Source organism: Corynebacterium sp. Marseille-P8863, from assembly GCF_946902955.1.
GTDB classification, from domain to species: domain Bacteria; phylum Actinomycetota; class Actinomycetes; order Mycobacteriales; family Mycobacteriaceae; genus Corynebacterium; species Corynebacterium gottingense.
Map to the genome: position 1 here is coordinate 1 of NZ_CAMPQC010000010.1, position 52,593 is coordinate 52,593.

Sequence of the window (52,593 nt, forward strand, 5' to 3'; positions counted from 1 at the left end):
CGCTCGGGCGCCCGCCGGGGGGGGGGACGACGGGGCGTCGATAAGCGGGCGAAGCTCAAGGCTGGCCTCGAGGGCCACGGTGCGATCCTGGTGATCCACCTTGCGCACGCGCAGCTGCACGGGACACGGCGCGGTGGCGACGTTGTCGGCCGGGGTGAGCTCGCCGCCCGTGTTGCGCGCGGTGACGGTGTTGGGGGTGCAGGTGCCGGTGGCGCGGGCGTACGCGAGGACGCGCGCCGTCTCGCCTGGTCGGAGCGCCCCAATTGTTACGGTGAGTGCGCCGTTGCCAGTAGTGCTTGTCGACGCCAGCTTCTCCCCCGCCGGCCGCGACCCGCGGATCAGCGCCGCGGGCAGGGCACCGGCCGTGGCGGGGTCGAACCCGGGCGGGAGCGGGTCCGTGAGCGTGGCGCCGGGGACCTCGGTGGTGCCGGCGTTTTTCAGATCGATAGCCCAAAACCGGTACTCGGCGGGGTCGGCGCCGGCAGCGCGGACGGCGTCGCGGGCTGCGCGCAACTGGTCGGCGACAACCGGGTCGCCCGGCAGCGCGTTGCGCTTGGTCACGGCGAGGTCGCTCGGCGCGCCTGGCGTGAGCATGTAGTCCAGCTGGATCGGCCCGGACGGCCCGCGCAGGTACCGGTCCGCCACCGGCAAGGTGGGATCTTTGCGGAAGTCCATGGTCACCGCCACCGTCGAGCCTTTGGGCGCGTAGAGCCGCTGCGGCAGCGTGAACTTCACCCCGCCCTGCCCCGTCGTCTGCCCCTGGGCCGGGATGGGTGCGATCCCGCACGATGGGTCCTCTCCGGCCTTGCACGTGTAGAGGACTTTGCCGTCCGGGCCAGTGATGGTGAGCGTCTCCCCGCCGTCTAATGCGTAGCCGTTTTGCGACTGCACCGCCGCCGCGACCTCGCCTTCCAGCACGCCGTCTTCCTGCGTGGTGCGGGTGACGCGGGCGCGCGCAATGCCGTCCGCGCCGGACGGGGTGACGGTGGTGCGCCGCTTCTCGGGGTCTCCGGCATCGCCCCACGCGTAATCACCCGCGCTCTCCTGCGTGACCGGGTGCGAGGCGTAGACCTCAAGCGCGTAGTTGCTCGCCGGCGGGATGCCGGTCATCTTTTCAAAGGACACGGCAAGCTGGTTGCCGCTCCAGATGTCCACCTTCTTGTACAGGGTGTCGGTCTCGGGGTCGAACAGCTGGATGTCGTACCCACGCGTCACGCCGCCCTCCACGATCGGCGTCACCTTCGCCGATTCCAGCGAGTACCAGCTGCCCGTATTCTTCAGCAGCGCGATCTTGCCCACCGGGAACGTCACGCTCGGCGAGGTGGTCATCACCCGAATCCTCGTCACCGCAAGCGTGGGGCTACTGCCCGCGGGGATCACAGTGTCCGGCCGCGACCCGCTCGCGGTGGTGCGCATGAAGCGCTTCACCCCGCCGAAGCCCATCGGCTCCTTGTCGCCGTCGTCCCTCGCGGGAAGCCCGGCCGTGCCAGTCGTGGTCGCGGTGGTCGCCAGCTTCTGCTCCACCGACCACGCCTGGCCCGCTGGCAGCCCCATCGTGCTGGTAGCTGCGTACGGCGTCGCCGCCCTCGCGCCGGGCGCGACCGTCTCGCCGGTTTCCGCAAACCCCACGAACTCGCGCTTCGCAGGGATCTCCTCGCTCTCCGCGACCCGGTACTCTCCCTCTTCGCCGGCGCGCACGCGCATGGACACGTCCACCGGCGGAATCGTGTGCAGTGCGTTGACGTCAAACCCCACAAACGCGCCGCGCTCGGTATTCGCCCAGCTGAAATCCTCGGGATCCAGCTCGCGGCCGTCGGCGGTCACGGACAGCACCTCGACCACCTCGCCGTCACGCGCCAGTGCGAACACGTTCTCCGCCGACGCCGCGCCGCCCCACTGCCACAGTTCACCCGAAGGTTCGTGCACCCGCACGGTGTCGACGTCACCGTCTCGCTCGACTGCGATGGGCACGTTGTTTATCGACGCCCCGTTGTCCCCCACCGTCCCTAGGCCCCCAGCACCCGGCGCCGCCGGTGCCGGGGCGCTATCTTGACTGGTCGGTGCTGAGGATCCCTCGGTGGCGACAGGGTTTGCGGGCTTCGGCGCATCCGCGCCTTTGCCCGACTGGGTGGAGGTTACGGAAGCATCTATCGGGGTGGTGCCGGTGGCATTCCACGCACCATCACCCGTGTCTTCCGTCGAGTCAGCGGTCTGCGCCGTGACGTTCGCGCTTTCCTGGGCGGTCGCATAGGGGTCCGCGACCGTGGCTGGGGTCGCCCCAAGCAGCAGCACACCAGTTGCGACCACCACAGATGGGGCCCGCAAGAGACGACGACGCGCCCAGGTTCCTACGTGCTGGTTGCGGATGCGCATCGTTCACCCCTTTTTTGTGTGGTGCGTGCTTGAACGCGCAAAATCTCCGTGGCGAACCCCAGCGTAAAACCAGGTTTTATTCGTTCACCACGGAGAAGTCTAGCCCTCAACCATTCAGGTGTATAGGCCCATATTGCTCGGAGCTTATGCTTGCGTCATCCTGCGACGAGCAAGCGCTGCACCAACGAGCATCAGTACGGTGCTCAACGCCAACGGCGCTTGGAGCCCTGGCCCGCCGGTCTTGGGCAGGTTGCCCTGGCGGACGTTGGCGAGTTCCAAGTACACAGTGTCCGTCTCTTTCTCGGGAAGATCGGAGCCCTGCCAGACGCTCATCACCGGCGAGTCCGTCGAAAATTCGCCATTCTGACCACGGAACGCAACGACGTCTTTTCCATCTTGCTTCGAAATTTTGAAAATAACAGGCTCGGTCAGCAGTGAGTACTGTACCCGCTGATTGTCTACTTCCCTGCTCGGAGCTTGAGTTTCGATCAACATGTATTCAGTATCTCGTTTTAGAACTTTTTCAGTGGAGTAACCGACGCCATCCGCCGCCTTAGAAAGCTCGATGCTCTCGGGTGCAGGTGCACCGTTTACCATCTCATGCAACTCGAAGCGAGCTCCATCTAGCGCCACCTTACGGTTCCCATAGTCCACTTTATTCATTCGGAGTTGCACCGCCGACGACCCATCGCAGCCAGCTTCCACCTTATTATTGGTTTGATTCGTGTCATTATCGTTGTTGAAAACCGTGGCCGCGTTGGGGGCGCACGCACCGTCAGGCTGCTTCGCAAAGATGAAGAAACGTGCGCTTTCTCCGGGCCAAAGTGCACCCGAACTCAGCTCGAGATAGCCCGTCATCGTGTTCAGTGTCTCTTTCGACGTGAACTTGGCCCAATCTTCTGAAGGTCGATTTCCATTCACCAGGGTGCCAGGTAAGAAACCGATCGAATCTCGAAGGTATCCCTCGGGGATCTCATCTTCTACACGGCCACCACTGGATGCACCATCGCCGACGTTCTTAATTTGCACCTCCCAAAATGTGTACTGCTTAAATTCTGAACCAATCTTTTCCTTCGCCTGGGCTAGCTCTTTTTGAAAGTTTTGATCGTCAGGGAATACCCGCTGCTTCAAAACGGCTAGATCGGATTGTGGATTGCCTTCAGCACGTAAGCCGTTACTCGAGGCATCCGTGTTGTACGAAAACGGGACATTCCATAGCACTTCTTCAACCTGAATTACCCTATCTGGTGAGCTCGGGTTCGTGATTCGAATCTGGGCTCCAGGACTTCCAGCCGAAGACTGGCCACCAACTGCAAAGCCTAAGTTCCCATTAGCGTATGTCCACGCCTTACCGAACGTGGTCTCAGCCTTCAGGACTTCACCGCCCTTGGTTGTACGTTGAGCCTCGGTCAACGGAAAGTACTCGGCCTTTCCTGTCTGAAGATCAAGACGTTCCAAAATAATAGGGCCACCATTTGTATTAAATTTTTTCCAGTCAACTCCGGTTTTTCCGTAGTGATTGCTTCCTACGATGCCCCATGCATGACCCGGATCATCCGGGTGCACCGCCAAGTCTTCGGAGACGGTCCGGGAACCATCAATTTTCGTACCCTGAGGCGTGGGCGCGCCGAAATTTTTACTTGAAGGGAGAGGTACTTTGTAAAGTTTTTGGGTTCCAGAGAGCGCTCCGTTTGCAAGGTAAAGTGTGCCATTGCTTACCACGCCACTATTGATGAGCATCATGTCGTTGAGTCCTTGCTGGCCCTTGTTATAGGAGTAATCGAACAAGGGGACTCCATTAGCGTCTAGCACTGGTCCGAGATTGCGGACAGCGCCAGTAACTGGATTGATTTGGAGAAGATTTCCTGGCGGATAACAGTCTGATTTACCGTCGGGCGCTTTTCGGTACTGGCTTATCGCGTAGAGCCAGTTGTCTGCAGGGTCATACGCTAGACCATTGTAAATCCACTCGGAATCGCCTATTTTCTGGAACGTATCGCTGCCCTGGATCTGCTGGCTCAAGTTGGTTTTAACCATCAAGGTACGATTTCCGGTTCCGCCATTCGCGTCGACAGAAGTCGAGACATACACTTGCGTGCCCTGCAAACGCTCTTCGTCGGTCAATGTGCGCTTCGGTGCGGGTGTAGCCATCTGTACTTCGTCTGTAGGGGAATCGGTAACCTTCCCAATTTTTATATCTCGAGCGGCGCCCACAAGCTGAACACGAGCATCGATATCGAGGCCCGCGTAATCGGTAGACACCGACACATCGAACGCACCTCCTTTAGCAATAGCATCGTTTCCGCCTCCCGGAGGTCGCACCGTCAGGGTGCGACCGTCAGCAGACACTTCACTGTAGGCGTTCATGTTGCGGCGCGTGGCTCCCTGAGAGCTTGACGTAGTCAAGCCACCATCAAGCTGAGACGTGTAGAAAATCTCGACCCTGTCTTTCGTTATTCGACTCCCCTCCGGCACAGTAAGCGTAATTTTCTCAGTCGCGAGTTCCTGCGGCACGCCAGTCACACGAATCACTCGCTGGCCGGGACCTCCGGCCGTATTTTCGCTGATGACGCCCTGGTAATACTTGTGTTTCCCGGATCCCCCGTCGCCAAAGACTTGGCATTTGTCGTCGAACGCGTCTTGCACCAAATCCTCTGGAGCGAACCCAACTGACATAATCACAGGCCCTGTCGGTCCCGCAACGTACTTGTCCACGACGTTATATGGACCAACATCCGGATTCGGCTTGAAGTTCATGATGAGTTCGATCTTCGAACCGACTGGAGCTGCGATACGTTCAGGAAGGTAGAAGTCTACGCCTCCCCAACCACGATTTTCTGGGTCATTCTGAGCGACGTTCGGGAAAGGATCACCATTAAATACGGCAGGAGCAGTCCGTTCGTAAAGTACTTTCCCATTAGGAGCTGTTATTCGAACAGTAGGCTCTCCAGCCTCATTGCTCAAGAAATATCCGTTTTGTTCTTTGACGCTTCCCCAGATATGGCCAAAAATTTCACCTTTTTCAGTTGTCGTTCGAGATACTTCCACCCGAGATACGCCTTCGCTGTCAGCAGGGTAAACGGTGGAGCGCATCACTGTATCTCCGACCTTCTCTTCCCAGCTATAGGTATTGCGCAGTCGCTCGTCGACACGGTAGGAGCCATACACCTCCATCTTGTAATTACTTGGTGTGACTCGCCCAGTAGAGCTGTTAAACACCATTGCAATGTCATTCCCGCTCCAAATGTCGACGTTCTCACCAGGTTTACCGTCTACCGGGTCGAAAAACTGAATGTCGTAGCCTTTAATCCGCCCTCTATCGTCCTTAATGGGCAACGTTTCGATGTTGGACGATGGATAGTACCTCGTACCGTTCTTGCGCAATACCATAGGTAGGTTCACGCGATTAGAGTTGTTCTCCTCATTCCACACGCGGACACGCGTAACACGAATGTCCTTCCCAATTTGGTTAGGGTGACTTCCTGTAACTGTTGTCGAGAGGAACGGTTTCCCGTTCCCGGAAATTCCCAGTCCAGGTGTGCTTGGAATATTTACCGTTCCACCAGTTAAATCGGATGTTTCCATTTTTCGCTCAAGGGACCACGCTTGCCCCGAGCCAGCGCTCACCCGATACCCTAACGCGGTGAGATCCTCTTCTTCCGGTTGGCCGTCAAGACCTATGAATTCGATTTTGGTCGGGATGTCCTCGCTCTCCGCGATCGAATAGTCGCCCGTGGTCTTCGTCTTGACCTTGATGGTCACGTCGACCGGCGGGATCGTTTGCAGCGCGTTCAGGTCAAAGCCGATGAAGGTGCCGTCCTTGGTGTTTACCCAGCCGAACTTCTTGCGGTCTAGCTCGCGGCCGTCGGCGGTGACGGAAAGGACCTCGGTGACCTCGCCCTTGCGAGTCAGCGCGAAGATGTTTTCCTCTGAAGCCTTTCCGCCCCACTGCCACAGTTCGCCCTCGGAGTCGTGGACGTGGATGGTGTCCACGTCGCCGTCACGTTTCACGGTGATGCCGTCTTCGGTAACCGCGCCCGGGAAAAGCGGGCTCGGGCCAAGCGGCGCCGTGCCTCTTGGTGTCGCTGCTGGCGAGGACTGCGCCGGAGAGGTTGCAGCGCCCGAGGGGGAAGCGGGGGCTGCAGCGTCCGTGCCTGAAACTCCGTCGGCAGCTTCGGCAGCGCCGGAGTCAACAGATGGCAAACCTGCGTCCAGGGCCGGCTGTTCGGCGGACACGGAATCGGGGGCAGACTGGTCGGCAGTCGGCTCGGCCACGCCGGCGGGGGCGGTGCCGATAGCCATGACAAGCACGGCCGCGAGCAGCGCACGGACCGGTCGTGCCACGCGCGAGCGCGTGGTGGTGTGACGCATCGATGTACTCCTCATTAGTCTTCTTCCTTCCTCCGTGCCGCCAGGATCACGCCGACCAGCACCAGGGCCATGCCCAATCCTGCGGCCCAGAGCACGTCAGCACCGGTAGAGGCCAGGAAGCCTCCGCGGTCGTCGTTGCTGTTGCTGCCGTTCGAGCCGCCACCGTTACTGCCGCCGCCTCCGCCGTTGGCGGTGGCCAGGCCAGTGGTCGTTTCGGTGGTGCGCACCGTCGTCGGCTCCGTGGTGCGCTTGGTGGTGGTTTCGCCCGTCGTCTTCGTGGTGGTGCGGGTACGCTCCGTCGACGGCGTGCGCTCCGTGCTCGGCGTCACCGTGGGCGTCGTCGTCACCGTGGTGGTCGGCGGAGACGGGGGCGAGGTCTCCGGCGAGGTCGAGCCACCCGGGCGGTTGTTGCCCGGCTTGGTCACGATCACGTTGTCGTACTTGAACCGGTCGCCCGTCGCGTTGGCCAGCGGCAGGATGATCAGCTTCGGGTTGGAGATCCGGTAGTCGTAGTCACTGTCCGGGGCCGATTCCTCCAGCAGGTACAGGCCCGGCCGCAAGTCCATGAACTGTACGCGGCCGTTGTCGCCGGTGGTGAGGGTGGAGATTTTGTCCAGTCCGGCAGCGTGGGCGGCGTCAAGCGACATGCTCCGCGCCGCGCTACGGCCGCCGGACGTGGTGATGTCCACACCGCGCACCTGCGACAGCGTGAAGATTGCGCCGGCGATGGACGTCGGCTTCTGGCCCGCCGGGATGTCGTCGTAAGGGTTGCTGGCTACCTTGCGGACCATCAGCGAGATCGGCTCGTTGACGTCGACGCTTTCCGCCGCGATGTTGCGGTCGTTGCCGCTGATGACACGGTCGTCTGCGGTAGCAGGCAGCGACGCGCCGACGAGCACCACCGACACCGCACCAGCGGCCGCGAAGTATTTGAGTGTGCGCACTAGGACTTAAACCTCCTCGTTCGAAGCGCCCGCGCGATCGTTCTTCTTTTTCTCGCGCCAGATCCACCAGGCCAAGCCCAGGAGAATCGCCAGCGCAACAAGTCCGAGCGCCCACATCCACCACTGCACGGTGCTGGTGGATTCATCGAGCACGCTCGCCTCGTCCGGGTCCATGGGGACGCGCTCCGCGTGGACGAGAAGGCGGTGCGTGTTAATGCCGTAGGGGGTGCAGGTGATCAGGGTGAGCAGGTCGCGGCCTTCCTCGGCGCGGAGGCTGTCGGTCTCCTCGGGCAGGACGACCTCGATGTCGTAGACCTGGTACTTCATCCGCTCGCCGAAGGTGGAGAGGTAGATGGCATCGCCGACTTCGACGTCCACGAGGTCGTCGAAAAGCGTGGCGTTGGTCAGGCCCGTGTGGCCGGTGATCACCGAGTGGAAGCCCTCGCCGCCGGTGGGCAGCGCCGAGCCGTACAGGTGGCCGAGGCCCTTCTGTAGCGTCTCGTCGCGCGTGCCGTGGTAGACGGGCAGGCGGAGGTCAATCGACGGGATGGCCAGCTGCGACATCGCGGACACGCCCTCGAGGTGCTTCTCGTACTCCTGGTAGTCCAGGTTGTCCTCGGAGATGCGTGCAAGCCACGGGTCCAGAATCGGGCCGTCGGTGTGCGTGCGGTTGTACTCCTTGGCCGCCTCGAGCGCTTGGTTGATCTGCTCCGGCGGCGCCTCTTGGATCTGCTCCTCGTACTGCTTGGCCACCTGCTCCTGCACCCGGTTGTTCCACTGGGTGGCCACGACCGGGTACATCAGCACCATCAGCCCCGCCAGGATAATGATGACCGGCAGCGCAATGCGCTGGAAAAACGGCTTCTGCGCCGGCTTTTTGCGGTGCTTGCCTTCCACGGCAGTAGTCACTGCGCGATCCTTCCTACCTAGGCACGGCTGATGTGTAAAAACTGGGCGGGAGTTTTACGCCTTCCCGCGTTGAGGCGTTGGGCGCCCATTGCTTATCGACGCCCACTCGCACCCCCGCCAGCCCCTCACCAAGGGCCGGACGGGAGTACCGGGTGGTCAGCGCACCGTTATCGTGCGCCGACCTTGGAAAGGCTTACGCCGCCTGGGAGTTGCGACGTGCCGCGTAGACACCGCCGCCGATGATGGCCAGGCCAGCCAGCACGATGATCAGGACACCCATGCCACCGGTGTTGGGCAGGAGCGGAACAGAGTTCTTGATGTTGTTCACCGCAACGCCGTTCATGATCTTGGTGCCGCCCTCTGCGTAGCCAGCAGACTTTGCATCAGTGCTAGTGAGGAAGTTCGCTGGCTGTTTACCGTTCTTGGTTTTACGTGTCAGCTCGAGCGGATAGACAGCATTCTTGTCGAAGGTGTAGCCAGCCGGAGCTTTGGTCTCACGCAGACAGTACTTGCCCGGGTCCTGCACTACAGCATTGTCGGCGTAGTCGGTGACGTGCAGGCCCTGGAAGGTCAGCTTGCCTTCCTTGTCGGTCTTCCCGGACGTGATCGCGTCGCCGTCGATCTTCGTGCCGTCGGCGTTGCACTTACCTACCTCGAAGGTTGCGCCTTCAAGAGCCTTACGGGTGCCATTTTCCTCACCGGTCTTGTACACCTCGATGTTGCCGAAGTAGGAAACGACCTTGTCTTTCGGGGTCTCGCTCGGCGGTGTGCCACCCGGAGGGGTAGTCGGCGGGGTCTTCGGCGGAACCTCGGAGAAGCTGCTGTCGTCAGTGGAGTGGCGGAAGTACTCGCGAACGGAGTTCTCCACCTCCTGGTCAGCGTTAGCGCCCTCGAGTAGCTTCGCGTTTACAGTGGCGATCACGCGGTCGCCCGGCTTAAGTACGGAAGGCTTCACGCCGACGAAGAAGCCTGCGTTCGCGCCAGCGGCAAGGTTCTTGTCCGCGACGGAGCCGTAGCCCGCGTCCGCACCGACAGCGAAGTCTGTGCCCTTGGTCAGGTCCTTCTCAGCACCGTCAGTGCTGATGACCTTGACAGTCAGGTTCTCGTAGTCCGGCGTGATCTCAGTGTTGTTGTACGCATCGCGCAGACCGAACCAGTCGAGCTTTTTGCCTTCCTGAGCAGACGGCACGACGCCGGTCAGCGTGTAGGTCACCTTATCCTGTTTGAGGGCGTGCTTGTCCTTATCCGCGACAGTCTTTTCAACGCGTGCGAAGGAGTTCTTCGGGTATACGTTGACGTTGGAGATCCAGCCTTCACCAGCCGGGTTGGTCATCGGCAGGAACACGATGAACGGGTCAGCCGGGATGAGAGTCTCGGTGCCGTTCTTGTCAAACTTTGCGGCCGGGGCCGGCAGCGTGTCCGCCGTCTTCGTTTCGGTGACAAGGTATGCGCCGGCAGGCAGGTTAGAGAACGTTGCCTTGCCGTCGCTGTCAGTGGACAGCTCCTTAGCGGTAAACCCGGTGTCCTTGGTGATCGTCGGCTTATTGGCGACACCGGCCTTGTTGTACTCCTGGGACAGCTTTGCGAGACGGTTGAAGTCCTCCTGCTTGCGGATGTCGCCCTGGAGCTTCTCGACCTTGAACTTGGCCCCCTCAAGTGCCGCGCCGGAAACCTTGGCGTCCTCCTGACCGGTGCCGACACGCAGCTCGGTCGGGTTGTAGCGCTTGTTCACCGTCAGGGAGAAGTTGCTGCCCTCGGGAATGCTGGAGGATGCAGCCTTCTGCTCGGTCGCGCGCGGGGCCGGATCCGCGGTGTTCGTCGTCTGCGCGAGCGCATCGGTAGCAATACCGGCGGAGCCGGCGAAGGTCAGGCCCGCAGCAACAGCGATAGCTGCGGTTTTTGCAATGGCTTTGGCCATGGTGAAAGTCCTTTCGGAAAATCAGAAATCGCTGGGCCCAATGTGGTCAGCGGTGGGAAAGGTGCGCCGAGAACGGCACTCCCGGCTTGAACATGGGGCCCAGCATGGGCACCACTAAGGAATCTAAACCCAAACTGCATGAGTGTCTAGATAAATACATGTCTATTTCAATTAACTAGGGCTCAACTGGAAAAAATTTTAATATGCAGACATTTATGCAGCTCGTTTGCACTTCTTCACTAGAGAGTCAAGGCCCCTGACCTGGGAACTTGAACGTTTGACTAAGTCCCCAAAGATTGGCGGAGTGTGGTGAGACACATTCAACCCCTGGATATTCTTCGCCACAGCACCTCCCTCGGGTGTGGACGAACGGGGGTAGAAATCCAGGAGGTAGGAAACAAAAAAAGGGGCGCCCGCACATCATGCGAGCGCCCCACGCAGCCGACGATCCAGCCGGCGGCGTCCACAGGGCTACACCAGGTACCGGCGTCCCACCACAAAGACCGCTGCGCCGACCGCGGAGGCGATCAACAGCGCCACGAGCGCGCGAGCCACTGTGTTGGAGCCGGTCTCGGCAGCCATACCGCGAGCCTGCACCTCGGTCGCGCCGGCAACAGCATCTGCGGTCACTGGCGCGGCCTGCTGCTGCACCTCCACGGCGGGCGCTGCCTCACCGTCGGCCTGCTCGGCCTTACCACCGGCCCGGGCCTCCTCCAGCCCCTGCTCGCGGATCGCGCCAGCGTTGTCCGTCACCAGCTGCGCCGAGGCTTCTGCCTCCTCTGGCGTCGGGGTTTCGGCGACGCGGGCCACGTCAGCAACGTAGGTGGCGCCGTCCTTGTTCAGGTAGTAGGTCTGCCCGTCCACATTCAGCACAGACGGGAGCGCGACCAGGCCGCCGGCAACTGGCACCGGGTTGTTCGGGTCCACCGCGTCCGCATCGAGCACCTGCTCCGCCTGCGCCTGGTCCGCGTCGGGCTGCACCGGGGTGGCAGGCTGGTCACCCTGCTGGCTCTCCGGCGTGTCGGCGGGAGCAGTCGGGGCGGAGGTGGCGGAGGCGGGGGCGTCGATAAGCCCTGCGACCGCTGCCCTGGTCACGTCGACCGCGCGCTCCTGGTCGTCGGCGCTTAGCTGCGCGTAGGGGGTGGCGACGAGGTTGGCGTCGGACACGTAGTGGTCCCCTGCCTGGTTGAGGAAGTAGGTGGCACCGAGGGCGTCTGTCACCTCGGCGGGGAGGTCCTGCGCGCTGGCGAGCGGGGCCGCGGCGATTGTGAGCGCACCGGCAAAGGCGACGGCGAGGGAAGTGCGGTTCATGGTGGTCTCCTGTCTCGAGCAAGGGTTACTCTCAAGTTCACCTTTAGACTTTACACAGAGGTGCCACGTTTTCCCAGGAGTCACACGTAACACATTGGCAACGATTGTCGCGCGGGTCCGCCGGCTACTCGGCGGCGTCCACCGTCGCGTCGTCCACCACGCCCGCAAACTGCCACCCAACCACCGCGTTGCGTACCGCCGCGGCGAGTGGGTTCACCGGCTGAATGCAGGAGATGGTGAGCAAGCGACCGGGCATGGGCTCGGTGCCCCACACGGAGGCGTCGTCAGCCAGCCCCTCCTTCTCCGGGTCGTGCAGGTCCGTCGCGCGGTACTCCAACCACTTGCCCGCCGCGCGCGAATCCTGCGTGCGCAGGTAAAGCGTGTCCCCCTCGCGCACGTTGTGCGCATTCGCGCGCGCGTCGTACAGCCCGTCAAACACACCGTGCACCGCCGCGCCGGTGTGCCCCGCCACCACGACAAGGTCGCCAGCACCCGGGCCCGGCAGCTGGTACGGCTTCCCCTCCGCCGTGTACGCGCACGCCTTGCCCATCGACGCCGGATTGATCGCGCCGTCCTTCATCCGGCAATCCCCCTCCTCAAACTCGGCGCGCAAGCCTATCTGCGGCACCGCCATCTCCACCGGCCGCGACTGCCCAATCGGGCCCGCCTCACCCGGCTCCCCTCCCCCACACCGGCTCAGCAACACCACCGGCAGCGCTAACACCGCCACCAGCATCGCAAGCACCATCGCGCGCCGCACCCAATACACCCACTGCGGGCGACGCGGTCTCCGGGATCCCATGGCGCAATAGCGTATAGGATCGGCCCCATGAAAACAGTCAATGTCACAGAAGTACCGCAGGGAGCACAGCTTATCGACGTCCGCGAGCCCGACGAGTTCGCCATCGCCCACGCCGCGGGCGCCGTCAATCTTCCCCTGTCCAACTTTGTCGGCCTGGCCGACAAGATCGACCCGAACCAGGACATCTACGTCATCTGCAAGTCCGGCGGCCGCTCCGCCCATGCCGCCGAGTACCTGGAGCAGGCCCGCGGTTGGGACAACGTCATCAACGTCGCCGGTGGCACGGACGCCTGGCTCGCCGCCGACCTCCCCGCGGAATAGCCGCCTACCCCGGCAAAACACACCGCCCGGCGGGGGCAGTTTTCCGCGCACCTGTAATTGATTGAATTAGCCAACTAACCGTATGATGTGGGCATGGCAACGCACGACGAGCTCCCCAACGCACTCACTAAGTCCCCGTCCTTCCAAATCGAGCGGGTCCGCCGGCACACCAAGGAAGAGGTGGAGCGCACCCTGCTCAAGCACGACGTGAGCATGCGCGGCTTTTGGGTACTCACCTGCGTTGACAACACTGCGCTGTCCCAGTCGCAGCTGTCCAGCCTGCTGGCTGTCGACGCCTCCGACATGGTCCGCCTCGTCGATTCGCTGGAGAACTTGGGCTGGGTCAAGCGCGACCGCGACCCAAAGGACCGGCGCCGCCAGATCGTCACCGCGACCAAGAAGGGCTCCAAGGCGTTGGGGACGCTCGCCGCGGAGGTCGCCGATGCCGAGGACCGCGCCCTCGACGCATCCAGCGCCAAGCAGCTCAAGAGCCTGAAGAAGCTGTCGAAGGCGATTCTGCAGGACGAGGACCAGTAGGGGCGTCGATAAGCGAAAAGCCCGGCCCCCACGGGGACCGGGCAATGAGGCGCGAGATTAGTCGCCGATCTGGTCGCGGCCGCGCTTGACAATCAGCGGGTCCGGCTCGCCGACGAGCTCGTGGTCCTTGTTCGTGTACTCAAACTTGGACAGGATGTAGCGCATCGCGTTGAGGCGGGCGCGCTTCTTGTCGTTGGACTTGATGGTCACCCACGGGGACTCGTCCGTATCGGTGTAGCGGAACTGCTCCTCCTTGGCGCGGGTGTAGTCATCCCACTTGTCCAGCGAGGCCAGGTCCATCGGGGACAGCTTCCACTGGCGGACCGGGTCCACCTGGCGGATGGCAAAGCGGGTGCGCTGCTCGCGCTGGGTCACGGAGAACCAGAACTTGGTCAGCGAGATGCCGGAGCCCAGGATCATGTTCTCCAGCATCGGTACCTCGCGGAGGAACTCCGCGTGCTGCGACTCAGTGCAGAAGCCCATGACGCGCTCGACGCCCGAGCGGTTGTACCAGGAGCGGTCAAAGAACACGATCTCGCCCGCGGACGGGAAGTGCTCAATGTAACGCTGGAAGTACCACGAGGTGGACTCGCGCGGGCTGGGCTTCTCCAGCGCGACGGTACGGGCACCACGCGGGTTGAGGTGCTCGTTGAAGCGCTTAATGGTGCCGCCCTTGCCGGCGGCGTCGCGCCCCTCGAAGAGGATGATGTGGCGCTGGCCCGTATCCTTGGTCCAGTTCTGCCACTTCAGCAGCTCGATCTGCAGCGCGCGCTTTTCCTTCTCGTACTCCGCGCGGCTCAGGCGCTCGTCGTACGGGTAATTCTCACGCCAGGTCTGAATCGGCGTGCCGTCCGGCATCATGAGCACCGGATCGTCTTCATCAGTATCGTCAACAACCCAGCCCTCGACCTCTGCCAGGTCGATCAAAGGGAGTTCATCATCCTTGTGGTCAGCCATGTCCTTAAGTTTACCGCCCGTCTGGGGTTTGTGTTCGATGGAAGATTGAGAGGTGGAATCGGAGGTCAGTTTCGCCGGGGTGTCCGCCTGGTGTGCGTTGTGGGCCTTCGCCGCGGGCTTCGGGTCCGGGGCCTTCCGAATCGATTCCGGCACCGGAGCGACCAGCTTCTCCTCGGATGCGAGCGCGCTGGGATCCTTGGCCGGCTGAGTTGCTTCCGGCTCCGGCTTTGAAGTCTTCGCCCGCCCAGCCGCCGGGCGCATCGCCTCGGCGCGCGGGGCCTCCAGCTCTAGCGGGGCTTCGCCTGTTCCGCGCACGCGACCAAAGAGACGCCTTAAACGCAAAACAACCCCGCGCAACGGCGGGGTTGTCAGGCGGTTTGTCTTACGCGACAAGGCCGAGCAGCTCAGCCAGGTTGCCAGCCAGGCCAGCGACCTGCTTCAGCACGCCGAGCAGCGCGCCAGCGACGTGGTGGTCAGAAGAAAGGAATGCCCAGTTGTTCAGAGCCTGCATGGTGTTCTCCTTTTAGAAAAGTTTGAGTCCGGTTATCGGTGTTGTATCTCTGGAACGCACCTCGGAAGGCACGCATGGAAGTCCTACTTAGACTTCGGGCCCTTCCATTCCCAGACATCCTTGTCCGGGTTATCCGGGGAAACCTTGTCAAAACCGGTCTCCTTGTCACCCAGGGAACCCAGGTTGATGAACAGATCCGGGATGCCGCGGAACAGCTCGACGATGTTCTTACCGAACTTGCTGAAGTCCTTCAGCATGTCGATGATGGCAGAGAGGTCACCCATTGTTTTCCCCTTACGTATAGGTGCCAGAATGTCTGGCTCTAGATTGACAGTGTCCTGACACCCTCCGTGGGGCATCACACGAAGTATTTTGCCACAGCATTGTGAGCTCGCAAGTGTTCCAGCGAAACTTTCTCCCCGCCAAACTCGGCCCCCATTTGAGAGTTTGTTCACCCAAACGCAACCTTATTCCAAGGTTCACCACCAACCTGCGCCGTTACAGCTTTGTTATGGTGCTACTAAGTTAACTGTCTCTTAACTCCGGCGGGGCGGCGTAACGGGGGTTGCGGTGGCGTCGATAAGCAATGCCCCACAGAGCCGGACATTTCCCCACATCCGGGGGTATACGGGCTGGAAGGGGGCCGAGGGAGACAGCAAAACGCCCCAAGCAGCGCGGGGCTACTTGGGGCGTTTCGGGCGCAAACGGGCCTACATCATACCCATGGCCTCCGGGTCCATGCCGGCACCTGCGGCGCCAGCCGGCTCCGGCTTGTCAGCAACGACAGCCTCGGTGGTCAGGAACAGACCAGCGATGGACGCGGCGTTCTGCAGCGCGGAGCGGGTCACCTTGGCCGGGTCGTTGATGCCCTCGGAGAGCATGTCAACGTACTCGCCGGTCGCGGCGTTCAGGCCCTGGCCTGCGGGGAGGTTGGCAACCTTATCCGCAACGACGCCCGGCTCCAGGCCTGCGTTGTGGGCGATCTGCTTCAGCGGGGCGGAGAGTGCCTCGCGGACGATCTTCACGCCCGTAGCCTCGTCGCCGGTCAGCTCCAGGTCGCCCTCGAGCTCCTTGGCGGCCTGCAGGAGTGCCACGCCACCGCCGGCGACGATGCCCTCCTCCACAGCAGCCTTCGCGTTGCGCACCGCATCCTCGATGCGCATCTTCTGCTCCTTCAGCTCCACCTCGGTGGCGGCACCGACCTTGATCACCGCAACGCCGCCAGCCAGCTTGGCCAGGCGCTCCTGCAGCTTCTCGCGGTCGTAGTCGGAGTCAGAGTGCTCGATCTCGGCGCGGATCTGCTTGACGCGGCCCTCAATCTGGGCCTGGTCGCCAGCGCCCTGGACCAGGGTGGTCTCGTCCTTCGTAATGACGGCCTTGCGTGCCTGGCCGAGCAGCTCGATGCCGGCGGTCTCCAGGGACAGGCCGACCTCCTCGGAGATGACCTGGCCGCCGGTGAGGATAGCCAGGTCCTGCAGCATCGCCTTGCGGCGGTCGCCAAAGCCCGGTGCCTTCACGGCGACGGACTTGAAGGTGCCGCGGATCTTGTTCACCACGAGGGTGGACAGGGCCTCGCCCTCGACGTCCTCGGCGACGATGAGCAGCGGCTTGCCCGACTGCATGACCTGCTCCAGAACCGGGACGAGCTCCTTGACGTTGGAGATCTTGCCGGAGACCAGCAGGATGTACGGGTCTTCCAGCACGGCCTCGCCGCGCTCCATGTCGGTGGCGAAGTAGGCGGAGATGAAGCCCTTGTCAAAGCGCATGCCCTCGGTCACCTCGAGCTCAACACCGAAGGTGTTGGACTCCTCGACCGTGATGACGGACTCCTTGTTCACGGTGCCGTTGCCAACCGCGTACATCGCCTCGGCGATCTTCTTGCCAATCTCCGGGTCGGAGGCGGAGATGCCGGCGGTGGAAGCGATCTGCTCCTGGGTCTCCACTTCCTTCGCGGAGTCGAGCAGGTGCTTGGACACCTTGTCGGTCGCGGCCTGGATGCCGCGCTTGATGCCCATCGGGTTGGAGCCGGCCGCAACGTTGCGCAGTCCCTCGCGCACGAGCGCCTGGGCCAGGACGGTTGCGGTGGTGGTGCCGTCGCCAGCGACGTCGTCAGTCTTCTTGGCAACTTCCTTCACCAGCTCGGCGCCGATCTTCTCGTACGGGTCCTCGAGCTCGATTTCCTTCGCGATGGTCACGCCATCGTTCGTAATGGTCGGCGCGCCCCAGGACTTCTCCAGGACGACGTTGCGACCCTTCGGGCCAAGCGTCACCTTCACGGCGTCTGCCAGGGTGTTCAGGCCGTTTTCGAGGCTGCGGCGTGCTTCCTCGTCGAATGCAATGGTCTTTGCCATGTGAGTTTGTTGCTCCTTATTTATTGTGGAACGAGTACTCAATTCGTCGGTTCAAGCAGGCGCCCGCGACGGCACGGCTGCTGAGTGGTGCAGCCTCACCCGCTTAGCACTTGGCGTCTCCGAGTGCTAGGACCCATTTTTAGCACTCACCCCCAGCGAGTGCAAGCACCATTTGCTTATCGACGCCCACCGTTTCCCCAATGGTAGCGTCGCCCCCATGAGTGAATTCACACCGGACCGCACACGCATCTTCGCCGACCTGGCCAAACTGGTCTCTTTTAACTCCCCGCACTCCACCCCGGAGCTGGCCGACCAGCACGAGGCCGCCTGCGCCTGGACCGTCTCCGCCCTCGAGGGCCTGGGCCTGAACGTGACCCGCCACGCCACCGTGGACAACGCGGACACCATCGTCGCCGTCAAGGAACCGGCGGGCGACGCCCCAACCGTCCTCCTCTACTCCCACTACGACGTCGTCCCGGCGGGCGACCCGTCCGTGTGGACCAATGACCCGTTCGAGCTCACCGAGCGCGACGGCCGCTGGTACGGCCGCGGCGCCGCCGACTGCAAGGGCAACCTGGCCATGCACCTCGAGGCGCTGCGCCTAGTCGAGGCCGCCGGCGGCACCGACCTGGGCCTGAAGGTGGTCGTCGAGGGCTCCGAGGAGCTCGGCGGCGACGACGGCCTGGGCAAGCTCATCGAGGCCGAGCCGGAGATCTTCCGCGCCGACGCCATCCTCATCGCCGACTCCGGTAACGCCGCCGTGGGCGAGCCCACCCTGACCACCTCCCTGCGCGGCGGCGCCCAGGTGAAGGTCACCGTGGAAACCCTCGAGGGCGCGATCCACTCCGGCAGCTTCGGCGGCGCCGCCCCCGACGCGGCCCACGCCCTGATCCGCATCGCCGATTCGCTTTTCGACGAGCACGGGCGCACCACCATCGACGGCGTCGACACCACCGCCAAGTGGACCGGCGACGCCTACGAGCGCGACACCTTCCGCACCGACGCCGGCGTCCTCGACGGCGTCCAGCTCCTCGGCACCGTCGACGACGACCCCGCCGACATGTGCTGGGCACGCCCGGCCGTCACCATGATCGGCTTTACCTCCACCCCGGTCGCTGAGGCGGTCAACGCGGTCAACCCGCGCGCCGAGGCCCAGTTCAACCTGCGCGTCCCCGCCGGCCAGGACGCCGCCGAGATCGCGCAGAAGATGGAGGAGCACATCAAGGCGCACACCCCCTGGGGCGCCAAGGTGACCGTGGAAATCAGCGGCGTCAACGCCCCGTTTGCCACCGACCCGGAGCGCCCCGCCGCCGCGAAGCTCGGCGAGTGCCTGCGCGAGGCGTACGGCACCGACAAGCTCACCCTCATCGGTTCCGGCGGCTCCATCCCGCTGACCAACACGCTGCAGGAGCAGTTCCCGGATGCTGAGATCGCCCTCTACGGCGTTGAGGAACCCGCTTGCGGCATCCACGGCGTGGACGAGTCCGTCGACCCGACCGAGATCGAGCGCATCGCCGTCGCTGAGGCCAGCTTCCTCCGCCAGTACGGCAAGTAAGCCACCCTCAGCCACTCGGGGCGCGGTCACGATGCGGCCACAATTCGGTAGCGAAATAGCTATCTAATCGGTACAGTTGGACGCATTGGCCGCGCCTATTCTTTTCGACGCGCCCCACGCACTCGCACGAGTGTCCAATTCATGGCCGCTTTGTGCTTCCTTGGGCCGCTTTGTTGGGCTTGTTGGGCTCGGTAAGAGAACTCGATCCGTACATGCCCAAGGAGGGGTCCGCACTTTGCTCACGCTGCTCGCCGCGCTCATTATCGCGACGATTGCCGCACCCCCGCTCATCAGGTTGTGCGGCCGGGCAGCGTTCGGCATGCTCGCCACGGTCCCACTCGGCGGCTTCATCTGGATGGCCAGCCTGTTCCAGCGGGGTATCTTTACTCACGAAGGCGAGATCGTTGCCAGCTACGCCTGGATGCCCTCCGCCAACCTCAACCTGGAGTTCCGCCTCGACCCTCTGGCCGGGCTGTTCTCCCTGATCATCCTGGGCGTCGGCGCCCTCGTCCTGCTGTACTGCTGGGGCTACTTCGACTCCAACCCGCGCCGGCTGGCCAAGTTCGGCGGCGAGCTCACCATGTTCGCCACCGTCATGTACGGCCTGGTCATCTCGGACAACTTCCTGCTCATGTACGTGTTCTGGGAGTTGACGTCCATCCTGTCCTACCTGCTCGTCTCGTACTACGGCGAGCGGGCGTCGTCACGCAGGGCCGCGATCCAGGCGCTCATGATCACCACCATGGGCGGGCTGGCCATGCTGGTGGGCATCAACCTGCTCGGGTTCAACGCGGGCATCTGGAAGCTCAGCCAGATCCCGCAGTTTGCAGACATCCAGAACACGCCCGCGATTTCCGTGGCGATCGTGCTCATCATGCTCGGCGCGCTGACCAAGTCAGCCCAAGCCCCGTGGCATTTCTGGCTGCCCGGCGCGATGGCGGCACCCACCCCGGTGTCCGCCTACCTGCACTCGGCGGCGATGGTGAAGGCGGGCATCTACCTGGTCGCCCGCCTGGCGCCGGACATGGCGGCCGTGAGCACCTGGCACCTGGTGGTCATCTCCACCGGCCTGTTCACCATGCTGCTCGGCGGGTGGATGGCGCTGAAGCAGCGCGACTTGAAGCTCATCCTGGCGTACGGAACGGTCTCCCAGCTAGGCTTTATCACTGCGGTGATCGGCGTGGGCTCGCGCGAGGCGACGATGGCGGGCCTGGCCATCACGTTCGCGCACTCCATGTTTAAGGCGACGCTGTTCATGATCGTCGGCGCGATCGACCACACGACCGGCACCCGCGACATCGGCGAGCTCTCCGGCCTGGGCCGCAAGGAACCGTTCGTCGCGTTCCTAGCGGTCGTGTCGGCGGCGTCGATGGCGGGACTGCCCCCGCTGTTCGGGTTCATTGCCAAGGAATCGGCGCTGGAGGCGATCCTGCACGAGGAGTCGCTGCACGGCATGCCTGGCCACATCACGCTGGTCGTGCTGGTGGTCGGCTCCATCCTGACAATGGGCTACTCCCTGTACTTCCTGTGGGGCGCGTTCGCCACAAAGGCGCAGCACCGCGAGGCCGGCGTCTCCCCCGCCGTGGCAAAGATGCACCACATCGGCCCCCTGCTTTCCGCCTCCCCGGCGATGCTCACGCTGGCCACCATCGCGTTCGGGCTCCTGCCCGCCTGGCTGTCCAACGCCATCAACTCCTACCTGGACGTCCGCTTCCCGCAAGACGAGGGCGCGCCGTTGAAGCTGTGGCACGGCATCACCACCCCGCTCATGCTCACCGTGGTGATCGTCGTGGCCGGCACCGTGTTGTTCTGGCAGCGCGACCTGATCCGCAGGGTCCACTTTGACAAGCCCGCGCTTGGCGACGCCGACGAGATCTGGGATCTCATCCTCCACCAGCTCCGCAACGCGTCGCTCAAGCTCACGGCGTCGACGCAGCGCGGCTCGCTGACTATCAACCTGGCGGTCATCTTTGCCACGCTCATGGTGGTCCCGCTCGCCGCGCTGATTCTGGGGCAGAGCAACGACATCCACATGTTGCTGTGGGACAACCCGTGGCAGGGCCTTGTGGTCTGCATCCTGTGCGCCATGGCGATCTTTGCCACGCTGCAGCGCAACCGCCTGTCCGGCGTGGTCATGGTCGGCCTGACCGGCTACTCGCTCGCGTTCATCTTTGCGCTGCACGGCGCTCCGGACCTCGCGCTCACGCAGGCCCTGGTGGAGACCATCGTCATGGTGGTGTTCATGCTGGTCCTGCGCAAGATGCCCACGGAGGTGGAGCCGCGCAACGACGACAACCGGCTGCGCGCCTGGCTCTCCATCGGCACGGGCCTCTCCGTCGTGATCGTGGCCATGACGGCGATGTCGGCGCGCGTGCAGGACCCGGTGTCCAAGTACATGCCGGACCTGGCGTACGAGATCGGCCACGGCCGCAACACCGTCAACGTGCTGCTCGTGGACCTGCGCGCCGCCGACACCTTTGGCGAGATCCTGGTCCTGGTCATCGCCGCCACCGGCGTGGCCAGCCTCATCTTCGGCACGGGCACGTTCGGGCGCGAGTCCCGGCGCCCCACCCTGTCCACCAACAAGCCCCGCTGGCTCGCCTCGGGCGTGGACTCGGAGACGGCGCAGAACCGCTCCATCATGGTCGATGTGGTCACGCGAATCCTCTTCCCGTCGATCATGCTCCTGTCCTTCTACTTCTTCTTCTCCGGCCACAATGCCCCCGGCGGCGGCTTCGCGGGCGGCCTGGTCGCCGCGCTCGCGTTCACGCTGCGCTACCTGGCGGGCGGCCGCGCGGAAATCGACGAGGCGCTGCCGGTCGACCCCGCGAAGATCCTGGGCACGGGCATCCTCCTCTCGGCCGCATGCGTGGTGGTACCGCTCTTCTTTGGCAACCCGCCGCTCACCACCGGCTACGCCTCCCTGGCGCTGCCGCTCATCGGCGAGTTCGACGTCCCCTCGGCGCTGGTTTTCGACGCCGGCGTGTACGCCATCGTCGTCGGCCTCACCTTGCACATCCTCGGCTCCATGGGCGCGTACCTGGACCGCGAGGAAGACACCCGCAAGCAGCGGGCCCGCGACCGCGCCCGTGAGCTGCAAGTGAAGAACAAGCGGCGCCGGCAGCAGCAGGCGCAGCGGCGCGCCGCCAGGGAGTCCGAGCGGGCTTCGGCTGGGGGCGCGGGATCGTCGATAAGCAAACAAGCCCAAGAAGGGAGCAAGTAGATGGAAGCGAACCTCTTCCTCCTGATCGGCTCGGGCGTGCTCATCGCGTGCGGGGTGTACATGATGCTGGATCGGTCGATGACCCGCATGATCCTCGGCGTGCTGCTGATTGGCAACGGGGCGAACCTCCTGCTGCTGCAGTCTGGCGGGCAGGCGGGCTCGCCGCCGATTCTCGGGCGCGAATCCGAGCAGTACGCGGACAGCGCGGACCCGCTCGCGCAGGCGATGATCCTCACCGCGATCGTGATCTCCATGGCCATGAGCGCGTTCATGCTCGCGCTGGCGTACCGGCAGTACCGCTACCGCACCGACGACATCATCGAGCGCGACGAGGAGGACCGCGCGATTGCCAAGCGGCCGACCACGCCCGCAGCCGCGCCGGACCACGACCGCTCCGACGACCCGGAGACCGGCAAGCCGAGCCTGTCCGGTGACTCCTTCGGCCCGCGCTCGTTCGAGACACCCGTGAAGGAGGCGGAGAATGACCAGTAGTCTCCTCGACTTCGCCGACTGGGCGCTGCCCGCCATGCCGTACCTGACGGTGATGCCGCTGATCCTGCCCGCCATCGCGGCGGCGCTCATCCTGGTCTCGGGCAAGCACGTCCAGCTGCAGCGCGCCATCGCGCTCACCACGCTGTTCGCGCTCGCCCTCATCGCCGGCGCCATGATTATCATCGCCGACGTCCACGGCATCCAGACCGTGCACATGGGCGGCTGGGACGCCGTCGTGGGCATCACGCTCGTGGCGGACCGGCTGTCCACCATCATGCTGTTCGTCTCCGCCACCGTGCTCTTCGCCGTCATGTGGTACGGCATCTCGCAGGGGCTTCGCGACGGCGGCGAGGACGACCCCATCGCCGTCTTCCTCCCCGTCTACATGCTCCTGTGCATGGGCGTGAACCTCTCCTTCCTGGCCGGCGACCTGTTCAACCTGTACGTCGGGTTTGAGATCTTCCTGGTCGCCTCGTACGTCCTGCTCACCCTCGGCGCCTCACCCGGGCGCGTGCGCAGCGGCATCGGCTATGTGATGGTCTCCATGGCCTCGTCCATGGTCTTCCTTTTCGCCCTGGCCCTGGTCTACTCCGCCGTGGGCACCGTAAACATGGCGCAGGCGGGCATGCGCATGGAGGAGATCCCCGACGGCACCCGCGCCGCCGTCTTTGCCACCCTGCTTGTTGCGTTTGGCATCAAGGCGGCCGTGTTCCCACTGGACGCGTGGCTGCCTGACTCCTACCCCACTGCGGCCTCCCTGGTCACCGCCGTGTTCGCGGGCCTGCTGACCAAGGTGGGCGTGTACGCGATCATCCGCATGCGCTCCACCGTGTTTACGGGCGGCACCCTGGACACCCTGCTCATGTGGGTGGCACTGCTGACCATGATCATCGGCGTGATGGGCGCGCTTGCCCAGAACGACATCAAGCGACTGTTGTCGTTCACGCTGGTCTCGCACATCGGCTACATGATCTTTGGCATCGCGCTCGGCTCCATGACGGGCCTGTCCGGCGCGATCTTCTACGCGGTCCACCACATTCTCGTGCAGACCTCCCTGTTCCTGGTGGTCGGCCTGGTGGAGCGTCAGGCCGGGGCCGCCCAGCTGCGGCGCCTGGGCTCCCTGCTGTACACGGCCCCGATCATTGCCATCCTGTACTTCATCCCCGCGCTCAACCTGGGCGGCGTCCCGCCGTTCTCCGGCTTCCTGGGCAAGGTGATGCTCATCCAGGCAGGCGCAGACGACGGGTCCTGGCTGGCCTGGGTCCTCATCGGCGGCGCCGTGGTAACCTCGCTGCTCACCCTCTACGCCATGATCCTGGTCTGGTCTAAGGGCTTCCTGCGCGACCGCGCCGACGCCCCCGAGGGCAACGTGGCCATGGCGCGGCCATCCCTGCTTGCCGAGCGCGGCGAAACCACCCAGTTCGAGCAGCGCGATGACGTCGGCCGCATGCCCGCGGGCATGCTCCTGTCCACGGCGCTGCTCGTCGCCGCCTCCGTGTCCATCACCTTCCTGGCAGGACCGATCTCCAGCATCACGGACCGCGCGGCGGAGTCGGCGCAGGACAGCTCCATCTACCGCAACGCGGTGCTGGAGGGCCCCGTAGGGGCGGACAGCGACGAGCCGACCCGGCGCCCCGAGCGCTTCACCACCCCGCACTCGGACTACGGCGCATCCGACAACCTGGACCGCCACCACGTGGAGCGGGACCAGCGAACCCCCGAAGGCGGCGAGGGCGTTTCCACGGAGACCGTGCCCACGCCCGTCACTGGGGATACGGACGAAGCGACGCCGGGGGCGGAGGCGCAGACAAGCACGAGCACCGACGGAGGTGAGGAGTAGATGCTGGAGACGATGCAAGGCGTCAGGCACCGGTTCCGGCCGCTGTTTGTGGTGTGGCTGACGCTCATGTGGGTGCTGCTGATGGGCGAGCTGAGCTGGGGCAACGTCGCCGCCGGGCTCGCGCTCGCGCTGCTGATCGTGCTGCTGCTGCCGCTACCGCACATCCCCAACACCGGCTACAAGGTCCGGTGGGGCAAGCTGGTCCTGTTCGGGCTGGTGTGGCTGCGCGACCTGCTCATCGCGTCGGCGAAGGTGAGCTGGTTGGCGCTGCGCCCCGCGGCGCCGCCGAAGAACGCCATCCTCACCGTCCCCATGCGGCTGAGCAGCGAGTTCGTCCTGTACCTGGCCACCTGCGCGTACAACCTGCAGCCCGGCGGCTCGATCACGGACATCAACCTCGCCGACCGCGAGTGGACCATCCACGTCCTCGACGCCGCCGACCCGCACGCCATCCAGCGCGAGATTGATAACGTCGCCGCGCTCGAGCGCCAGATGATCGACATTTTTGAGAGCAGGAGCTAACCCATGGACCCAACCCTGTACAACGTCTTCCTCTGCATCGCCGCCGTCTTCATCGCCATCGGCTTCCTGCTGCTGGCCTGGTGCGTCATCGTCGGCCCCGACTCCATGGACCGTCTGCTGGGCAACGACGCCATCACCGCCTCCCTCCAGTGCGCCCTCGCCCTCTACGTGTGCTGGACGCTGGATACCACGGTGGTCAACGTCATGATGGTCATCGCGCTGCTCGGCTTCATCGCCTCCATCTCCGTCGCCCGCTTCCGCAAGAGGGATGGTTCGCTGTGAATTGGGCAATGCTTTTCGACGCCATCTCCCTCCTCTTCATCCTCCCCGGATCCTTCATGGTGTTCTCGGCGGCGGTCGGCGCCGTCCGGTTCGGCTCCACCCTGGCCCGGGTCCACGCGATTACCAAGCCGCAGACCACCGGTCTCCTGCTCATGTTCGTGGGCACCATCATCCGGCTGGTCAGCTCCCCCAGCTTCTCCGTGCACGAGCGCGGTGACCTGGGCATCCTGGTGCTCCTGGTCCTGTTCGCGCTGATGACCAACCCGGTCACCGCGCAGCGCCTCGGCCGCGTGGCCAGGCGCGAAGGGCTCTACGGTTCCGAGGACCAGCTCACCCGCAACGACCGACCGGCCGCCTACCACCCGCGCCGCGTCAACCCGGACGCGCCCGCGGAGTAGCGCTCGCCGCTGGCAGGTCGCCGCTCTAGGCTACCGAGGCGGCTGCATCTCCTGCATCTCGTCGCAGGTCGCGTCCACCACGCGCTTCCAGTCCCCGGTTGCCTCGTAGATTTTCCGCTGTCGTTGGTAGGCCGCCCCGTCGCGCAAGATCTCGCGCACGAGCTCCAGCTCCTCCACGCAGTCAAGCTCCTCCGCGATGGGTGCGAGCTCCACGAGCATGTCGCGCAGCTCATCCTTTACCCAGCGCTCGTCGGTGTCGCGGCTGGTAATCACGAGCGCCTCCATGCCGTAGCGGGCGCCGCGCCACTTGTTTTCGGCGACGTGCCAGGGCTGCAGCGTCGGCAGCGCTTCGCCTGCGGACAGCTTCCTGTCGTAGTACACCACGAGGCAGTGCGTGAGGGCGACGATTCCGGCGAGTTCGCGGAGGTTCGAGGGGGCGTCGCTAATGCGCACCTCGATCGTGCCCCACTTGGCGGCCGGGCGGACGTCGAAGTGCATGCTTCCAGTATGGCTGATCACGCCGGAGGTCTGCTGGTCACGCATGAAGCCGACCCACTCGTCCCAGTCGCGGAACTGGTACGGCATGCCCGCGGTGGGAAGCTGCTGGTAGAGCATGGTGCGGTTTGAGGCGTAGCCGGTATCAATGCCGTCCCACCCCGGACTCGACGCGGAGATAGCCAGCAGGTGCGGGTAGTGCACCATGATCGCGTTGATGATGGGCCACACGCGGTCCTCGTGGCTGATGCCTACGTGGCAGTGCACGCCCCAGAGCAGCATTTGCTGCCCCCAATACTGCGTGCGGTTAATGATCTCCTGGTACGTCAGCTTGGGGCTGAGCGGCTGCTCGTGGAAGTCCGAGAAAGGGTGGCCGCCGCTCGCCCACAACCGGAGGCCATGCTGCTCCGCGGCGCTGCGGATCTTGCCCAGGTCGGCGCTGAGCGCACCCATCGCCTCGCGAGTATTGCGGCAGATCGGGGTGACCAGCTCGATGGTGTTTTGCAGGAACTCGCGCTCCAGCCGGGTCCCCGGGTGCTCGCGTTCCACCTGCTCAATGACCCTTTCGGCTTGCGGAACGAGGTCGCGCGTCTCGGGGTCGACGACGCAAATCTCCCACTCCACGCCCAGCGTGGGCTCCGCGGATCGAGCAAAATCGCGATAAGGATCCATGTGGTCAAGTGTAAGTCGGGGTGCCCCGAAACTTCGTCAATTTGTTTCAGGGCAATTGCTTATCGACGCCCCCGTTACCGCCCCGCGAGCACGACCGTAATCGCGTTGCGGTTCTGGATGGCCTCCGACGGCAGCTGGGTCTCCCCGTCCGGCAGGTCGTTGTTCGCACGCGGCGTGCCGCCGACGCGCTGCGCCACATCGGCCGCCACCTGGTCGGCCCCCGCCACCTGCGGGTTGTAGAACACGTACGTCTCCGGGAACACGCCGAACGTCTGCTCCGGCATATTCATCGCCGCCGGGTCCTGCGACTGGTTGGCCACGTGGTACTGGCCGCCCAGCTCGCCGGCCGTCTTGTTGGCCAGCTCCGGCACGCCCGAGTTGTTAAAGACGTAGACCTGCGCGTCCCGCGCCGTCAGGCCCGGGGTGGCCGGGTTGTTAGCGGGAGCAGCGGGCGCAGCGGGGGCGGCCTCGCCGGCATCGCCATTCGCGTTGGTGTCCGGGTTGTTGGAGTCCGGGGTGTTGGCGTCCGGGTTCTGCGCATCCGAGTTGTTGGTGTCCGGGTTCTGCGCGTCGCCGTCCTGGCCCGCGTTTTCCTGGCCCGGCACCGGTGCGGCCGCGCCGTTGTTGGCACCGTTCTCGCCCGCGCCGTTGGGCTGCGCGGCGCTGCTTGCCTGGCTGCTCTGGGTCTCTTCAGCAGTGTTGCTCGGGGAGTCATCGCCCTTGTTCAGCGCGAAGACGGCCCACAGCGCGAGCAACACGCCGACTGCAAGCAGGATCATGCCGAGGCCGCGCTTCGGGAGCCCCGCTGCCGCGGCGTCGCGCGAGTCAGCGCCGGCGTCGCGCGAACCAGCGGCGGCTGCGTCGCGCGAACCAGCTGCACCCGCACCAGCTGCGCCCGCAGCGCCGGCCGTGGCCACGGTGGATCCGCCCAGCGCCCCGCGGCGCTCTTCTTCCTCATCAACCAGCTCGGCCTCGACCGGCTCCGCCTCTACGTACTCCGCATCCTCGTACGCTGTGTCGTAGTACCTGTCGTCGGCGTAGCGGTCGTCTACGTACCTGTCGTCGGCGTAGCCGTCACCGTATTCTTCCGGCTCGTCGGCGCGCCGGTGGGCGCCACGGTAGTTGTCACGTTCGCGCGGGAACTCGTCTCGTCCGCGATGTCCATCACCAGGGTTCACAGTATTCACATGCGCCACTCTAAACCCTCAAGCCATACTTGAGGTAGAGGTGCGCGTGTGACACGCCGAGCGCTGATCGTCGTCAAGCGCAAACGCTACCCAATCTCGCGCGCCTCCCGCACCGCGCGCAGCCTCCGGACCAGCTGCGGCGCGTACGCGAGCGCCTCCGGCGACTCCAATAGCAGGTTCAACCGCTGGTAGTACCGGGTGGGATTCAGCCCGAGCTCTCGCCGGATCGCTTCCTCCTTCGCGCCCAGGCTGCGGGGCGCGTGGGCTTCGAAGTCGAGGAGTTCGCGGTCGGAATCGGAAAGCGTCGAGAGCATGCTTAATATAGTAGGCATGACGATTCGACCCATCGTGATTTACGGCGACCCTGTCCTGCACAACCCGACCCGCAAGGTGGAGCAGCCCGTGGAGGAGCTGCAGGAGCTCATCGCCGATATGCACGAGACGATGGACGCCGCGCACGGCGTCGGCCTGGCCGCCAACCAGGTAGGCGTTGACCTGCGCCTGTTTGTGTACCACTGCCCGGACGGCGACGAGATGCGCCGCGGCACCGTGATCAACCCGGTGCTGGAGACCAGCGAGATCCCCAAGACCATGCCGCGCGACGACGGCGAGGACGACGAGGGCTGCCTCTCCGTCCCGGGCGAGGGCTTCCCCACCGGCCGCGCGGACTGGGCCAAGGTCACGGGCCTGGACGAGCACGGCAACGAGATTGCAATCGAGGGAACAGGTTTCTTCGCTCGCTGTTTGCAGCACGAGGTGGGCCACCTTGACGGTAAGGTGTACACCGACGTACTGACCGGCCGCTACAAGCGCGAGGCCAAGCGCGCGATCAAGGCCAATGGTTGGACCGAGCCGGGCAACACGTGGCTGCCGGGCACCGACGAGGACCCGTTCGGCCACTAGCCCACGAGGGAAGGAACTTATGCGTACCACCGCCGCCATCGCCGCAGGCACGATTGTGCTCGCCGCAGCGCCGTTCGCATCGGCCGAGGAGCCGCTGGAGCAGTTGCTTATCGACGTCACCGCGTCCCACAACTCCCACTCCGAAACCCTCGAGGCACAGCAGGAGGACATCGACGCCGCCAAGGAATCCGGTGACGACGAAGCGCTGGTCGAGGCCCAGGACGTCTACCGCGCCACCCTCAAGGAGTGGCGCACCGACCTCATCGACGCCGCCGATGACCTGCGCGAACTGCGCGCACACGCGGAGCAGGAGGCCGAGGAGTCCGGCACGCCCCTGAGCAAGGAAGACAAGAAAGCCTTCACCGAGGCGGCAGACGCCATCAAGGAGGACCGCCAGACGGTCCGCGAGCTGCGCACCGAGGTGCTCGGCGACGATGAAGCGGTCTGCCTCCCCGGCCTCGTCGCCGGCGACACCGGTCTGGGCGGCCTGCTCGGCACGACTGCCATGGACACGGTCGAGCGCTCCGAGCAGGGCGACAAGCGCATCGCTTTCGACTGCGCGCCGGAGTCCACCCACGCCACCACCGAGGTGAAACGCGCGGAGGAGCCGACGACGGTGACGGGGTCGACGGAAGCGTCGACAAGCGCGAGCGCTGAGCCGGAAGCGACCGAAGCAACCGCAGCGACCGAGGAGCCCAACGTGCGGTACCGCGCGAACGTGCTCGCGGACAGTGACGAAGAGGACGACGAGGACGAAGACGACGAGACGACCTCGTCCTCCACCTCGAGCGAGTCGAGCACCACCAGCAGCTCCGAGACCTCATCGTCCACCAGCTCGGCGGCGGAGACGACCACGGGGACCGCGTCGAGCACGACGAGCTCCTCGAGCAGCACATCCGAGAGCACCTCGGCAACCGCGATCCTGCACAACCGCACGACGTCGGCGAGCTCCTCGACCAAGTCGTCGACCACCACGCGCACGACCAGCAGCACCCGCTCCGCCTCCACCACCACCGAGGAGGACGAGCGCGAGGGTGACCTCGCCGAGACCGGCACGCCGATGCTCAACCTGATCGTGCTGGCGCTGCTGCTCACGGCAGGCGGCCTCTTCCTCGTGCGCCGTCCGGCGTAATGTCGCGCATCTTCCGCTCCGACGAGGTGGCCGTCGGCGACCGCGTGGTCGTGCGCCAGCGCCGCGGCGAGATGGCCAGCGACGTCATCGGCCACGTCCTCAGCCTCAACCCGCTGGTCATCCGCCCGCAGGAGGTCGGCGGCTTCCCGTCGTTCAAGGACGCGGTCGAGATTCGGGACGTCCACATCATCAAAAAACTGTCGCCGCGCACCGTCCGCAACTCCGACATCCGCGCGATCGAAACCGCCACCGCGCGCGCCTTTCCGGGCCAGGAGCAGCAGCTTATCGACGGCTGGCTCGCCCGCTCCGGTGCCGAAATCGCCGAGCGATCCAACTCCGCCGCCCCCATCGGCCACTCCGCCGCCCTGCAGCCCGTCCCACTCGACGCGCTCCGCGAGTTCTACGCCGAGCGCAACATGCCGGTGCAGCTGCTGGTGCCGGAGCGCATCGGCAAACCGGCGCTGCGCCTCATCGAGGGACACCCGGACCGGTGGGAGCTTGGCGAGGAAATCCTGGTCATGACGGCGCCGTGCGAGGACGCCCCCGCCGAACCCGCGGGCGCGGACTTCCGCGTCGACGACACGCCCGACGCCGAATGGCTCGCCATGTACCACTTCCGGGGCGCCGCGCTGCCGGAAGACGCGGTGCTCGACCTGGCGTCGCACATCGAAGGCCGCATCGCCTTCGCCCGGCTCGAGCGGGGCGGGCGAACCGTCGCCGTCACCCGCGCGACGCTTACAGAGTCCGACGACGGGCGCACCTGGCTCGGCTACTCTGCCGTGGAGGTCCCCGAGGACTGCCGCCGCCAGGGCCTGGGCACCCAACTCACCCGGCAGCTGCTCGCGTGGGGCGCGCAACAGGGCGCCGAGCGCGCCTACCTGCAGACGCGCGTGAGCAACACGGCTGCGCTGGCGATGTACCACAAGCTGGGGTTCCTGGAGCACCACCGGCACCGGTACGCCCGGTCGTTGGGGTGAGTCGGGCGGGGTGGACGTGGCGTCGATAAGCACTGCCCCCGAAAACGCTAAGGTGGTGGGCATGCGAATTGCCACTTGGAACGTCAACTCGGTGCGGACGCGCGCCGATCGCATCGCCGCATTCCTCGAGCGGCAGGACGTGGACGTGCTGACCATGCAGGAGACGAAGACGGCGGACGCCAAGTTCCCCTACTCCACGTTTCAGGCGGCGGGCTACGAAGTCGCGCACGTGGGGCACAACCAGTGGAACGGGGTGGCGATCGCCTCGCGGGTCGGGCTCGAGCACGTGCGCGACCACTTCGAGCGGCAGCCCCGCTTTGCCAAGAAGGGCGAGCCGGAGCTGGAGGCGCGGGCCGTCGGCGCGGACTGCGGCGGCGTCGAGGTGTGGAGCCTGTACGTGCCGAATGGCCGCGAGATCGGCGACCCGCACTACGACTACAAGCTGCAGTTCCTCTACTCGCTGCAGGACACGGTGCGGCCCGGCGACCTGCAGGTGCTCACCGGCGACTTCAACATCGCGCCTCGCGACGAAAACGTGTGGGACATCGACTGGTTCGACGGCAAAACGCACGTCACGGAGCCGGAGCGCGCCGCGTTCCAGATGCTGGAGGAGACGGGGCTGACCCAGATCACGCACGATGACCTCTACTCGTTCTGGGACTACAAGTCAGGCCGCTTCCCGCGCAACGAGGGGATGCTCATTGACTTCCAGCTGGCCACCGCGCCGCTCGCGGCGAAGGCGACCCGCGCCTGGGTGGACGTGGACGAGCGCCGCGGCACCGGCGCCTCCGACCACGCGCCCGTGATCGTGGATTACGACACGCACGGCCTGGACATCGACCAAGTGCGATGACGTTCTCGTTCGACCTCTCGGTCTGGCAGCTCGTTGCCATGACCATTGACTACGCGATCAAGTTCGTCATGATCGGCATCGTGCCGGAGAACCGGCGCCCGGCGTCCGCGAACGCGTGGCTGCTGCTCATCCTCCTGCTGCCCATCGTCGGCCTGCCCCTCTACCTGCTGATGGGCTCGACACTGGTCTCGCGCCGCCGCCACCGCATCCAGCAGCGCGCCACCGCCGCCCTCAACGACATCTACACGCGCACGCCCGACCACCCCGCCGACGCTCGCCTGGCCCCCGACGCGGCGTCGATGATCCGGCTCAACCGCGAGCTCACCGGCTTCCCCGCCGAATACAGCCGCGTCCGCCACACCTGGACCGACTACGAACTAGTCATGCGCCGCCTCGCAACGCTTATCGACGCCGCCACCTCCTACGTCGACGTCGAAATCTACGCCGTGGCGTGGGACCAGACCACCGGCCCCGTCTTCGAGGCGATGGAGCGGGCCGTGCAGCGCGGCGTCCACGTCCGCCTCCTCTTCGACCACATCGGCTCCATGAAGTACCCGCACTTCCGGACCCTGAAGCGCCGGCTCACCGACGCTGGCATCGACTGGCACCTCATGCTGCCCCTCAACCTGCTGCGCGGCCGCTTCCGGCGCCCCGACCTGCGCAACCACCGCAAGCTCGTGGTCATCGACGGCCGCGTCGGCTTCATCGGCTCCCTCAACCTCATCGACCGCGGCTACCTCATGCCCAACCACCGCCGCGCCGGACGCCAGTGGGTGGACACCTTCATCGAGCTCGAGGGCCCCATCGTCGCCTCCATGGAGTCACTCTTCGCCGTCGACTGGTACACCGAATCCGGCGAGCTGATCGACCTCCACACCCCCGCGTCCCTCCCCAGCCCCCACGGCGAGGACGTCAACCTAGTCCAGCTCCTCCCCTCCGGCCCCGGCTACCAGACCGAGCCCAACCTGCGCAGCTTCAACTCCCTCATCCACCACGCCAACGAGCGCCTCATCCTCTGCTCCCCCTATTTCGTCCCCGACGAATCGCTGCTGGAAGCTGTGACCACCGCCTGCTACCGAGGCATCCGCGTCGACCTCCTCGTCGGCGAAAAGGCCGACCAGTTCATGGTCAACCACGCCCAATCCTCCTATTACGAGCAGCTTCTCGACGCAGGCGTGCACATCTGGGAGTTCCCCGCCCCCTACGTGCTGCACACCAAGTTCGCGCTGGCGGATCCGGGGGGTGGTTCTGGTTCTGGGGTTGGGCGGCCGGTGGCCATCGTTGGTTCCTCCAACATGGACATCCGCTCCTTCTCCCTCAACTACGAGTCCAGCCTCTTCGTCGCCGAGGGCAGCCTCCTCCGCGACCTGCACCGCCTCGCCGACACCTACCTATCCGTCTCCAGAGAACTCACCCCGGAGCGATGGAACCGCCGACCCTGGTACCGCCGCTACGTGGACAACGTGATGAAGCTGACCTCCGCGCTGCAGTAGGCGGGGCGCTCGATGACGAGAATGCGTAAAATTTCCGGTTCGCCGCCTACCCAATTCGTCGCGACCTGGGGAAACGCCGCTCCCATGCCTCGGTCCCAGGAAATCTCTCACGCCCACCCCGCAAGACCCCACCAAATAAGCCCCCGACCAGCCGCAACCGGCTGCCCAGGGGCACAAAAACCAAACCTTTACGCGTCGCGCTTGTGCAGCAGCACCACGCCGGCCACCCACGCGACGAGGGCCCAGACGACGAAGATGCCGAGGGAGACGAGCGGGTCGTCGTTCGGCGCCTTCTGGTTGAGCATGAACGCGTTGAGGTCCTTGAACGGCAGGAACCGGTCGACGTGCTCGCCGATCTTGGGGATGACGGGCAGGACTCGCTCCACAAGCAGCATCATGAGCAGCCCGGCGCAGACCGTGACTGCAGTGTTGCGGAGCAGCCAGCCGACGCCTTGGACGAGGACGGCGAGGAGTGCCTCGCCAAGCGGGACAGCCCACAGCGCCCGGTGCACGAACGAGTTGCTGGCCCAGCCGACCGGGTTGTTGTCCACCAGGTCCGCCACCGCGAAGCCGAGGACGAGGCTCACCAACGACACCACGGCGACGAGCACCGCGCCAAGAATCAGCTTGGCCAGGGCGAGCTGCCAGCGCTTCGGCGCGACCCGGAAGTTGGTGGCGGCCATGCCGAACCGGTATTCCGTGGTCACCATCATTGAGGTCTGCACCAGCGTGTACATGGAGAGTACGACGGTGATGACGGCTGCCGTCGTCAATGGCTTCGGGAACGACATCGTGTTGTAGATCCAGCCGGTGAGCGCGGCGTTGAGCAGCGAGAGCACGAGCGCCACGATCGTGCACGCGTAGAACGACGCGGTGGTGCGCAGCTTGGTCCATTCGGCGTTGATCAGATTAAGCACGATTTCCCTCCGGTGCGACGTATTGGGCCTTGTCCATGGTCGAGTGCATGTACGCGTCCTCCAGCGAGGCGCGGCGCTCAGTCAGCTCCGCCAGCTGCACGCCCGCCTCGTGGGCGATGCGGCCGACCTCGTCGCTGGTCAGGTCGGGGATTTCCAGCACTTCGCGCTGCGCACTATCCGCGCCACGCTGCACCCGCGCACCGGCCTGGCCGATTGCGGCGCTCAGGCCCTTCATGTCCGCGACGGTGGCGGTGCGCACGACGGTGGTGACGTTGGAGTTCGACGCGATGAACTCGTGCACCGACGTGTCCGCCACCAGCCGGCCGCGGCCGATGACCACCAGGTTGTCGGCGGTCTGCGCCATTTCGGACAGGATGTGCGAGGACACGAGGATGGTGCGCCCCTCGTCGGCAAGCCGGCGCAGCAGGCTGCGGACCCAGCGGATGCCTTCGGGGTCGAGGCCGTTGACCGGCTCGTCAAGGATGAGGTACTCGGGGTCGCCCAGCAGTGCGGCCGCGATGCCCAGGCGCTGGCCCATGCCGAGCGAGAAGCCGCGGACCTTCTTGTCCGCCACGTCGGTCAGGCCGACCAGTCCGAGGACCTCGTCGACGCGCTGCTTCGACAGCCCCGCCGCCTGCGCCTGCCAGAACAGCGCGTTGCGCGCCGAGCGGTTCGGGTGGATGCCCTTCGCGTCCAGCAAAGCGCCCACGCGGTGGGTGGGGTTGGGGAGGTGCTGGTACAACGTGTCGTCGATAAGCGCACTGCCCGCGGTCGGCGTGTCCAGGCCGAGGATCATCCGCATCGTCGTCGACTTGCCCGATCCGTTTGGGCCGAGAAAGCCGGTGACCACGCCAGGTTTGACGGTGAAGGTGAGGTCATCGACGGCCCGGACCGGACCGTAATGCTTGGTCAGTCCCTGTACTTTAATCATGCGGTTCAGTATGCCCGATAAGGTGATCCAGCGCGGCAGCGAACCCCGGATGGAGGGGCAGCTCGCGGAGCGCGCCCAGCGGAACCCAGCGCAGCTCCTCGCTCTCCTCGTTCGCCGTGACCGGCAGCTGGGCGCCGTCGTCGGTGCGCGCGATGACGGTGGTGTACGCCCAGCCGGGGACCTCAAACGTGATCACTTCCTCGAGCGGGCGCACGCGGTCCGGGTCGATGCCGCACTCCTCCACCGTTTCGCGCAGCGCGGCCTCGCTGGCGGTTTCGTGCGAATCGCGCGCGCCGCCGGGGATGCCCCACGTGTCGCCCTGCGCGGTCCATGCGGCGCGGTGCTGCATCAGGATTGCGTCGCCTGCCTGTAGGAAGAGGCCAGCCGCCCCGAATTTGCCCCAGTACTTTTCACCGTGGGGTCCGATGACCCATCCGTTTCCGTCGCCAAGCATGCCCCCACTGTAGACAGACACGTTATTCTTGGGGAATGAGCCACAACGTGCAGCTGCCCGGCACGGCCCAGGAGGGGGCCGCGCCGACGTCTGATGACGCGTGGCTGGACGAGCTCGAGCGCGTCCCCACCCGCCGCACGTTCGGCGCGATCGTGCGCGACTACGCCACGGGCCCGGCGCGCATGGCCCGGCGCGGCGCGAGCTTCCTCGCCACCACGCCCGGCAAGCTCATCGCGATGATGCTGGTGCTCACGCTCGCCCTGCTGGCGGCGGGCGCGGCGATGAGTAGCTCCATGTCCAAGCGGCAGGACTCGCTGGACACCCTGGTCACGGCCACGGAGCCGATGAGTAACTCGGCGCACCTGCTGTTCACCTCGCTGTCGCAGGCAGACACCGTCGCCACCACCGGCTTTGTCCAGCCGGGCATGCTCACGCAGGAGGAAATGGACCTGTACCTGGGCTCGCTGGACCGCGCGGTCTCCGCCTCCAACGACGTCTTCCGCGGCTCGGTGGAGACGGAGAACGGGCAGGACGGCGCGGAGATCGAGCGCCTGGTCACCTCCATCCAGCGCCAGATCCCCATCTACTCCGCGCTCATGGAGCGCGCCCTGGTGAACCAGCGGATGGGCAACCCGGTGGGCGTCGCGTACATGTCCGAGGCCTCCGGCATCATGCGCGAGCACATGCTTAGCGACGCCGACCGCCTCTACAAACTCACACAACGCCAGGTCGCCCGCGAGATGGCCCGGCTGTCCGCGCCCCAGCTCGTGCCGTTGTCGGGGCTCTTCGCCGCCCTGTTCTTCCTGCTCCTGGCGCAGTGGTGGCTGTGGCGCACGTTCCGGCGCCGCCTCAACCGCGGCTTCCTCGTCGCCACCGCGTCCATGGTGGTGGCGATCCTGTGGGTGGTCGTGTCCAACCTGCAGCTGTGGCAGGCGGGCGTGGTCGGCTTCGCGCGGGCGGCAGAGCCGTGGGAGCAGCTGACGGCCGCGCGTATCGACGCCCAAGAGGCCCGCACCGACGAAACGTTCGCGCTGCTGCGGCGGCAGTCCGTGGCACAGTCCTCGCGCTCCTTTGATTCGACGCACCAGCGGGTGAAGGACGCGCTCGGCGCCGCGGAGAACGCGCTGGACGCGCGCGACACGCCCGCGCTGCGCAACGCGCGGGGCGTGGAAGCGCAGGACGGCCAGGTCCCGGCCGAAGAGACGATCGCCTCCGCCCACGAGTCCCTCAACGAGTGGTCCTCCAACCACGACGCCCTCCTCGCCGCTATTGACGCCGGGCAGTACCAAGAGGCCGTGGTCCTCCTCACCGGCACGGAGCCGGGGGCCGAGAAGGCCGGCGACGTCGGCGCGTCGGCGTACCGCGAACTGGACGCGGACCTACAGGACCTGATCACGCTGTCGCGCGTGTCCACGCGCGAGTACATCACCGCCTCCCTCGACGCGACCCGTCTGGTCTCGGGCGCGGTCGCGCTCCTGTCGCTGCTCGCGGTGGTGTGCATCTGGATTGGTATCCGCCGCAGGATCGGAGAATTCCTGTGAACACTTCCCGCCGCGTCACCGCCGCCGCCACCGCCGCCGCGCTCGCCCTGTCCGCTTGCGCCCCCGCGCCCAAGCCCTCCCCGACCCCGCCGAGCGACCCGGAGCCCACGTACGAGGGCCTCCCGCTGCCGCCGGGCGCGATCCTGGACCCGCCCGGGATCGCACCGGAGGGCGAGTTCGCCACCGCGGACTTCGACTGGCAGGGCTCGCTGCGTCCCCACGACGAGGAGGACGGCATCGGCGGCTCGCTGGAGCAGATCCGCAACCGCGACCGCCTCATCGTGGGCATTGACCAATCGCAGTACCTGTTGTCCTACCGCGATACGTCGGCAGGCGACTTGCGAGGCTTCGAGGTCGACCTCGCCCGCGAGATCGCGGCCGACATCCTCGGCGACCCGGAGAAAGTCGACTTCCGCTTCGTGGAGTCCGCCTCGCGCTCGAAGATGCTGCAGTCCGGTGCGGTGGACGTGGTGATCCGCACCATGTCCCTCACCAAGGAACGCACGCAAAAGGTTTCCTTCTCCACCCCGTACATGATCTCGTACGTGCGCCTGCTCGCCCCGCGCGACCGCGGCATCGAGAGCCTGGATGACCTCGCGGGCATGCGCGTCTGCATTGTCGACGGCACCAATCTGCTCAACCTCGCGCGCACCGTCGCCCCGGAGTCCGAGGTCCTGCGCACCCGATCGTGGTCGGACTGCCTCATGGCCACCCAGCAGTTCCAGGCGGACGCAGTGCTTGCCGACGATGCCATCCTCGCCGGCATGGCCGCTCAGGACCCCCACGCCGAGATCGTCTCGGAGTCGCTGGCCCGGCAGCTCTACGCCGTCGGCGTGCAGAAGGGCCACGACGACCTGGTCCGGGCCGTGAACCACACTATCGAGCGCATCCGCGCCAACGGCACGTGGTCGGCGATGCACCACCGCTGGCTCGGCGGCTCGCTGGCCGAGCCCACCCCGCCGCCCCTGATGTACCGCGAAGAGGAGGAGCAGTGAGCGACCCGACCCCCAAACGCGACCCCGAGGACGCCCCGCCGACCGACGCCGGCCCTGCGACCGAAGCCGTCGCCTTCGACCCATTCGCCGACGACACCGACCCCGGCACCGAGGCCGTGGCGTTCGACCCGTTCGCCGACGATGACGAGGACGAAGACGAGGCAGACTTCTCCGGGCTCGGCGAGATGGCCGGCCTGCTCAAAGACCTCGACGACCTGCGCAAAGGATCGGTGAAGGAGGAGACCTCGTCGCGCTCGCGCAAGCTGGCGCTGGACACATTCCGCGAGCTGCGCGGCACCCGGCGCGACGACCGCACCGTCGCTGACGGCATGGTGAAGCTGCCCTGGGTCGAGCCGACCGAACCGCAGAAGGCGCTCAAAGACCCGCGCACCGCGGAGGTGGAGAAGGGCATCCCCGCCCCGGCCCTGCACCCGGGCGACATCGTCGCCGGCCAGTACGAGATCATGGGCGTGATTGCCCACGGCGGCATGGGCTGGATCTACCTGGCCCAAGACCACAACGTGGCGGAGCGGGTGGTCGTGCTGAAGGGGCTGCACTCGTCGAAAAGCGCTGATGAGGCGGCGGCCGCCGAGGCCGAACGCGAGTTCCTGGCGGACATCACGCACCCGGGGATTGTGAAGATCTTCAACTTCATCGACGACCCCCGCGTGACCAGCGGCTTCATCGTGATGGAGTACGTGGGTGGGCCGTCGCTGCGCACGCGCTGCAACGAGCAGCCCGACCACAAGCTGCCGCCCGACGTGGCGATCGGCTACATGCTCGAGGTGCTGCCGGCGCTGGGGTACCTGCACTCGCGCGGCGTGGTGTACAACGACCTGAAGCCGGACAACATCATCGTCACGGAGGACCAGGTCAAGCTCATCGACCTGGGCGCGGTCTCCGGCATCGGCGCCTACGGTTTTATCTACGGTACGCGCGGCTTCCAGGCGCCCGAGGTGGCCTCGGAGGGGCCGTCCGTCCACTCCGACATCTACACCATCGGGCGCACGCTCGCCGCGCTGGTTGTGGAGTTGCCGCAGGTCGACGGCGTGTACAAGCGCCACATCCCCACCCCCACCGAGGAGCCGTTGTTCCGCCGCTACATCTCGCTCTACCGCGTGATCATGCGCTGCTGCGAGCCCGAGCCGGCGAAGCGCTACAGCTCCGTCCAAGAGCTGCAGGCGCAGTTGCTCGGCGTGCTGCGCGAGATCCTGGCAATTCGCGACGGCCGCACCTTCCCCGCCCAGCAATCCCAGTTCTCGCCGCAACGTACCACCTTCGGCACGAAGCACCTGGTCTTCCGCACCGACCAGCTCATCGACGGCATCACCCGCACCGTCGAAATCACGCCCCAGGAAGTCGTCTCCGCGCTGCCCACCCCGCTGATCAACCGCGACGACGTCGGCGCCGGCATGCTCCAGGGCTCCTCCTACACCGAGCCGCAGGAAACCCTGGAAACGCTGCGCCAGGCGATGCAGACGGACCAGTACCAGCAGTCGCTGGAAATCCCGTTCGGCGTCGTCCGCTCCATGCTGGACCTCGGCCTGACCCAGCAGGCCCAAACGTGGCTGGCCAGCATGAGCTCCCGCCTCGCCGGCAACTGGCGTTTCTACTGGTACTTCGGCGTGGTCAACACCCTGCTCGGCGACTACGCCGCAGCCCAGCGCGACTTCGCCCGCGTCCTCGCCTTCCTCCCTGGCGAGGCCGCCCCCAAGCTCGCCATCGCCGCCGTCAACGAGCTCATGCTCCAACACCTCGGCCTCCACGAGGAGCCATTGCTTAACGACGCCCTCGCGCGCGCCTCCGCCGGCCTCCGCTCCAAACTCGACGACGTGGACCAATCCTTCTTCGAGGACCTCCACGACCGCGGCCTCCTGGACCGGGAGTGGGGCCTGATCACCAACGACCCCGCCATGCTGCGCTTCCACTCCATGCGCCTCTACGCCCTGGTCTGGGTGACCAACCCCACCACGGTGTCCTCCGCCTTCGGCCTAGCCCGCCAGCTCATGAACGAGGGCGAGGTCGAACTCGCCGTCGCCGCCCTGGACAAGGTGCCCAACTCGTCGCGCCACAACCGGATGGCCCAGCTCACCGCCATCCTCTGCCTCGTCTCCCGCGACCTGACCGAGTCCCGCATCCGCCGCGCCGCCCGCCGCCTGGACCAGATCCCCAACACCGAGCCGCGCTTCCTGCAGATCAAGGTGTTTGTCCTCCGCGCCGCGCTGACCTACCTCCGCGCCAACAACCTGCGCCGCGCCGACTCCACGATGCCGCTCTTCGAGTACACGTTCAGCCTCCGCGGACTCCGCCGCGGCCTGGCGATCACGCTGCGGGAACAGGCCCGCGTCGCCCCGTACGCCAGGCACCGGTTCGCCCTGGTGGACATGGCCAACAAGGTCCGGCCCGCGACCTGGTTCTAGGCGGGGCCGGGTGCGGGCGGACGAGCGGGCGGGGGCCGGGTGCCCCTCTTCCTTGCTACTTGACGAGATCAGGGTGACGAGGGTACGAGAGTTTCGTCGCATCCTCGTCATCGTGATTTCGTCATCTAGGCCGCAGCTCGCACGTTTCCACACCACGCCGGCCGGCGGCTGCTACATTGGCAGCTAGTGGCGATCGGGGGGATCGCGCCAACAGATCGGGGGAACACCAATGGATAAACGTGCGCTCATCGGCCATCTCATCCGGCCTGGAAGTGCAGACGAGCTCGCCTGCACGAAGCTGTCCGCAACCAAGTTCATCGCCACATCGGTGTGGCAGCAGCTCAAGCCCCACGAGCAGGAGTTTCTCCGCACGTACGCGGTTGGCGCGGCGGCGCAGACGGCCGTGCTGGTGGGGCGCTCAGCCGCCGTGGTGAGCGGCATCTGGGTCCTGCCCGACCGGCACGCGCCGGTCACGTTGTCCTACCCGGAGCAGGCGGTGCCGGGGAAGGCGTCGTGGCCGAAAAGGGTGCAGTATCGGCGCCTGCGCATCCCGGAGGCGGACCGCTACGCCTTCACCCTGGAGCGCGACACCGTCCAGGTCACCACAGCGGCGCGCACGGCGGTGGACATCGCGCGGTTGTACGGGGTCCGGCACGGGGTGGTGGCGATGGATTCCCTCTTCTACCAGGTGGAACGCAAGGACCACCACCGGGTGTTGGCGGAGTTGGAGGAGGTGGTGGACAGGCTCGTCGGTAAGCAAGGCATCGCCCACGCGCGCAAGGCCCTGGCCTGGTGCTCGAGGAAGTCGCAGTCGCCGTACGAGTCGCTGCTGCGGGTGGTGCTGCGCGAGCGCGGGATCGAGGTGGCGGAGCAAATGTGGATTGGGCAGTTCGTGCGGCCGGACCTGCTGTGGGGACAGCTGATCATCGAGGTCGACGGCGACGCAAAGTTCGCGGCGAACGGCCAGGTCGCGGCGCTCGAGCAGCTCGAGCGCGAGAACTGGCTCCGGCTGCAGCACTACGAGGTCGTGCGCGTGACTCCGCGCGAGCTGCTGCGCGATGAGGCAGGCGTCGTGCAGCAGATCCTGGAGCTCAAGGAGCATTCGTCGCTTCTCGACGCCCCACTCACCCCCGCCACCTCGTCCCGGCCCCAAGCGGGCGTGGACTGGCGGCGGCGCAAGGCGGGGTAGGCGCTACAGCCGACCGCTACAGCAGCCCGGCCTGCGCCGCGACGCCCGCGCCAATCCCCAGCGCCGCGAGCAGCGCAAGGACCACGGCGATCGCGATGCCGGTCGAGCTCGAACCGCCCGCAGGCGAAGCAGTAGCCGCCGGAGCCGGCTCAACAGGTGACGCAGGCTCAACAGGCGACGCGGGCGCCAGGTCGGTGACGCCCGGCGCGCGGGTCGGGGTGGGCAGGGCGGAGTTGGGGCGCGTCGGCACGGGCGTCGCGGTCGACGCGCCCGAGCCAGAGCCAGCACCCGAGCCCGAGCCGGGCCCGAGGAGCGCGGCTTGCGCGTCGGCGAGCAGTGGGGACCGGGTGCGCTGGAGTTCGTCGATAAGCGACTGCATCTGCGCCTTCGTGTAGGTGAGCACGGAAAAGTCCTGGGTCTCGTCGGCGACGAGGCGGCCGTCCTCGTTGTAGACGCGGAACTGGATGGGCATGGTGGCGTCGCGGTAGCCGGCGGTCTGGGCGATGGGGACGGTGACGGTGCGCTTGGAGTCGCTCGACAGGGCGGAGGCGACCTGCACGGTGTCGGACCACTCGCCGCCCGGGTAGGACGCCTGCACGCGGAAGCGGTGCGGCGCACTGCCCAGGTTGGACAGCTCGACGCGCACGGTGGAGTCGCTGCGGTTGGTCACGATGACGTTGGGCGCGTCCGGGTCGTTGAGCACGCGGAAGCCGGCCTTGCCGTTGTTTTGCTCGGCGGCGTGCTTCTCCAGGTCGCGCACGGTCACGTCGGCGCGGTGCGACGTCTCTTCCCCACCCGCCGTGCTCGTGCCGGCGGTGCCTTGGGCGGTGCCGATACGCCCGTTGACCAGCTCGATGTGGTCCCAGTCCGGCGCGATGTCGTAGTCGCCGTCGTAGCAGGTCACGGAGCCGTCGGTGCAGGCGCGCGGCAGCGGCGCGGCGGCGTCGGGGCGCGCCTCGGTGTCCGAGTAGTCGAAGTAGGCGAACTGGTAGAGGTAGTTCATCACGGACCTGTAGTTGGGCACGTAGTCCGAATCCGGGTGCGCCACGTTGTACGCGCCCGAGTGCGTGAGCCCCAGGTTATGGCCGTATTCGTGCAGGATGCTGTTGCGCAGCTGCTCCTGCGACGTCATCAGCTCGTTTTTGGACACGAAGAACGCGCCGTCGCGCACCAGCCCGGTCCCGGAGGAGAGGTCACCGGGCGCCTGCTGCCCGCCGATCACGCCGACTCGGAACACGCCCGCGCGGTCCCCCAGCAGCCGGTCGCGTTCGGCCAGGAGTTTCGCCGCGTAGGGCATGCTTGTCGACGCCCCTCCGAAGTAGTACTCCGCGTAGTCCTCAGTGGGGCCACCGTGAAAGTCGGTGTAGGCGGGGATGTTGGTGTAGTAGGCGCCGGCGTCGATAAGCAAATTGATGCCCTGGCGGTCAAACACCTCGACGAGCTGGTTCAGGGTGGCTCGCGAAGGCCGGTAGGTGTTCGTGTTCGCGCGCGAGCAGGCGGTGAAGGCGGCGAAGTCGGCCGGTGTGGGCGCGTAAGCGCGGCGGGTGGCGCAGCCCAGCGTCTCCCACTCGGACTTCATCCAGTTGAGCTGGAGGAGCAGGTCGGGCCGGTTGGGGTCCAGGCCCCACGCGTTGAGGGGGAACTCGGTGCCGTCGGCGGTGGTGAAGCCCTGCGCCTCGAAGACGTCGGGGAAGCCGTCGCCGTCCGTGTCGTTGAGGCGGTCGTCCGCGGTGCCGGTGAGCGTGGCGCGGGCATGCAGCGACTCGCCGGGGGCGACGGTGCCGGCGAAGCGGCCGGCCTGGTAGCGGGCGTCCGTGCTTTCCGGGCCTTCCGTGCCTTCCGGGCTTCCCGGACCCGCGAGGGCCGCGAGCGCGGCATCACGGTCGGCGCCGGTGCCGATACGCTGCGACCCCGCCAAATCCAGGCGCAGCTGGTAAGCCTCACCGATGTGCAGGTCGAGCGCGTCGCCGTCGCGGTCGGCGGTGACGGCGAAGTCGCTGTCCAGGGTGCCGTGGGCGAGGTCCACGCTCAGCTCGCGCGGGTCCTGCGCCAGGTTGCGCAGCTGCACATCCACCTCCACCGAGTCCGCCGAGACGCGGAAGGTGCGCACCATCTCCACCTGGGCGCGGTCGTCGCGGTGGGTGAGCGTGACGGTCTCGGCAGCTCCACCCGTGCCACCGGCGCCTTCGGTGACCTCGGTGTCGTCGCCGGCGTACGAGACCTGGGTGCCGGCGGCGGTGGCGTCGATAGACAGCGCGTCCTGCAGCACGTGCACCGTTTGGTTGGGGTGGTTGAAGGTAAGCCAGGACACGCGCCCCTTATTCACGTCCACGGTGTGGAACCCGCTCGGCGCGCCCGTGGTGAGCTGGACGGCAAACCGGCTCTGCGTGATGTCCGCGGCTGCCGGGCCGGGGGTGCCGGCGCATGCGAGCGCGACGGCGGTCAGCGCGGCGACGGCGGCGCGGGCGGGCCTGAGGCGCATCGGTTCCCCTTTCTGTGCGGAAGGCGGAGCGGCGGTCTAGCGGGGCGGGAAGGCCAGGAAGGTGCGGAAGAACTCGCGGTTCTCGTACAGGCCGAACCCGACAGCGCCTGCGCTGGCGAGGATACCCAGCGCGAGCGCGACGAGCTTCCCAACCGCGGAAGCACCCTCGCCCTGCGCCTGCGCCGTCACGTCCGCCGGAAGCACCGTGACGGTGGCGTAGGCCGTGGCCTGCGTGGAGTCGGCGAAGGTCACGCGCACCGGGACGCGGCGCGGGCCCGGGGTCGCGTCGGTGGTGGCGGTGGCGGTGAGAGCCCCTGACGTGGCGTCGATACGCGTGGAGAGCCCCTCGACCTTCTCAACCAGGGAGAACTGTGCGGCCGCGAACGCGGGGCTGAGCGTCACGGAGTCGCCGGGGCGGACCTCCGCGGCGCCGTACTCGGTGGGCTGCGCGCCGGCCATCGCATCGACCGCGGTCGCTCGAACCCCCACCAGCCGCTGCGAGCCATCCGGGAACGTGACCACGACCGGGACCTCGGCGCCGTCGCCCGCGTTCGCGCTCTCCGGGGCGGCGACGGTGAGCGCGCCAGTGGTGGGGTCGACGCTGCTGGGCCACGGCGAGCCCGAGTACTCGGCGGCGAGCGCGAAGGTGGTGCCCGCCGGCGCGCCTGTGACCTGGGCGGTCACGGCATCCGCGCCGACCGGGACCGCGACGGACGGCCACCGCACGTCGGCGTGGCGCGCCTGCGAGTCCGTGGTCACGGTCGCGCTCAGCTGGGTTGCGGATCCGTCCGGGAACGCCGCGCGCACGCCCAAGGTGTACGAGGTGTCCGCGGGGGCGTCATCAGGCAGTTTCGCGGTGATCACGCCTGTCGACGGCTCCACGTCAAGCTGCACCGGCGTCGCGCCCGCAGCGGCGAAAGCCACGCCCTCGGGCACCGCGCCGCGCGGGGCGATGGTGATGGTGCCGTCGGCGGCCGCGTAGGCGTCGTCGTAACGCAGCTCCGTGGCCTGCGCCATCGAGGCGGTGCGCCGCGCCGCGACGTGCACGGGCACGGTCTCCTCCGACCCGTCCGCGTACGACACGTGCACGTTTACGTCCAGGTCAGCCGGTGTCTCGGGAGCGGTGGCCTCGACGCGGCCGGTCCGCGCGTCCACGCGCACGTCCCACCCGTGCAGGTCCGCGGCGGGGTCCAGGCTGAACTCCGTTTCCGCCGGCAGGTCCCGCGCGGTCTGCGCCACGGTGGCGGTCTCCCCCGCGCCTGCCGCGCGTTCCGCCTGGTAGGCAGGGGTGTACAGCTCCGCGTCGCGCGCCTTGAGCACCTCGAAGCGCGCCACGGTCCCCTCGCTCGACCCGTCGGGGTACACCACTTTCACGGGCACCAGTTTCGCCTTGCCCACCTGCGCGTCCAGCGGCGGAGCGTACGTAATTGCACCATGCCTATCGACGCTCACCCCATCCCCCTCAACCTCAAACCTCGTCCCCTCCGGCAACGGCTGGTTATCAAATTCGGAGGAGCGGACCGTAAAGGTGGCTCGCGGTGGCAGCGACTGCACACTGCCACTGGCGCGGGCGTAGGCAACTGCGTAGGTGGGCGTGTAGCGCTCGGCGTCGTTCGCCGCCTCCACAACCCGGACGTGGATGGTGTCCGTCTCCCCGTTGCTCGTGCGCACCCGCACCGGGTACTCGCCGGGCGCAACGTCGCGCGACGGGCTCGCGTACACCTGGCCGCCCCGGAAGACGGTGACCCAGTCCGGCGCGCCCGCCTCCGCAGTGACCACGGCGGAGCGCTCGCTGCGCACCGGGTCGACCGCGTTTTCCGCGCCCGCCGCGACGGTGAACTCGTCCCACTCGAACTGGTCGATCTCCTCCGGGCCCGCGGGGTCGACGGGGGCGGTGGGCCTTTCCGCCTGTGCGGAGGTTTTGGCGGTCGGTTCCGCAGCAGTCGTCACGGTGGGCTCCGCAGATTCTTCCGCCTGCGCGGAATTTTCCACGCTCGTCACGCCGGCAGTCGTCGCAGTGGGCTCCGCTGGCTTTTCCGCCTGTGCGGAAGTTTTTGCGGTCGTTTCCGCAGACTCCGGCGTCAAAGTTTCCGCCTGTGCGGAAGTTTCCGCACTCGTCACCCCTGCAGTCGTCACGGTGGGCTCCGCAGAATCTTCCGCCTGCGCGGAATTTTTGGTGGTAGGCTCCGCAGACTCCAGCGCAGAAGATTCCGCCTGTGCGGAAGTTTCCGCACTCGTCACCCCTGCAGTCGTCACGGTGGGCTCCGCAGAATCTTCCGCCTGCGCGGAATTTTTGGTGGTAGGCTCTGCGGATTCTTCCGCCTGTGCGGAAGTTTTGGCGGTCGCATCCGCAGACTCCGGCGCAGAAGTTGCAGAAGATTCCGCCTGTGCGGAAGTTTCCGCACTCGGCTCCCCCGCCACAACCAGGTCGAAGGTGTCGACGAGCCGCTCTCCGTCGTCAGTGATGAGGTCGACGGTCACGCTCGAGGTGCCCGGCTCCTCCGGGGTGCCCTCGATGACGCTGTCCTCGCCGTTGAACTCCACACCGTCGGGCAGGCCGGAGACTTCGACGGATGCGGCGTTGTCGGCGGAAATCGTGATGCGGATGGGCTCGCCAGCGGCAACCGGTTCCGCCGGTGAATCCGCCAGCTCAGCTTCCAGCGGCTCCAGGTCGGACGGGTCGCGGAAAGTGATGGTGAATTCGGTTTCCAGCGGGCCGGCGGCGTTTTCCACCGGCTCGCCTTGGCGGTCGACCACGCGCAGGGTCACCGGGTACTCGCCCGTGCCCTCGGGCCGTCCGTTGACGTAGAAGTACTGGCTGCGCTTGAGACCGGGGGCCTGGATGGTGGTCCACAGCCCGTCGGGAAGCCCGTCGAGCACCAGCTTGGAGCCGAGCGGCACATTCACCGCTCGCAGGTAGAGGGGCAGGATGAGGCGTCCGGACCAGTAGGTCTTGTCACCGGGGGCGATGAGGTAGGGCTCGTCGGCTAGTTCCACGTGTGCGGAAAATTCGCCGGAGGTGCCGTCCGCAAACGTCACTTGGACGGGGACGTCGAACTCGTCGGTCGCGCCCTCGGTGAATGGGGTGGGTGGTTGGGCGGTGATCGCGCCGGCGTCGTCAAGCTCGATGCTCCAGCCCCCGGGGACCTCGAACCCCTCGCTGAGTGCCCAGGATGTGGGCTCGGCCGCGCGGCCGAACAGGCCGAGTGCGCGCACGGAGGCGGGTGCGGTGGCGGACTCGCCGAATGCGGGACGCAGTGTGTCCCAGTGCACGGTCGTGCGGGGCGCGGCGTGGGCGACGGGTAGGGCTTGAGGCGCGGCGATGGGTAGGACGCCCGAGAGCGCGAGTGTGAGTCCGAATGCGCACGCGGCGAGCGAGGTGCCCCGACGACGTGACGAGCTGTGCGTGCCCATGGCCGCTCCTCCTGTGTTTGCCCGCGCACTGCGGGGACCGACCGCTTTCCTGGAAAACGTTATGGATGTTCCAGGAAAAGCCTACGTGCCCTTCACTTTACCGGCAGGGTTTTGCGATGCAAGAAGCCGCGACCCAACGCGGGGCCGCGGCTTCAGTGGAGGGACGATTTACGCCATCTGCTTCGCAATCGCGGATGCCTTCTGCGCGATCGCCAGCTCCTCGTTGGTGGGGACCACCAGGACCTTCACCTTGGAGTCGTCGGTGGAGATGATGCGCGGGCCGTCGTTAGGCTGCGCGTTGCGCTCCGGGTCGACCTTGATGCCGTACATTTCCATGTTGTCCAGAGCGTCCATGCGGACGTGCTGGTCGTTCTCGCCCACGCCGGCGGTGAACGTGATCGCGTCGACGCGGCCGAGGGCGATCATGTAGGAGCCGATGTAGCGGCGCAGCTGGTGGATGTACACGTTGTACGCCAGCCAGGCGTCGCCGTTCTCCTCGTCGATCATCGTGCGCAGCTCGCGGAAGTCGTTCACGCCGGACAGGCCCTTCACACCGGACTGGCGGTTGAGCAGGTTATCAATCTCGTCGATGCTCATGTTGCCCTGGCGGACCAGGTGGAAGATGATGCCCGGGTCGATGTCGCCGGAGCGGGTGCCCATGACCAGGCCGGCCAGCGGGGTAAGGCCCATCGACGTGTCGATCGCGTGGCCGTTTTCCACTGCGGAGCAGGACGCGCCGTTGCCCAGGTGCAGGACGATCTGGCGGGTGTGCAGCGGGTCGCGCTCGATCAGGGCGGGGACCTGCTCGGAGACGAACTCGTGGGAGGTGCCGTGGAAGCCGTAGCGGCGGATCTGGTTCTTCTCTGCAATCTCCGCGTTGATGGCGTAGAGCGCGGCGGCCGGCGGCAGGTTGCGGAAGAAGCCGGTATCAAACACGGCGACGTGCGGGATGTCCGGCAGCAGCTCGCGGGCGACCTCGATGCCGTCGATGTTGGCCGGGTTGTGCAGCGGGGCGAGCGGGATGAGGTCACGGATCATCTCCACGACCTGGTCCACGATCAGCTCCGGCTGGGAGAAGACCATGCCGCCGTGGACAACACGGTGGCCGACAGCCCGGATGTCAATCTGGGTCGGGCCGATGCCCTTCGCCTCCAGCAGGCCGAAGCTCTCTTCCAGGCCCACCTTGTGGTTGGGGATGGCGCGCTGCACCACGTACTTCTGACCGTTGTGCTTGATGGTGATGCGGCCCTGCGGCTCGCCGATCTGCTCGACCAGGCCGGACACGAACGGGTCGTCCGAGGCGCTGGATTCCGGGTCCACGACCTGGAACTTGATGGAGGACGAGCCAGAGTTAATAACCAGTGCGTATGCCATTTACTTTGCTCCTGCCTGGATAGCGGTGATTGCGACGGTGTTGACGATGTCCGGCACGGTCGCGCCTCGGGACAGGTCGTTGACCGGCTTGTTCAGGCCCTGCAGCACGGGGCCGACGGCGAGGGCGCCGCCGGTGCGCTGCGCGATCTTGTAACCCGCGTTGCCCGCCTCCAGGTCGGGGAAGATGAACACGTTTGCCTGGCCCGCCACCGGGGAGTCCGGAGCCTTCTTCTTGCCCACGCCTGGGTCGCACGCTGCGTCGAACTGCAGCGGGCCGTCCACGACCAGGTCCGCGTCCGCGGCCTTGGCAGCTTCGAGCGCGGCGACGGCACGGTCTACGTCCGGGCCCGAGCCGGAGGTGCCGGTGGAGTAGGACAGCAGCGCGACCTTCGGGTCGATGCCAAACTGCGAAGCGGTCTTCGCGGAGACCGCAGCGATCTCGCCGATCTGCTCCGCGGTCGGGTTCGGGTTCACGGCGCAGTCGCCGAATGCCCAGAGGCGGCCACGCATGACCATCAGGAAGATGGAGGAGACCACGGATGCGCCCGGGGCCGTCTTGATGATCTGGAAGGAGGGCTTAATGGTGTGCGCCGTGGTGTGCGCGGCACCGGAAACCATGCCGTCCGCCATGCCCTTGTGCACCATCATCGTGGCGAAGTAAGAGATGTCCTCCATCGTCTCCCGAGCCTGCTCGAGCGTGATGCCCTTCTTCTTGCGCAGCTCCGCAAAATCAGCTGCGAACTCCTCGCGCAGCTCGGACTCGAGGTGGTTGATCACCTGTGCCTTGGACAGGTCAAGGCCCTGCTCGTTCGCGCGGCGCTCAATGTCCACCGGGTCACCCAGGATGGTCAGCTTCGCCACATCCTTGGCCAGCAGCTGGTGCGCGGCCTGCAGGATGCGGTCATCGTCACCCTCGGGCAGCACAATGTGTGCCTGCTTCTCCTTTGCGCGACCAATCAGCCAAGACTCAAACACCTCGGCGCTCATCACGGGCTCAGCCGCCGCGTCCACCTTCAGGGAGTCCGCGTCAAGGGCCCCTTGCTTCACGACGCCCGCGAGCACCGCCCCCTTCTCACCCAGCACACCCTCAACGTGCCCGGTCTTCTCCGGAGTCGGGGTCACCAGCACGACCGGGACACCGTACGCAGCGGCGACCTCCGCGTCGAAGGTGTAGTCGCCGCTGCCCAGGATGAGCGCGTCGCCGTCCGCGAGCAGCTCCTGCGCGTACGCCTCGGCGAGGGTCTCGCCCTCGACGCGCGCGGGACGCACATTCAACTGAGCCGCGAGCGCGTCAACGTCGACGTCTTCCAGCGTGCAGTTGGCCGCGGTAAGAAGCAGGGAGTGGCCTTGAGCCATGGGTTCCGCCTTTCGTGTCCAGGCGTTTCACGGCCTGGTTCGAGATGCCAGTAAACGCGATCCATTGTACCGGTAAAGGTAAGACTAGTCGGCTCCGAGCTACCCGCGTTTGAGTGTGGTTGCGAGCACTCCCCTCCCCCTGCAGACGCAAAAGCACCGGCGCACCACCCCTACCTGTGGGGCGTTGCGCCGGTGCGGTGCTTACGCGGTGTTAACCGCGTTGGGGATGGCTACTTGGAGGAGCCATCCAGCTTGACGGAGCTACCACCAAGACCACCAGGAGCACAGTTGTCATAGATGATCGTGCCAGCAATGATGCCAGCAGCAATCACAGCGATACCGGCACCAACAGAAGCCAGGTCGAAGCCTGCCTTACGCAGCTGCTCATTCATCTGAGACAGTGCCTGCGCAGTCTGCGGGTTGAACATACCCAGGTTCTGCTGGATCTGCGCATTCGCACCCTCCAGATCCTTCGAGACGTTCTCGACAAACTCAGAGACACCCGGGATGGACATCTGCGTTGCCAGACCGATCGGGATCAGCGCCAGCAGCGGCAGACCGAAGCCCACAGCAGAAGCCGCACACTTACCCTTATCAATCGCCGGCTCCTGCGGGGCCGGAGTACCAGTCGGACCGGTCGGCTTCGACGGCTCATCCGCCTTAACCGTCGTGGTGACCGTATCGATGGCCTTGCCATCCTTATCCTTGATGGTCGCCGTGATCTTCTCACCCGGCTTCGCATCATCATTGGCAGTGATGACCAGGTTGCCCTTGCCATCAATCTCAGCCTTGCCCGGACCCTTGGCCTCAACGGTGGTACCATCCGGCACCTTGCCGCCCGTGTTCGGAACAGTCACGGAACCACCCGGAACAACAGCGTCAGACTTATCGTCGGTCTCCCAATCCGGGTTCTCAACCGGCGTCGACGGCTCACCAGAGCCATCCTTCGGCTTAGACGTCTCATCGAACGGGTTCGAGTCGTTCTCAGCCTCTTCCTTGTTGGAAACACCGTCGCCGTCTGCGTCACCGGTCGGATCCAGGATGGACTTGCCATCCTTACCAACCAGCTCAAACTTCGCGTCAGCGGAGTCCTTCGAGCCATCCTTGTACTCGAAGTCAACGCCCACATTCGGCTCAGCAACCGGCGTCAGCGCCTCAACCAGCTTGTCCCAATCAGTCTGACCAAGCTGCTCGAACTGCTTCGCCAGATCCTCGTTGGACGGAGCCTGCGCAGTCACAGTGCCGTCCTCAGCACCAGTGAACTTCCAATCGGTCGCACCCTCCGGAGCATTCACCGTGATCTTGGTACCGTCCGGAACCGGCTTGTCACCAAACGGCTTCTCCGAAGCCACGGACTCACCCGGCTTGACCTGCTTCGCAGCATCGCCGTAGGACGGATCCTCAACGCTTGCCGTGGTGGTCTTGTTGTTGTCGTCCTTACCCTTGGTGTGGCCGTCAACCGGAACCTCAACCGTGGTCTTACCACCATCCAGATCCGGATCCTCAATGGTCACCGTAATCGGACCATCAACGTCCTCGCCCGGAGTGACCACAACATCACCGGTCTCCGGATCAACCTCAACCGGAATGTTCTTGCCATCCTTATCGGTAGCAGACGGCTTCGTATCCTCATCCGGATTCTTCACCGTCACACCAGTCGACTGTTTCTCATCAGACGCCTGAACCGGCTTCGGCTTTTCCGGGACCTCAACCGTGGTCTTCGGCGCAGTGATCTTCACATCAATCGGATCACCAACCGGCTTGCCGTCCTTGTCCTTGACAACAACCGTGCCATCCTGCGCCTTAGTACCCTCCGGCACCTTCACCGTGATGTCACCGGTGTTCGGATCAACCTCAACCGTCGCATCCTTAATCGGGTTACCGTCCTTATCCAGGACCTCACCAGTCATGCCATCAGTCGGATCCTTGACCTTGTCATCCAAGGTCTTCTCCGAACCATCAGCCGGAACCTCATCCTTATCAGCACCAGCAGTAATCGACGGAGCAGGGACATCGGTCTTCGGCTCGGTGATCTTCACATCAACCTTGCCGACCTCGTTGCCATCCTTGTCCTTGACAACAACCGTGCCATCCTGCGCCTTAGTACCCTCCGGCACCTTCACCGTGATGTCACCGGTGTTCGGATCAACCTCAACCGTCGCATCCTTAATCGGGTTACCGTCCTTATCCA

The 52,593-nt window shown here is 65.8% G+C and carries 40 protein-coding genes; 18 read left to right on the plus strand and 22 right to left on the minus strand.

The features are described 5' to 3' along the window. The 7 genes from OVO38_RS08495 to OVO38_RS08525 all read right to left on the minus strand — a co-directional run. A partial coding sequence (locus tag OVO38_RS08495) for a hypothetical protein (RefSeq protein WP_267208242.1) occupies nucleotides 1-2,373 on the minus strand: 2,373 nt, incomplete at its 3' end. 144 nt (nucleotides 2,374-2,517) lie between these two features. Further along, the gene (locus OVO38_RS08500) at nucleotides 2,518-6,744 is read right to left on the minus strand and encodes a DUF6923 family protein (protein WP_267208243.1); all 4,227 of its coding nucleotides are present in this window, start codon (nucleotides 6,742-6,744) and stop codon (nucleotides 2,518-2,520) included. 14 nt (nucleotides 6,745-6,758) lie between these two features. Beyond that, nucleotides 6,759-7,688 (minus strand): prealbumin-like fold domain-containing protein, encoded by a 930-nt coding sequence (locus tag OVO38_RS08505; RefSeq protein WP_267208244.1) that lies wholly within the window; start codon nucleotides 7,686-7,688, stop codon nucleotides 6,759-6,761. A 6-nt stretch (nucleotides 7,689-7,694) separates the two neighbouring features. Beyond that, complete coding sequence (locus OVO38_RS08510) at nucleotides 7,695-8,597, minus strand: class C sortase (RefSeq protein ID WP_095554044.1); 903 nt, start codon at nucleotides 8,595-8,597, stop codon at nucleotides 7,695-7,697. A 193-nt stretch (nucleotides 8,598-8,790) separates the two neighbouring features. Next, nucleotides 8,791-10,515 (minus strand): SpaH/EbpB family LPXTG-anchored major pilin, encoded by a 1,725-nt coding sequence (locus tag OVO38_RS08515; protein ID WP_267208245.1) that lies wholly within the window; start codon nucleotides 10,513-10,515, stop codon nucleotides 8,791-8,793. Nucleotides 10,516-10,986: 471 nt separating this feature from the next. Further along, on the minus strand, nucleotides 10,987-11,826 hold the full coding sequence (locus tag OVO38_RS08520; RefSeq protein WP_267208246.1) for a hypothetical protein: 840 nt from the start codon (nucleotides 11,824-11,826) through the stop codon (nucleotides 10,987-10,989). Between the two features lie 124 nt (nucleotides 11,827-11,950). Beyond that, on the minus strand, nucleotides 11,951-12,628 hold the full coding sequence (locus OVO38_RS08525; RefSeq protein ID WP_267208247.1) for a hypothetical protein: 678 nt from the start codon (nucleotides 12,626-12,628) through the stop codon (nucleotides 11,951-11,953). A 27-nt stretch (nucleotides 12,629-12,655) separates the two neighbouring features. Between OVO38_RS08525 and OVO38_RS08530 the strand changes: the two genes are divergently transcribed. Further along, a complete protein-coding gene (locus tag OVO38_RS08530; protein ID WP_267208248.1) occupies nucleotides 12,656-12,949 on the plus strand; it encodes a rhodanese-like domain-containing protein in 294 nt (97 codons plus the stop codon). 93 nt (nucleotides 12,950-13,042) lie between these two features. Beyond that, complete coding sequence (locus tag OVO38_RS08535; RefSeq protein ID WP_267208249.1) at nucleotides 13,043-13,486, plus strand: MarR family transcriptional regulator; 444 nt, start codon at nucleotides 13,043-13,045, stop codon at nucleotides 13,484-13,486. A 57-nt stretch (nucleotides 13,487-13,543) separates the two neighbouring features. Here the strand turns inward: OVO38_RS08535 and ppk2 are convergent, their stop codons facing one another. The 4 genes from ppk2 to groL form a co-directional block, all read right to left on the minus strand. After that, nucleotides 13,544-14,443 (minus strand): polyphosphate kinase 2, encoded by a 900-nt coding sequence (gene ppk2, locus OVO38_RS08540; protein WP_095275641.1) that lies wholly within the window; start codon nucleotides 14,441-14,443, stop codon nucleotides 13,544-13,546. Nucleotides 14,444-14,825: 382 nt separating this feature from the next. Next, a complete protein-coding gene (locus OVO38_RS08545) occupies nucleotides 14,826-14,954 on the minus strand; it encodes a hypothetical protein (RefSeq protein ID WP_255456145.1) in 129 nt (42 codons plus the stop codon). A gap of 83 nt (nucleotides 14,955-15,037) precedes the next feature. Then, nucleotides 15,038-15,238, minus strand: a complete 201-nt coding sequence (locus OVO38_RS08550) for a hypothetical protein (protein ID WP_095547815.1) — start codon at nucleotides 15,236-15,238, stop codon at nucleotides 15,038-15,040. Nucleotides 15,239-15,664: 426 nt separating this feature from the next. Beyond that, nucleotides 15,665-17,305: a chaperonin GroEL gene (groL, locus tag OVO38_RS08555; RefSeq protein ID WP_095536313.1), complete on the minus strand. Its 1,641-nt coding sequence runs from the start codon at nucleotides 17,303-17,305 to the stop codon at nucleotides 15,665-15,667. Nucleotides 17,306-17,522: 217 nt separating this feature from the next. Here groL and OVO38_RS08560 point away from each other — a divergent pair, with 217 nt between their 5' ends. From OVO38_RS08560 to OVO38_RS08590, 7 genes are all read left to right on the plus strand, one after another. Beyond that, nucleotides 17,523-18,860 carry a dipeptidase gene (locus OVO38_RS08560; RefSeq protein ID WP_095547816.1) on the plus strand — a complete coding sequence of 446 codons (1,338 nt, stop codon included), beginning with the start codon at nucleotides 17,523-17,525 and terminating at the stop codon, nucleotides 18,858-18,860. 235 nt (nucleotides 18,861-19,095) lie between these two features. After that, nucleotides 19,096-22,083 carry a Na+/H+ antiporter subunit A gene (locus OVO38_RS08565; protein ID WP_267208250.1) on the plus strand — a complete coding sequence of 996 codons (2,988 nt, stop codon included), beginning with the start codon at nucleotides 19,096-19,098 and terminating at the stop codon, nucleotides 22,081-22,083. Then, a complete protein-coding gene (locus tag OVO38_RS08570; protein ID WP_095547818.1) occupies nucleotides 22,084-22,575 on the plus strand; it encodes a Na(+)/H(+) antiporter subunit C in 492 nt (163 codons plus the stop codon). It abuts the gene before it with no gap. Next, on the plus strand, nucleotides 22,565-24,415 hold the full coding sequence (locus OVO38_RS08575) for a Na+/H+ antiporter subunit D (RefSeq protein WP_267208251.1): 1,851 nt from the start codon (nucleotides 22,565-22,567) through the stop codon (nucleotides 24,413-24,415). Before OVO38_RS08570 ends, OVO38_RS08575 begins: the two co-directional genes overlap by 11 nt. Continuing rightward, entirely contained in the window at nucleotides 24,416-24,937 is a 522-nt protein-coding gene (locus OVO38_RS08580; protein WP_244213355.1) for a Na+/H+ antiporter subunit E, read from the plus strand. It abuts the gene before it with no gap. Between the two features lie 3 nt (nucleotides 24,938-24,940). After that, on the plus strand, nucleotides 24,941-25,219 hold the full coding sequence (locus tag OVO38_RS08585) for a monovalent cation/H+ antiporter complex subunit F (protein ID WP_267208252.1): 279 nt from the start codon (nucleotides 24,941-24,943) through the stop codon (nucleotides 25,217-25,219). Continuing rightward, on the plus strand, nucleotides 25,216-25,617 hold the full coding sequence (locus OVO38_RS08590) for a monovalent cation/H(+) antiporter subunit G (RefSeq protein ID WP_095554811.1): 402 nt from the start codon (nucleotides 25,216-25,218) through the stop codon (nucleotides 25,615-25,617). The genes OVO38_RS08585 and OVO38_RS08590 overlap by 4 nt, the downstream gene beginning before the upstream one ends. A 30-nt stretch (nucleotides 25,618-25,647) precedes the next feature. Here the strand turns inward: OVO38_RS08590 and OVO38_RS08595 are convergent, their stop codons facing one another. From OVO38_RS08595 to OVO38_RS08605, 3 genes are all read right to left on the minus strand, one after another. Continuing rightward, complete coding sequence (locus OVO38_RS08595; protein WP_144718570.1) at nucleotides 25,648-26,784, minus strand: glutamate--cysteine ligase; 1,137 nt, start codon at nucleotides 26,782-26,784, stop codon at nucleotides 25,648-25,650. A gap of 74 nt (nucleotides 26,785-26,858) precedes the next feature. Next, nucleotides 26,859-27,971, minus strand: coding sequence for a LytR C-terminal domain-containing protein (locus tag OVO38_RS08600; protein ID WP_267208253.1), 1,113 nt, complete (start codon nucleotides 27,969-27,971; stop codon nucleotides 26,859-26,861). An 86-nt stretch (nucleotides 27,972-28,057) separates the two neighbouring features. Further along, on the minus strand, nucleotides 28,058-28,285 hold the full coding sequence (locus OVO38_RS08605) for a DUF3263 domain-containing protein (protein ID WP_233125623.1): 228 nt from the start codon (nucleotides 28,283-28,285) through the stop codon (nucleotides 28,058-28,060). A 16-nt stretch (nucleotides 28,286-28,301) separates the two neighbouring features. Between OVO38_RS08605 and OVO38_RS08610 the strand changes: the two genes are divergently transcribed. The 5 genes from OVO38_RS08610 (at nucleotide 28,302) to cls (ending at nucleotide 33,329) form a co-directional block, all read left to right on the plus strand. Beyond that, entirely contained in the window at nucleotides 28,302-28,874 is a 573-nt protein-coding gene (locus tag OVO38_RS08610; protein WP_207758789.1) for a peptide deformylase, read from the plus strand. 19 nt (nucleotides 28,875-28,893) lie between these two features. Continuing rightward, nucleotides 28,894-30,006 (plus strand): hypothetical protein, encoded by a 1,113-nt coding sequence (locus OVO38_RS08615; protein WP_267208254.1) that lies wholly within the window; start codon nucleotides 28,894-28,896, stop codon nucleotides 30,004-30,006. Further along, nucleotides 30,006-30,983, plus strand: a complete 978-nt coding sequence (locus OVO38_RS08620) for a GNAT family N-acetyltransferase (protein WP_267208255.1) — start codon at nucleotides 30,006-30,008, stop codon at nucleotides 30,981-30,983. The genes OVO38_RS08615 and OVO38_RS08620 overlap by 1 nt, the downstream gene beginning before the upstream one ends. Before the next feature lie 61 nt (nucleotides 30,984-31,044). Further along, entirely contained in the window at nucleotides 31,045-31,836 is a 792-nt protein-coding gene (locus tag OVO38_RS08625) for an exodeoxyribonuclease III (RefSeq protein WP_095275623.1), read from the plus strand. Continuing rightward, entirely contained in the window at nucleotides 31,833-33,329 is a 1,497-nt protein-coding gene (cls, locus tag OVO38_RS08630) for a cardiolipin synthase (protein ID WP_095547825.1), read from the plus strand. The genes OVO38_RS08625 and cls overlap by 4 nt, the downstream gene beginning before the upstream one ends. A gap of 188 nt (nucleotides 33,330-33,517) precedes the next feature. Here the strand turns inward: cls and OVO38_RS08635 are convergent, their stop codons facing one another. Genes OVO38_RS08635 through OVO38_RS08645 form a run of 3 tightly spaced genes read right to left on the minus strand, consistent with a single transcriptional unit; the run spans nucleotide 33,518 to nucleotide 35,631 of the window. Further along, nucleotides 33,518-34,246: an ABC transporter permease gene (locus tag OVO38_RS08635; RefSeq protein ID WP_158221688.1), complete on the minus strand. Its 729-nt coding sequence runs from the start codon at nucleotides 34,244-34,246 to the stop codon at nucleotides 33,518-33,520. Beyond that, nucleotides 34,239-35,177, minus strand: a complete 939-nt coding sequence (locus OVO38_RS08640; protein ID WP_239214129.1) for an ABC transporter ATP-binding protein — start codon at nucleotides 35,175-35,177, stop codon at nucleotides 34,239-34,241. The genes OVO38_RS08635 and OVO38_RS08640 overlap by 8 nt, the downstream gene beginning before the upstream one ends. Further along, nucleotides 35,170-35,631, minus strand: a complete 462-nt coding sequence (locus tag OVO38_RS08645; RefSeq protein ID WP_267208256.1) for an NUDIX domain-containing protein — start codon at nucleotides 35,629-35,631, stop codon at nucleotides 35,170-35,172. The genes OVO38_RS08640 and OVO38_RS08645 overlap by 8 nt, the downstream gene beginning before the upstream one ends. Before the next feature lie 35 nt (nucleotides 35,632-35,666). Here OVO38_RS08645 and OVO38_RS08650 point away from each other — a divergent pair, with 35 nt between their 5' ends. The 4 genes from OVO38_RS08650 to OVO38_RS08665 all read left to right on the plus strand — a co-directional run bounded on the left by OVO38_RS08650 (nucleotide 35,667) and on the right by OVO38_RS08665 (nucleotide 41,776). Then, a complete protein-coding gene (locus OVO38_RS08650) occupies nucleotides 35,667-37,172 on the plus strand; it encodes a hypothetical protein (RefSeq protein WP_267208257.1) in 1,506 nt (501 codons plus the stop codon). Further along, on the plus strand, nucleotides 37,169-38,167 hold the full coding sequence (locus OVO38_RS08655; protein ID WP_267208258.1) for a glutamate ABC transporter substrate-binding protein: 999 nt from the start codon (nucleotides 37,169-37,171) through the stop codon (nucleotides 38,165-38,167). Before OVO38_RS08650 ends, OVO38_RS08655 begins: the two co-directional genes overlap by 4 nt. Beyond that, nucleotides 38,164-40,587 (plus strand): serine/threonine protein kinase, encoded by a 2,424-nt coding sequence (locus tag OVO38_RS08660; protein WP_267208259.1) that lies wholly within the window; start codon nucleotides 38,164-38,166, stop codon nucleotides 40,585-40,587. Before OVO38_RS08655 ends, OVO38_RS08660 begins: the two co-directional genes overlap by 4 nt. Nucleotides 40,588-40,816: 229 nt before the next feature. Continuing rightward, entirely contained in the window at nucleotides 40,817-41,776 is a 960-nt protein-coding gene (locus OVO38_RS08665; protein ID WP_267208260.1) for an endonuclease domain-containing protein, read from the plus strand. A gap of 16 nt (nucleotides 41,777-41,792) precedes the next feature. On the opposite strand, the gene OVO38_RS08670 is transcribed toward OVO38_RS08665, so the two are convergent. From OVO38_RS08670 to OVO38_RS08690, 5 genes are all read right to left on the minus strand, one after another. Beyond that, nucleotides 41,793-44,258, minus strand: a complete 2,466-nt coding sequence (locus OVO38_RS08670; protein ID WP_267208261.1) for a hypothetical protein — start codon at nucleotides 44,256-44,258, stop codon at nucleotides 41,793-41,795. 36 nt (nucleotides 44,259-44,294) lie between these two features. Then, complete coding sequence (locus OVO38_RS08675; protein ID WP_267208262.1) at nucleotides 44,295-47,672, minus strand: Rib/alpha-like domain-containing protein; 3,378 nt, start codon at nucleotides 47,670-47,672, stop codon at nucleotides 44,295-44,297. A gap of 168 nt (nucleotides 47,673-47,840) precedes the next feature. Beyond that, nucleotides 47,841-49,046: an acetate kinase gene (locus OVO38_RS08680; RefSeq protein WP_267208263.1), complete on the minus strand. Its 1,206-nt coding sequence runs from the start codon at nucleotides 49,044-49,046 to the stop codon at nucleotides 47,841-47,843. Continuing rightward, entirely contained in the window at nucleotides 49,047-50,402 is a 1,356-nt protein-coding gene (pta, locus tag OVO38_RS08685; protein ID WP_267208264.1) for a phosphate acetyltransferase, read from the minus strand. Nucleotides 50,403-50,632: 230 nt separating this feature from the next. Then, nucleotides 50,633-52,593: hypothetical protein (locus tag OVO38_RS08690; protein ID WP_416358584.1), on the minus strand; the 1,961-nt coding region annotated here is incomplete at its 5' end.

Coding starts and splice junctions, on each gene's coding strand:
- OVO38_RS08620 (WP_267208255.1), top strand. CDS start 30,006: ATGTCGCGCATCTTCCGCTCCGACGAGGTGGCCGTCGGCGACCGCGTG.
- OVO38_RS08665 (WP_267208260.1), top strand. CDS start 40,817: ATGGATAAACGTGCGCTCATCGGCCATCTCATCCGGCCTGGAAGTGCA.
- OVO38_RS08575 (WP_267208251.1), top strand. CDS start 22,565: ATGACCAGTAGTCTCCTCGACTTCGCCGACTGGGCGCTGCCCGCCATG.
- OVO38_RS08570 (WP_095547818.1), top strand. CDS start 22,084: ATGGAAGCGAACCTCTTCCTCCTGATCGGCTCGGGCGTGCTCATCGCG.
- OVO38_RS08650 (WP_267208257.1), top strand. CDS start 35,667: ATGAGCCACAACGTGCAGCTGCCCGGCACGGCCCAGGAGGGGGCCGCG.
- ppk2 (WP_095275641.1), bottom strand. CDS start 14,443: ATGGCTGACCACAAGGATGATGAACTCCCTTTGATCGACCTGGCAGAG.
- OVO38_RS08640 (WP_239214129.1), bottom strand. CDS start 35,177: ATGATTAAAGTACAGGGACTGACCAAGCATTACGGTCCGGTCCGGGCC.
- OVO38_RS08520 (WP_267208246.1), bottom strand. CDS start 11,826: ATGAACCGCACTTCCCTCGCCGTCGCCTTTGCCGGTGCGCTCACAATC.
- OVO38_RS08595 (WP_144718570.1), bottom strand. CDS start 26,784: ATGGATCCTTATCGCGATTTTGCTCGATCCGCGGAGCCCACGCTGGGC.
- OVO38_RS08670 (WP_267208261.1), bottom strand. CDS start 44,258: ATGCGCCTCAGGCCCGCCCGCGCCGCCGTCGCCGCGCTGACCGCCGTC.
- OVO38_RS08645 (WP_267208256.1), bottom strand. CDS start 35,631: ATGCTTGGCGACGGAAACGGATGGGTCATCGGACCCCACGGTGAAAAG.
- pta (WP_267208264.1), bottom strand. CDS start 50,402: ATGGCTCAAGGCCACTCCCTGCTTCTTACCGCGGCCAACTGCACGCTG.
- OVO38_RS08525 (WP_267208247.1), bottom strand. CDS start 12,628: ATGGGATCCCGGAGACCGCGTCGCCCGCAGTGGGTGTATTGGGTGCGG.
- OVO38_RS08675 (WP_267208262.1), bottom strand. CDS start 47,672: ATGGGCACGCACAGCTCGTCACGTCGTCGGGGCACCTCGCTCGCCGCG.
- OVO38_RS08680 (WP_267208263.1), bottom strand. CDS start 49,046: ATGGCATACGCACTGGTTATTAACTCTGGCTCGTCCTCCATCAAGTTC.
- OVO38_RS08625 (WP_095275623.1), top strand. CDS start 31,045: ATGCGAATTGCCACTTGGAACGTCAACTCGGTGCGGACGCGCGCCGAT.
- OVO38_RS08550 (WP_095547815.1), bottom strand. CDS start 15,238: ATGGGTGACCTCTCTGCCATCATCGACATGCTGAAGGACTTCAGCAAG.
- OVO38_RS08515 (WP_267208245.1), bottom strand. CDS start 10,515: ATGGCCAAAGCCATTGCAAAAACCGCAGCTATCGCTGTTGCTGCGGGC.
- OVO38_RS08610 (WP_207758789.1), top strand. CDS start 28,302: ATGACGATTCGACCCATCGTGATTTACGGCGACCCTGTCCTGCACAAC.
- OVO38_RS08530 (WP_267208248.1), top strand. CDS start 12,656: ATGAAAACAGTCAATGTCACAGAAGTACCGCAGGGAGCACAGCTTATC.
- OVO38_RS08545 (WP_255456145.1), bottom strand. CDS start 14,954: ATGCAGGCTCTGAACAACTGGGCATTCCTTTCTTCTGACCACCACGTC.
- OVO38_RS08605 (WP_233125623.1), bottom strand. CDS start 28,285: ATGCTCTCGACGCTTTCCGATTCCGACCGCGAACTCCTCGACTTCGAA.
- cls (WP_095547825.1), top strand. CDS start 31,833: ATGACGTTCTCGTTCGACCTCTCGGTCTGGCAGCTCGTTGCCATGACC.
- OVO38_RS08580 (WP_244213355.1), top strand. CDS start 24,416: ATGCTGGAGACGATGCAAGGCGTCAGGCACCGGTTCCGGCCGCTGTTT.
- OVO38_RS08585 (WP_267208252.1), top strand. CDS start 24,941: ATGGACCCAACCCTGTACAACGTCTTCCTCTGCATCGCCGCCGTCTTC.
- OVO38_RS08560 (WP_095547816.1), top strand. CDS start 17,523: ATGAGTGAATTCACACCGGACCGCACACGCATCTTCGCCGACCTGGCC.
- OVO38_RS08615 (WP_267208254.1), top strand. CDS start 28,894: ATGCGTACCACCGCCGCCATCGCCGCAGGCACGATTGTGCTCGCCGCA.
- OVO38_RS08500 (WP_267208243.1), bottom strand. CDS start 6,744: ATGCGTCACACCACCACGCGCTCGCGCGTGGCACGACCGGTCCGTGCG.
- groL (WP_095536313.1), bottom strand. CDS start 17,305: ATGGCAAAGACCATTGCATTCGACGAGGAAGCACGCCGCAGCCTCGAA.
- OVO38_RS08535 (WP_267208249.1), top strand. CDS start 13,043: ATGGCAACGCACGACGAGCTCCCCAACGCACTCACTAAGTCCCCGTCC.